This is a genomic window from uncultured Cellulomonas sp. (genome assembly GCF_963527515.1).
Classification (GTDB): Bacteria; Actinomycetota; Actinomycetes; order Actinomycetales; family Cellulomonadaceae; genus Cellulomonas.
Map to the genome: position 1 here is coordinate 1 of NZ_CAURTV010000023.1, position 41,098 is coordinate 41,098.

The 41,098-nt window shown below is 72.1% G+C and carries 33 protein-coding genes and 1 pseudogene; 21 read left to right on the forward strand and 13 right to left on the reverse strand.

Translation table 11 applies throughout. The annotated features are described in order from the left end of the window. The 3 genes from RYN42_RS08170 to RYN42_RS08180 form a co-directional block, all read right to left on the reverse strand. Positions 1-1,471 (reverse strand): hypothetical protein (locus RYN42_RS08170; RefSeq protein ID WP_315095269.1); only part of this gene is annotated, 1,471 nt, incomplete at its 3' end. A gap of 137 nt (positions 1,472-1,608) precedes the next feature. Continuing rightward, the gene (locus RYN42_RS08175) at positions 1,609-3,006 is read right to left on the reverse strand and encodes a class II fumarate hydratase (RefSeq protein WP_315095270.1); all 1,398 of its coding nucleotides are present in this window, start codon (positions 3,004-3,006) and stop codon (positions 1,609-1,611) included. Between the two features lie 20 nt (positions 3,007-3,026). Further along, positions 3,027-3,671, reverse strand: coding sequence for a carbonic anhydrase (locus RYN42_RS08180; RefSeq protein WP_315095271.1), 645 nt, complete (start codon positions 3,669-3,671; stop codon positions 3,027-3,029). 121 nt (positions 3,672-3,792) lie between these two features. Here RYN42_RS08180 and RYN42_RS08185 point away from each other — a divergent pair, with 121 nt between their 5' ends. Genes RYN42_RS08185 through RYN42_RS08200 form a run of 4 tightly spaced genes read left to right on the forward strand, consistent with a single transcriptional unit; the run spans position 3,793 to position 8,215 of the window. Next, positions 3,793-5,088 carry an extracellular solute-binding protein gene (locus RYN42_RS08185; RefSeq protein WP_315095272.1) on the forward strand — a complete coding sequence of 432 codons (1,296 nt, stop codon included), beginning with the start codon at positions 3,793-3,795 and terminating at the stop codon, positions 5,086-5,088. Beyond that, positions 5,085-6,077 carry a sugar ABC transporter permease gene (locus tag RYN42_RS08190; RefSeq protein ID WP_315095273.1) on the forward strand — a complete coding sequence of 331 codons (993 nt, stop codon included), beginning with the start codon at positions 5,085-5,087 and terminating at the stop codon, positions 6,075-6,077. Before RYN42_RS08185 ends, RYN42_RS08190 begins: the two co-directional genes overlap by 4 nt. Beyond that, the gene (locus RYN42_RS08195) at positions 6,077-6,925 is read left to right on the forward strand and encodes a carbohydrate ABC transporter permease (RefSeq protein WP_315095274.1); all 849 of its coding nucleotides are present in this window, start codon (positions 6,077-6,079) and stop codon (positions 6,923-6,925) included. Before RYN42_RS08190 ends, RYN42_RS08195 begins: the two co-directional genes overlap by 1 nt. Before the next feature lie 33 nt (positions 6,926-6,958). Further along, positions 6,959-8,215 (forward strand): sn-glycerol-3-phosphate ABC transporter ATP-binding protein UgpC, encoded by a 1,257-nt coding sequence (locus RYN42_RS08200; protein ID WP_315095275.1) that lies wholly within the window; start codon positions 6,959-6,961, stop codon positions 8,213-8,215. A 32-nt stretch (positions 8,216-8,247) separates the two neighbouring features. Here RYN42_RS08200 and RYN42_RS08205 read toward each other — a convergent pair whose 3' ends face one another. The 3 genes from RYN42_RS08205 to xseA form a co-directional block, all read right to left on the reverse strand. After that, entirely contained in the window at positions 8,248-9,180 is a 933-nt protein-coding gene (locus RYN42_RS08205; protein WP_315095276.1) for a carbohydrate kinase, read from the reverse strand. After that, entirely contained in the window at positions 9,180-9,389 is a 210-nt protein-coding gene (locus RYN42_RS08210; protein ID WP_315095298.1) for an exodeoxyribonuclease VII small subunit, read from the reverse strand. Before RYN42_RS08210 ends, RYN42_RS08205 begins: the two co-directional genes overlap by 1 nt. A gap of 251 nt (positions 9,390-9,640) precedes the next feature. Further along, complete coding sequence (gene xseA / locus RYN42_RS08215; RefSeq protein WP_315095277.1) at positions 9,641-10,897, reverse strand: exodeoxyribonuclease VII large subunit; 1,257 nt, start codon at positions 10,895-10,897, stop codon at positions 9,641-9,643. Between the two features lie 215 nt (positions 10,898-11,112). On the opposite strand from xseA, the gene RYN42_RS08220 reads away from it, so the two are divergent. Beyond that, positions 11,113-12,132, forward strand: coding sequence for a 4-hydroxy-3-methylbut-2-enyl diphosphate reductase (locus RYN42_RS08220; RefSeq protein WP_315095299.1), 1,020 nt, complete (start codon positions 11,113-11,115; stop codon positions 12,130-12,132). Between the two features lie 56 nt (positions 12,133-12,188). On the opposite strand, the gene RYN42_RS08225 is transcribed toward RYN42_RS08220, so the two are convergent. Further along, positions 12,189-13,538 (reverse strand): DNA recombination protein RmuC, encoded by a 1,350-nt coding sequence (locus tag RYN42_RS08225; RefSeq protein WP_315095278.1) that lies wholly within the window; start codon positions 13,536-13,538, stop codon positions 12,189-12,191. Positions 13,539-13,616: 78 nt separating this feature from the next. Between RYN42_RS08225 and RYN42_RS08230 the strand changes: the two genes are divergently transcribed. The 5 genes from RYN42_RS08230 (at position 13,617) to RYN42_RS08250 (ending at position 18,678) form a co-directional block, all read left to right on the forward strand. Continuing rightward, complete coding sequence (locus RYN42_RS08230; protein ID WP_315095279.1) at positions 13,617-14,384, forward strand: ABC transporter ATP-binding protein; 768 nt, start codon at positions 13,617-13,619, stop codon at positions 14,382-14,384. Continuing rightward, complete coding sequence (locus RYN42_RS08235) at positions 14,360-15,919, forward strand: hypothetical protein (protein WP_315095280.1); 1,560 nt, start codon at positions 14,360-14,362, stop codon at positions 15,917-15,919. The genes RYN42_RS08230 and RYN42_RS08235 overlap by 25 nt, the downstream gene beginning before the upstream one ends. A gap of 48 nt (positions 15,920-15,967) precedes the next feature. Next, positions 15,968-17,041, forward strand: a complete 1,074-nt coding sequence (gene ychF / locus RYN42_RS08240) for a redox-regulated ATPase YchF (RefSeq protein WP_056095927.1) — start codon at positions 15,968-15,970, stop codon at positions 17,039-17,041. Positions 17,042-17,172: 131 nt separating this feature from the next. Then, positions 17,173-17,601: a hypothetical protein gene (locus RYN42_RS08245; RefSeq protein ID WP_315095281.1), complete on the forward strand. Its 429-nt coding sequence runs from the start codon at positions 17,173-17,175 to the stop codon at positions 17,599-17,601. Between the two features lie 132 nt (positions 17,602-17,733). After that, positions 17,734-18,678: a sugar phosphate isomerase/epimerase gene (locus tag RYN42_RS08250; protein WP_315095282.1), complete on the forward strand. Its 945-nt coding sequence runs from the start codon at positions 17,734-17,736 to the stop codon at positions 18,676-18,678. A gap of 26 nt (positions 18,679-18,704) precedes the next feature. Here the strand turns inward: RYN42_RS08250 and RYN42_RS08255 are convergent, their stop codons facing one another. Together RYN42_RS08255 and RYN42_RS08260 are read right to left on the reverse strand one after the other, a co-directional pair. After that, entirely contained in the window at positions 18,705-19,442 is a 738-nt protein-coding gene (locus RYN42_RS08255) for a hypothetical protein (RefSeq protein WP_315095283.1), read from the reverse strand. Continuing rightward, entirely contained in the window at positions 19,439-23,374 is a 3,936-nt protein-coding gene (locus RYN42_RS08260) for a hypothetical protein (RefSeq protein ID WP_315095284.1), read from the reverse strand. The genes RYN42_RS08255 and RYN42_RS08260 overlap by 4 nt, the downstream gene beginning before the upstream one ends. Positions 23,375-23,570: 196 nt before the next feature. On the opposite strand from RYN42_RS08260, the gene RYN42_RS08265 reads away from it, so the two are divergent. After that, a complete protein-coding gene (locus RYN42_RS08265) occupies positions 23,571-24,317 on the forward strand; it encodes a class I SAM-dependent methyltransferase (RefSeq protein ID WP_315095285.1) in 747 nt (248 codons plus the stop codon). Here the strand turns inward: RYN42_RS08265 and RYN42_RS08270 are convergent. The 3 genes from RYN42_RS08270 to RYN42_RS08280 all read right to left on the reverse strand — a co-directional run bounded on the left by RYN42_RS08270 (position 24,310) and on the right by RYN42_RS08280 (position 25,962). Beyond that, entirely contained in the window at positions 24,310-24,804 is a 495-nt protein-coding gene (locus RYN42_RS08270; RefSeq protein WP_315095286.1) for a hypothetical protein, read from the reverse strand. The genes RYN42_RS08265 and RYN42_RS08270 overlap by 8 nt on opposite strands. Before the next feature lie 157 nt (positions 24,805-24,961). Beyond that, positions 24,962-25,501, reverse strand: a complete 540-nt coding sequence (locus tag RYN42_RS08275; protein ID WP_315095287.1) for a GNAT family N-acetyltransferase — start codon at positions 25,499-25,501, stop codon at positions 24,962-24,964. Further along, positions 25,498-25,962 (reverse strand): nitroreductase family deazaflavin-dependent oxidoreductase, encoded by a 465-nt coding sequence (locus RYN42_RS08280; protein WP_315095288.1) that lies wholly within the window; start codon positions 25,960-25,962, stop codon positions 25,498-25,500. Before RYN42_RS08280 ends, RYN42_RS08275 begins: the two co-directional genes overlap by 4 nt. Before the next feature lie 386 nt (positions 25,963-26,348). On the opposite strand from RYN42_RS08280, the gene RYN42_RS08285 reads away from it, so the two are divergent. From RYN42_RS08285 to RYN42_RS08295, 3 genes are all read left to right on the forward strand, one after another. Continuing rightward, the gene (locus RYN42_RS08285) at positions 26,349-28,133 is read left to right on the forward strand and encodes an ABC transporter family substrate-binding protein (protein ID WP_315095289.1); all 1,785 of its coding nucleotides are present in this window, start codon (positions 26,349-26,351) and stop codon (positions 28,131-28,133) included. Between the two features lie 226 nt (positions 28,134-28,359). Next, positions 28,360-29,901 carry an ABC transporter permease gene (locus tag RYN42_RS08290; protein ID WP_315095290.1) on the forward strand — a complete coding sequence of 514 codons (1,542 nt, stop codon included), beginning with the start codon at positions 28,360-28,362 and terminating at the stop codon, positions 29,899-29,901. Continuing rightward, entirely contained in the window at positions 29,898-31,031 is a 1,134-nt protein-coding gene (locus RYN42_RS08295) for an ABC transporter permease (protein WP_315095291.1), read from the forward strand. Before RYN42_RS08290 ends, RYN42_RS08295 begins: the two co-directional genes overlap by 4 nt. Before the next feature lie 2 nt (positions 31,032-31,033). Here RYN42_RS08295 and RYN42_RS08300 read toward each other — a convergent pair whose 3' ends face one another. Next, positions 31,034-31,654, reverse strand: coding sequence for a PH domain-containing protein (locus RYN42_RS08300; RefSeq protein ID WP_315095292.1), 621 nt, complete (start codon positions 31,652-31,654; stop codon positions 31,034-31,036). Between the two features lie 26 nt (positions 31,655-31,680). Here RYN42_RS08300 and RYN42_RS08305 point away from each other — a divergent pair, with 26 nt between their 5' ends. The 7 genes and pseudogenes from RYN42_RS08305 to RYN42_RS08335 all read left to right on the forward strand — a co-directional run. Then, complete coding sequence (locus RYN42_RS08305; RefSeq protein ID WP_315095293.1) at positions 31,681-33,483, forward strand: ABC transporter ATP-binding protein; 1,803 nt, start codon at positions 31,681-31,683, stop codon at positions 33,481-33,483. Positions 33,484-33,652: 169 nt separating this feature from the next. After that, the gene (locus tag RYN42_RS08310) at positions 33,653-35,455 is read left to right on the forward strand and encodes an ABC transporter substrate-binding protein (RefSeq protein WP_315095294.1); all 1,803 of its coding nucleotides are present in this window, start codon (positions 33,653-33,655) and stop codon (positions 35,453-35,455) included. A gap of 105 nt (positions 35,456-35,560) precedes the next feature. After that, positions 35,561-37,510 (forward strand): translational GTPase TypA, encoded by a 1,950-nt coding sequence (gene typA / locus RYN42_RS08315; RefSeq protein ID WP_315095295.1) that lies wholly within the window; start codon positions 35,561-35,563, stop codon positions 37,508-37,510. Positions 37,511-37,526: 16 nt separating this feature from the next. Continuing rightward, positions 37,527-38,477 (forward strand): PIG-L family deacetylase, encoded by a 951-nt coding sequence (locus RYN42_RS08320; protein ID WP_315095300.1) that lies wholly within the window; start codon positions 37,527-37,529, stop codon positions 38,475-38,477. Between the two features lie 5 nt (positions 38,478-38,482). Beyond that, on the forward strand, positions 38,483-38,896 hold the full coding sequence (locus RYN42_RS08325) for a DUF6113 family protein (protein ID WP_315095296.1): 414 nt from the start codon (positions 38,483-38,485) through the stop codon (positions 38,894-38,896). Beyond that, positions 38,893-39,387 carry a flavin reductase family protein gene (locus RYN42_RS08330; protein ID WP_315095297.1) on the forward strand — a complete coding sequence of 165 codons (495 nt, stop codon included), beginning with the start codon at positions 38,893-38,895 and terminating at the stop codon, positions 39,385-39,387. Before RYN42_RS08325 ends, RYN42_RS08330 begins: the two co-directional genes overlap by 4 nt. A 645-nt stretch (positions 39,388-40,032) precedes the next feature. Next, positions 40,033-41,098: pseudogene (locus RYN42_RS08335) on the forward strand (hypothetical protein); the annotation flags it as partial.

Consider the following 41,098-nt stretch of genomic DNA (forward strand, 5'->3'; position numbering starts at 1 on the left):
GCAGCAGCGCGGGCGCCGCCACGAGCACCGGGTCGAGACGGGCCGAGCCGTCCGCGGCGACGGGCGACCTGTACGCGCGCAGCTGCCACAGCGCCAGCCCGGCCAGCGCGACCAGTGCGAGATCGGCACCGGAGCGGGCCAGACCGCCGCGACGGTCCTGCCGCACGAGCTGCTGCTCGGCGTCCACCACGCTGCCCCGACGCCGCAGCAGCGGACCGAGGAGGACGGCCGCGAGGAGGAACGAGGAGACGACGCACGTGATCCACAGCGACGCCGGGCGGCCCGGGTCGTGGTGCAGACCCGCCCGGGCGAGCGGCCCGACGGAGGTGATCGCCTGGAACAGGAGGCCGGCCAGCCACGGGGAGGCGAGGGTGGTGACCAGCGCGACCGCCGCCGCCTCCAGGGCGGCGAGCCCGAGCAGCTGCCGCCCCGCCGCCCCGCGCGAGGACATGAGCGTCTGCTCCGCCGCCCGACGGTCGGCGAGCAGGCGCGCGGCCAGCTGCAGGACGGTGACGGCGAGCACCACCAGCATCAGCCCGACGATCACCAGGCTGACGCGGGTCACGGCGAGGTTGCCCCGTGCGACGTCGACCGTGGCGGCGAGGTTCGAGCGGAACAGCGCCGCGCTGGCGTCGTCGTCCGTCGTCGAGACCAGCGTGGCCTGCGCGTCGTCGAGGCGTCCGCGCACCGCGTCGACCGCGCCGGGCGGGCTCTGCGAGAGCCGCGGGGAGGCGACGAGGCGGACGGTGGCCACCGACTCGGGGACGCTCAGCGCCTCCGGGGCGACGACGAACGGGCCCCACGCGTCGGTGGTGATGAAGCCGAAGCTGCCCGGCACGGGATAGGACGGGTCGTGCTCGGCGCCCAGCAGCAGGTCCCGTGACCACAGGCTGCGCGGCCCGGACAGCGCGTGGATGCCGACCACGACGACGGTGCTCTCGTCGTACGAGCCGAGGTTGACCACGGGCAGCTCGGTCCCGACGGTCCAGCCGTACCGGTCCGCGGCCACCTTCGGGACGGCCACCTCGACGCGGTCCTGGTCGTCGGTCCCCGTCGCGGGCCAGGCACCCGCGAGGAGCATGGCGTGCTCCGGGACCTGCGGGTTGACCGCCAGGTACGCCATGGGGGCGGTGACGGCCGAGCCCTCCCCCGGGAGGCGGTACATCGGCGACGTGAGCCACTGCGTCCGCGTGGAGGGGACGTCGCCCAGCAGCTCGTCGAGGAACTCGCCGCCCGACGCCACGGCGTTCAGGGGTTCGGTGCGCCCGATCGTGAGGATGACGTCGATGTCCGTCGCGGTCGCCGGGGCCCGGTCGAGCGCGGTGTCGAGCGCCCGGTGCTCGCTGGTGAACAGCAGGAGCGCGAACGTGCCGAGCAGGCTGGACCCCACCAGAGCGACGGCGACGACCGTGGCCAGGAGGGTCCGCTGAGCCGCGGCGCGATGCCGCAGCACCCGCAGGCTCCAGCCCATCCGACCCCCCGTTGACGTCGTCGTCCCGCGCGCCTGTACCGGTCAGGTGCGCGGGGTCCAGCGAGCGTAAACGAGCAGGCCGGGGGTGTGGGAGCGTTTCCGCGGACCGTGACCCAACGGTGACGTGCCGCCGGCGCTCAGGCCTGCGGGGGCCTCGTCATGCTCAGGACGTCGAGCGCGCTGTCCAGCTGCTCCTCGGTGACCTCGCCGCGCTCGACGAAGCCGAGGTCGACGACGGCCGCGCGCACGGTGATCCCGTGCTTCACGGCGTGCTTGGCGATCTTCGCCGCCGCCTCGTACCCGATCACGCGGTTCAGCGGCGTGACGATCGACGGCGACGACTCGGCCAGTGCGCGGGCGCGCTCCACGTTGGCCACCAGGCCGACCACGGTCTTGTCCGCGAGCAGCCGCGACGCGTTGGCCAGCAGCCGGACCGACTCCAGCACGCCGGCGGCGATCACGGGAATCTGCACGTTGAGCTCGAACGACCCGCTCGCACCGGCCCAGGCGACGGTGGCGTCGTTGCCGACGACCCGGGAGGCGACCATGAGCACGGCCTCGGGGATCACGGGGTTGACCTTGCCGGGCATGATCGACGACCCGGGCTGCAGGTCGGGGATCGCGATCTCGCCGAGGCCGGTGTTCGGGCCGGAGCCCATCCAGCGCAGGTCGTTGCAGATCTTGGTGAGGCTCACCGCGATGGTCCGCAGCGCGCCCGACAGCTCGACGAGCCCGTCGCGCGAGCTCTGCGCCTCGAAGTGGTCCCGCGCCTCCGTCAGCGGCAGGCCGGTGTCCTCGCGCAGCAGCTCGATGACGCGCTGCGGGAACCCGGCCGGGGTGTTGATGCCCGTGCCGACCGCGGTTCCGCCCAGGGGGACCTCAGCCGCGCGGGGGAGCGCCGACTCGAGCCGCTCGATGCCGTAGCGGATCGCCGCCGCGTACCCGCCGAACTCCTGACCGAGCGTGACCGGCGTGGCGTCCATGAGGTGCGTGCGGCCGGACTTGACCACCTGCGCCCACTCGACGGCCTTCGCCTCGAGCGCCTCGGCCAGGTGGGCCAGCGCGGGGACCAGGTCGCGGACGACGCCCGCCGTCGCGGCCACGTGCACCGACGTCGGGAACACGTCGTTGGACGACTGCGAGGCGTTCACGTGGTCGTTCGGGTGCACGTCGCGGCCGAGGATCCGACCCGCCAGCGTGGCGAGCACCTCGTTGGTGTTCATGTTCGAGCTGGTGCCCGAGCCGGTCTGGTAGACGTCGATCGGGAAGTCGCCGTCGTGCGCACCGCCGGCGACGGCGTCGGCAGCCTCCACGATGGCGTCGGCGACGTCCTGCTCCAGCACGCCCAGCTCCGCGTTCGCGCGGGCGGCGGCCTTCTTGATGCGGGCGAGCGCCTCGATGTGGCTGCGCTCGAGCCGGCTGCCGGAGATGGGGAAGTTCTCCACGGCGCGCTGCGTCTGTGCGCGGTAGAGGGCGTCGACCGGGACGCGCACCTCGCCCATCGTGTCGTGCTCGATGCGGAACTCAGAAGTCATGCGGCCATCCTGCCGCACGCCTAGACCTCGACGTCGCCCAGCGCCTCGGTGAGGTGCACGGTGCCGTCGGCCAACGTGTACTCGAGCCCGACGATCGCCACCCGCCCCTGCGTGACGGACTCCGCGAGCGACCGGGAGTAGCCCTGCAGCATCTGCACGGTGTGCCGCACGTGCTCGTGACCCAGCACCGCCGGGTCAAGGCTGTCGAGTGCGCCGAGGCCGCCGCCGGCGAGGTTGACGATGCTCGGGATCACCCGGTCGACGATCGCGCGCACGAACCCGCTGGGCAGCTCACCGGTGGTCAGCGCGGTCGTGGCGGCGGCGACCGCACCGCAGCTGTCGTGGCCGAGCACGACCACGAGCGACGCCCCCAGCACGTCCACGCCGTACTCGATCGAGCCGATGACGGTGGTGTCCAGGACGTGGCCGGCGGTCCGCACGACGAAGACGTCTCCGAGCCCCTGGTCGAAGATGATCTCGGCGGCCACCCGGGAGTCGGAACAGCCGAAGATCACGGCGAACGGGTGCTGCGCGACGCTGAGGTCGGAGCGGTGGTCGACGCCCTGAGAGGGGTGCAGCATCTCGCCGCGGACGAACCGCTCGTTCCCCTCGCGCAGCGCGGACAGGGCCTCGGCAGGTGTGGTGGGGCGGGTCACGGGCGCCATCGTCGCAGGTCGTCGCCGCCTCGGCACGGCACGTCCACCGTCCGCTCGGGTGGCGACATTTCACCCACAGGTGTAGCCAAGGGGGTGAGGCGACGACGTCTCGGCTTCCGGAGGTGGTTCCGTGCGACGACGCACCCGAGCACTCGCCCTCGTCCTGGGCGTCGCGGTCGCTGCTCCGCTCGCCGCGTGCGCGAGCTCCGAGTCCGGTCCGCCCGTGCTCACCTGGTACATCAACCCCGACGACGGCGGCCAGGCGGCGATCGCGCAGCAGTGCAGCGACGAGGCGGAGGGACGGTACTCGATCGAGACGTCGGTCCTCCCGCGCGACGCCAGCGCCCAGCGCGAGCAGCTGGCCCGGCGCCTCGCCGCGAAGGACTCCTCGATCGACATCATGAGCCTGGACCCGCCGTTCATCCCCGAGCTCGCGGAGCCGGGGTTCCTGGCGCCGGTGCCCGAGGACGTGGCGGCCGCGGTCACCGAGAACGTCGTGCAGGGCGCGCTCGACGGGGCGACCTGGAAGGACGAGCTGGTCACCGTCCCGTTCTGGGCGAACACCCAGCTGCTCTGGTACCGCAAGTCCGTGGCCGAGGCTGCGGGGCTGGACCCCGCCGCGGCGCCCGTGACCTGGGACCAGATCATGACGGCGGCCAAGGACCAGGACACCTACCTCGCGGTCCAGGGCACCAAGGCCGAGTCGCTGACCGTGTGGATCAACGCGCTCGTCGAGTCCGCGGGCGGTCACGTGCTGGAGAACCCCGAGGCGTCGGCCGACGACGTGCAGCTCGGGCTCGAGTCGCCCGCCGGCCAGGCCGCGGCCGAGATCATCGGCACGATCGGCTCCGAGCGCCTCGGCGGCCCCGGGCTGCCGACGGAGGACGAGGGCGCGTCGCTGTCCATCTTCCAGGGGGACAAGGGCTCGTTCATGGTCAACTGGCCGTTCGTCTGGTCGGCGACCCAGGCCGCCGTCGAGGACGGCACCCTGGAGCAGGCGCTGCTCGACGACATCGGCTGGGCCCTCTACCCCCAGGTCACCGAGGGTGAGCCGTCCGCCCCGCCGTACGGCGGGATCAACCTCGGCGTCGGCGCGTACAGCGAGCACACCGACCTCGCCTTCGAGGCCGCGCAGTGCATCGTCACCCCCGAGCACCAGGCCGAGTACTTCGCGACGAACGGCAACCCGCCGTCCAGCACCGAGGCCTACGACGACCCGGCCGTGACCGAGGCGTTCCCCATGGCCGACGTCATCCGGGAGTCGCTCGAGCTCGCCGCCCCGCGGCCGCAGACGCCGTACTACAACGAGGTCTCCACCGGTCTGCAGGAGACCTGGCACCCGCCGAGCTCGGTCAGCCCCGACGGCACCCCGGCCGAGGCGACCGACCTCATCACCGCCGTGCTTCGAGGGGAGCAGCTGCTATGAGCACAGCGTCGACGGGGGCCGGTGCGGTCAAGACGCAGGTGCCCAAGGGCGCGAAGCCCGACCTGCGCGACGACGCCGCGAAGGCCGGGCGCAGCGACCGCGCGAAGGCGGAGGCACGCCTCGGCTGGCTGCTGGCCGGTCCCGCGTTCGTCGTCATGCTGGCGGTGACGCTCTACCCGATCCTGCAGGCCCTGTACGACTCGCTGTTCCACTTCCGCCTCACCGCCCCGGACGACAAGCGCTTCGCCGGTCTGAACAACTACGTGGTGGTCCTGAGCGACGGCGTGTTCTGGCGGGCGCTGGGCGTCACGCTGGTGATCACGGTGATCACCGTGCTGGTCGAGCTGGTCCTCGGGTTCGCGCTCGCCCTCGTGATGCACCGCGCGGTCAAGCAGCTGCGCGGGCTGCTCCGCACGGCGATCCTTGTGCCCTACGGGATCATCACCGTGGTCTCGGCGTTCGCGTGGTTCTACGCGTTCGACATCAGCTCCGGCTACGTCAACCACTGGTTCGACTGGGTGCCCGGCATCAGCCCGGACCTCAACTGGTTCGCGCAGCAGGGCACCAGCCTCTTCGTCATCATGGCCTCCGAGATCTGGAAGACCACCCCGTTCATCTCGCTGCTCCTGCTGGCCGGCCTCTCGCAGGTGCCCACCGAGCTGGAGGAGGCCGCCGAGGTGGACGGTGCCACCTGGCGGCAGCGCCTCACGCGGGTGCTCATCCCGAACATGAAGGCCGCGATCATGGTCGCCGTCCTGTTCCGCGCGCTGGACGCGTTCCGGATCTTCGACAACGTCTTCATCATGACCAACGGCGCCAACGGCACCGAGGTGCTCTCCCTGCTGGCCTACCGGACGTCGATCGGGCGCCTGGAGATCGGGCTCGGCTCAGCCATCTCCGTGCTCCTGTTCCTGTGCGTGATCGGCATCTGCTGGGCGGCCATCAAGCTGTTCAAGGTCGATCTGGCCGGCGCGAGGGGGGAGGGCTGATGAAGGTGCTCTCGACCAGGGCCAAGTGGGGCTGGGCGGTCATCACGATCGTCGTCCTGCTGTACGCGCTGTTCCCGGTGGTCTCCATCTTCGCGACCAGCTTCAAGCTGCCGAGCCAGCTCAACCTCGGCCTGTTCTGGCCCAAGACGTGGACCACCGAGAACTACCAGCAGATCTTGGCCCCCGACGGTGCCGCGCAGGAGCTGTTCCTGTCCGCCCTGCGCAACTCCGTCGGCATCTCGCTCATCGCGACGTTCATCGCGGTCGTCCTCGCCACGCTCGCCGCCTACGCCATCGCCCGCCTCGACTTCCCCGGCAAGCGGCTCGTGCTCACCACCGCGCTGGGCGTGTCGATCTTCCCGGTCATCTCGATCGTCACGCCGCTGTTCAACCTGTGGCGCAACATCGGCCTGTACGACACCTGGCTCGGGCTGATCATCCCGTACCTGTCGCTCACCCTGCCGATCTCCATCTGGACCCTGGCGGCGTTCTTCCGGCAGATCCCCTGGGAGCTCGAGCAGGCCGCGCAGGTGGACGGGGCGACCACGTGGCAGGCGTTCCGCAAGGCGATCGTGCCGCTGGCCGCACCGGGCGTGTTCACCACCGCGCTGATCGCGTTCTTCATCGCGTGGAACGACTTCGTCTACGGCATCTCGCTCACGTCGACCAGCGCCGCGCGTCCCGTGCCCGCCGCGCTCGCGTTCTTCACGGGCGCCTCCCAGTTCGAGGAGCCGACGGGGGCGATCTCGGCTGCGGCCGTCGTCGTGACCGTGCCCGTCGTCATCCTCGTGCTCCTGTTCCAACGCCAGATCGTGTCCGGCCTGACCCAGGGCGCCGTCAAGGGCTGACGCCCGCACAGCCCGTCCCACGAAGGAGAACCGATGGCCGCCATCACCCTCAAGGACATCGTCAAGCAGTACGGCGACGGCTACCTCGCCGTGAAGGGCGTCAGCCTGGACATCGCCGACGGCGAGTTCGTCATCCTGGTCGGTCCGTCCGGCTGCGGGAAGTCGACCCTGCTGCGCATGATCGTCGGGCTCGAGGACATCACGTCCGGGGACCTGGAGATCGGCGGCAAGCGGGTCAACGAGAAGGCCCCGCGCGACCGCCACCTCGCCATGGTGTTCCAGAACTACGCCCTGTACCCGCACCTGACGGTGTTCGAGAACATCGCCTTCCCGCTCCGGCTGCAGAAGGGCGCGTTCACCGAGGCGCAGATCCAGGAGAAGGTGACGTTCGCCGCCAAGACCCTCGAGCTGCAGGACCACCTGGACCGCAAGCCCGCCAACCTGTCCGGCGGGCAGCGCCAGCGCGTCGCCATGGGCCGCGCGATCGTGCGGGAGGCGGACGCGTTCCTCTTCGACGAGCCGCTGTCCAACCTCGACGCCAAGCTGCGCGGCCAGATGCGTACCGAGATCGCCCGGATGCAGCGGCGGCTCGGCACCACCACCGTCTACGTCACGCACGACCAGACGGAGGCCATGACCCTGGGCGACCGCGTCGCCGTCCTGCGCAAGGGGGAGCTCCAGCAGGTGGCCAGCCCGCGCGGCCTCTACGAGCAGCCGAAGAACCTGTTCGTCGCCGGCTTCATCGGCTCCCCGCCCATGAACTTTCTCCCGGGCGAGGTGACCGGGCAGTCGCTGCGCCTGCCGTTCGCCGACGTCCCGATGACCGCCGAGCTGGCTGCCAAGCTGGGCCAGCGCAAGCTCGTCATCGTCGGCATCCGGCCGGAGCACTTCGAGGACGCCAGCCTGCTCGAGGAGGGCAAGCGCGATGCCGGCGTCACCTTCGACTCCGACGTCGACGTCACCGAGTGGCTGGGCTCCGAGCTCTACGCGTACATCCCGTTCGACACCAACCCGGACGTCGCGCAGACGCTGGAGGAGCTCGACCGCGACCTCGACGGCGAGGGACTGCGCACGCAGCTCATCGTCGCCCTCAGCTCGGAGACGAAAGTGCGCGACGGCGACAAGGCGACCCTGTGGTTCGACGCCGACCGGCTCATGGTGTTCGACCCCGAGACCGGCGAGAACCTCACCTGGGACGCCGACGCCGCGACGTCGATCGACCGGGAGAACGAGGCCGACCGCAAGGCGTCCCTGGAGCGGGCGCAGGCGCGGGAGAAGGCGACGGCGTAGGGCTGGGTCGGCCGAGCGCTGGTCAGCCGAGCTCAGCCGAGCTCGGCGAGCCGCGGCGGGTTGGCGCCTGCCCGGGACACGGTGATCGCCGCGATCCGCGCGCACCGCTCCAGCACCGCCTGCACGGTGGCGGCGTCGACGTCGGCGAGCGCCTGACGACGTCCCGCCCCCAGCAGCCCCGCCGACCAGAGCCCGTCGATCAGGCCGCCCATGAACGAGTCACCGGCGCCGACCGTGTCCGCGACCTGCACCTTCGGAGCCTCGACCGAGATCCGCGCCCCGGCCGACGTGCTGGCGAACGCCCCCTCGCCCCCGTGCGTCACGACGACGAGCGACGGCCCGGACCGGCTCCACTCCTCGGCGATCTCCGCGGGGGCGACGCCGGGGTGCAGCCAGGCGAGGTCCTCGTCGCTGACCTTGACCACGTCGGCGAGCCGGACGAGCGCGTCGACCACCGGCAGGGCGTGCGCGGGGGAGCCCATGAGCACCGGCCGCAGGTTGGGGTCGTACGTGATGGTCGACGTCGCACTGCGGCGGGCCACGAGCGCCGCGACCGCGGTCCCGCCCGGCTGCAGCACGGTCGCGATCGACCCGGTGTGGACGACGACGGGGTCCCCGGGCTCCTCGTCCCACGTCTCGGGCAGGTCCCACTCGAGGTCGAACTCGTAGGAGGCGGTGCCGGCGTCGTCGAGGTGGGCGGTCGCCACGGGCGTGCGCAGCGCGGAGCGGTTGCCCTCCAGCACGTTCACGTCCGACCCGCGCAGGTGCCGACGCACCAGGTCACCGTCGGTGTCGTGGCCCAGCCAGGTCAGCAGGTCCACGCGTCGACCGAGCCGACCGAGGCCGAGCGCCACGTTGGCCGGGCTGCCCCCGGGGTGCTGTGCGCGGCTGCCGTCGGTGCGCTGCACCACGTCGATCAGCGCCTCGCCGACCACCAGCGCCCGGTCCGCCGCGGTGCCGGCCATCAGGACTCCTCCTGCGCGCTCACGGCGGTGTCGCGCACGGCGCTCAGCCGCTCGCGCGCCCCGTCCAGCCACTCCTGGCACCGCTTGGCGAGCGCCTCGCCGCGCTCCCACAGGGAGAGCGACTCCTCGAGGGTGGCGGCGCCGGCCTCCAGCCGGGCGACGACCGCAACCAGCTCGTCGCGCGCCTCCTCGTAGCCGAGGACGGCCACGTCGGCGTTCGGGTCCGACGGTGGGGACTGGGACGGTGCGGACTGGGACGGTGGGGACTGGGACGGCTTCGGCACGGGGACAGTCAACCAGGACTCGCCCACACCGTCGGGCAGCGGGGACAGGGACGCCGGCCGGCTCGTGGTCGCCGGGACGTGCACGTCCGACGAGGCCGCCGCCGAGACGCCGGCCGGCTCGTGGTCGCCGGGACGTGCACGACCGATGAGGCCGCTGCCGAGGCGCCGCCTCGAGGTCAGCCGCCGGTGACCGTCGCGGCCAGCTCACCCCGGGCGACCCGGATGCGCAGAGCGTCGCCGTCGCCCACCTCCGCGGGGTCCCGCAGCACGTCCCCGTCCGCCCGCTGCACCACCGCGTAGCCGCGGTCGAGGGTGGCAGCCGGTGACAGCGCGCGCACCTGCGCGGTGAGCCCCGCCACCTCGGCACGCCCGTGCACCAGGGCGGTGTGCAGCGAGCGCCGGGCGCCGTCCCGCAAGGCGGCCACGCGCTGCTCGTGCAGGTCGACGAGCGTGGTCGGGCTGGCGAGCACGGGTCGGCTGCGCACCTGGTCGAGCCCGGTCTGCTCGCGGGTCAGCCGCATGGTGAGCGCGGCGCGGGCGCGGAGCCGGGCCTGCGACACGCGGGCGCGCTCCTCGCTCACGTCGGGCACGATCCGCTTGGCGGCGTCGGTCGGGGTCGACGCGCGGAAGTCGGCGACGAGGTCCAGCAGCGGCGTGTCCAGGTGGTGCCCGATCGCGCTGACCAACGGGGTCCGGCACGCCGCCGCGACGCGGACCAGCGCCTCGTTGCTGAACGGCAGCAGGTCCTCGAACGAGCCGCCGCCGCGTGCGACCACGATGACGTCGACGCGCGGGTCCCGGTCGAGCTCCGCGATGGCCGCGCTGACCTCGGGGACCGCCCGGGGTCCCTGCACGGTCACGCGGCGGATCTCGAACTGCACCGCCGACCAGCGCGCACGGGCGTTGGAGACCACGTCGTGCTCGGCGTCGCCCTGCTGCGCCACGATCAGGCCGACCACCGCGGGCAGGAACGGCAGCGCACGCTTGCGGGACGGCTCGAACAGCCCCTCAGCGCCGAGAATGCCCTTGAGGTGCTCGATCCGGGCGAGCAGCTCGCCCAGGCCGACCAGCCGGACGTCGTCCGCCGCGAACGTCAGCGTCCCCTTCTTGGCATGGAACTGCGGACGCGCGTGCACGACGAGGTGCGCACCGTCGGCCAGCTTGTCCGCAAGCTTGTCGATGGCGAACGCCGGAGCTGTGACCGACAGGGACATGTCGAGGTCGGTGTCCCGGAGCGTGAGGAAGTAGAGGGTGTTCCACTTCTTGAGGTTGAGCACCTGCCCCTCGACCCAGACCGGCGGCATCTTCGCGATGTAGTCCGCGATCTTCGGCGCGAGGTGCCGGACCGGCCACGGGCGGTCGGGAGTGGTGTCCGCCGCGCGCAGCGGGGGAGGGCCGGCCGTCGCCGGGGTGCTCAGGGGGCCGGTGCTCACACGCCCAGCCTGCCTCATCCCGCCCACAGCCCCGGTCAGGCGGGAGCGACGACGACGAGCGTGTGAGGGCGCCGTGCGGGTCGGGTGCAGGTCACACCCGCAGGGCGCCTCCCGGCAGGGGCCCCGGCGACCCGCCGATCTAGACTCGGACGGTGACCTCTCCGACCGTCTCCGCCACCGGCACGCCCAAGGGCACCGCCGACGGCACGCTCAGCATCGCGACCCCCGCCCGCAAGCGGGTCCTGCTCGCCGCTCCGCGGGGGTACTGCGCCGGGGTGGACCGCGCGGTGATCGCCGTCGAGAAGGCCCTCGAGCACTACGGCGCCCCGGTGTACGTGCGCAAGGAGATCGTGCACAACAAGTACGTCGTCGAGACGCTCGCCGCCCGCGGCGCGGTGTTCGTGAACGAGACCGACGAGGTCCCGGAGGGCGCCCGCGTCGTGTTCTCCGCGCACGGTGTGTCCCCGGCCGTCCACGCGCAGGCGGCGGCGCGGAACCTGCAGACGATCGACGCCACCTGCCCCCTGGTCACCAAGGTGCACAAGGAGGCCGTGCGGTTCGCGTCCGAGGACTACGACATCCTGCTCATCGGGCACGACGGCCACGAGGAGGTCGAGGGCACGTACGGCGAGGCCCCCGACCACATCCAGGTGGTGAACTCCCCGGACGCGGTCGCCGACCTGGTGGTCCGCGATCCCGAGCGGCTCATCTGGATCTCGCAGACCACGCTCTCCGTCGACGAGACCATGGACACGGTCCGCCGCCTGCGCGAGCGGTTCCCGAACCTGCAGGACCCGCCCAGCGACGACATCTGCTACGCCACCCAGAACCGGCAGGTCGCGGTCAAGAAGCTGGCGCCGGAGTGCGACCTGGTCATCACGGTCGGCTCCGCGAACTCGTCGAACTCGGTACGGCTGGTCGAGGTGGCCCTCGACGCCGGTGCACGCACCTCGTACCGCGTGGACAAGGCCTCCGAGATCGACCTGGCGTGGCTCGACGGGGTGACGACCGTGGGGGTGACCTCCGGTGCCTCGGTCCCCGAGATCCTGGTGCGCGACGTCCTCGAGCTGCTCGCCCAGCACGGCTTCGGCGACGTCGAGGAGGTCCGCACCGCGACCGAGGACCTCATGTTCTCGCTGCCCCGTGAGCTCCGCGCCGACCTCAAGGCGGCCGGCAAGGCCGAGGCCACCCCGCGCCGCGAGGGCCGTCGCTCCCTGGACGTCCAGCCCGCCTGACGCGACACCGCCCGGCCGAGGACGACCCCGCCCACTCGCCCTGGCGACCCGGCGGGTCAGGCGGTCGACGCGTCCGGCTCGTCCGTGACGATCCGCTCGTCACGCAGGCCGCGCTCGTCGCGGTCGGCGCGGCCGTCGAACATGACGATCAGCTCCTCCGCGGACGCCACCAGCTCCGGCGCGCTCACGGCCGACAGCTGCGGGTTCACCGGGTCCGGCATCGGCAGGTCGGCGTCGACCACGTGCAGGTCGGCGAACCGCCGGGCGCTGACCAGCACGCGCGTCTCCAGGGAGGACACGGTCTGGTTGTACGCGCCGGCCGCGGAGTCGATGGCCCGGCCGAGCCTGGCCAGGTGCGCGCCCATGGTCGCCAGCCGCCCGTGCAGCTCCTTGCCCAGCGAGAGGACGGCCTGCGCGTTGCTGGCCAGCGCATCCTGGCGCCAGGCGTAGGAGACGGTCCGCAGCAGCGCGAGCAGGGTGGTCGGCGTGGCGATGACGACGTTGCGCTCGAACGCGTACTCGATGAGGGAGGGGTCCTGCTCGGCCGCCGCCTGCAGGAAGGACTCGGCGGGCACGAACATGACGACGAACTCCGGCGCGGGCGCGAACTGGTCCCAGTAGCGCTTGGCGGACAGGTCGTCGACGTGCGCGCGGACGTGCCGGGCGTGCGCGGCCAGGCGGTCGGCCCGTACGCGCTCGTCGGTCGCCTGCGCGGCGTCGAGGAAGCCGAGGAACGCCACCTTGGCGTCGACCACGACGTTCTTGCCGCCGGCGAGCTTGACGACCATGTCCGGGCGCAGCAGGCCGTCGTCGGTGCGCACCTGGTCCTGCTCGACGAAGTCGACGTGCGGGAGCATCCCCGCGGCCTCGACGACGCGCTTGAGCTGCAGCTCGCCCCACTTCCCACGCACCTGGGACGACCGCAGCGCCGTGACCAGCTGCGCGGTCTCCCCCCGCAGGTGCTCGGACGCCTGGTGCATCGCGCGCACCTGCTCGCCGAGCGCCGCGTGACCCGCCGCCCGCGCCTGCTCGGCGGTCGACAGCTCGGCGCGCACCTGGTCGAGCGTGCGGGACAGCGGCTCCACCATGGCGCGGACGGCCTGCTCGCGCTGCGCCAGCTCCCCGACCTGCGTCTGGTGGTCGGCGGCGAACCGCTGGTGCGCGAGCGCGAGGAACTGGTCGGTGCTCGTCGCCAGGGCGTCGGCGGCCAGGGAGCGGAACTGGTCCGCCAACCGGTCGGAGTCCGCGAGCCGCGCCTGCCCGCCCTGCCGCTCGGCGTCGAGCATCGCGACCGCCCGGGCCGCCGCGACATCGGCGGAGCGGACGCGGGAGGCCGCGAGCAGCCAGCCGACGAGCGCCCCGACGAGGGCACCGATCCCGAGCCCCAGCAGCAGTCCTGTGTCCATGCGTGCAGGGTGCCAGCAGGCACCGACATCCGCCCCGAGATGGAGGTCGGAGCCGGGTGAGGGCTTTACGGTGGTCCGATGTCGAACCCACCTGCCCTCGAGCTGCGCGGACTGTGGCGCAAGTTCGGAGACAAGATCGCCGTCGCCGGGATCGACCTCGTCGTGCCGGCCGGCTCCTTCTACGGTCTCGTCGGCCCCAACGGCGCAGGCAAGACGACCACGCTGTCGATGGCCACCGGCCTGCTGCAGCCGGACTTCGGCACGGTGCTGGTGCACGGGCACGACCTGTGGGCGTCCCCCGTCGACGTCAAGGGCATGCTCGGGGTCCTTCCTGACGGCGTCCGGCTCTTCGACCGCCTGACCGGCGAGCAGCTCATCACCTACGCCGGCCTCCTCCAGGGCCTGGACCGCGACACCGTCGCCGCGCGCGCCACCGACCTGCTCGCCGCCCTCGACCTGAGCGCGGACGCCACCAAGCTGGTCGTGGAGTACTCGGCGGGCATGACGAAGAAGGTGGCGCTGGCCTGCGCGCTGGTGCACGCGCCCCGGCTGCTCGTCCTGGACGAGCCGTTCGAGGCCGTCGACCCGGTGTCCGCGGCCAACATCCGGGACATCCTCGCGTCCTACGTCCGCTCCGGCGGCACCGTGATCGTGTCGTCGCACGTCATGGACCTGGTCCAGCGCATGTGCGACCACGTGGCCGTGATCGCGGCCGGGCACGTGCTGGCGGCGGGGACCGTCGACGAGGTGCGAGGCGACGGCAGCCTCGAGGACCGGTTCGTGGACCTGGTCGGTGGCCGCGTGAGCGGGGAGGGGCTGGCGTGGTTGCGCACCTCGTCCACCTGAAGCTGACCCTGCTGCGCAACTCGCTGCGGCGCAGCCCGTGGCAGGTGATCGGGCTGGTCATCGGCGCCCTCTACGCCCTCGGCGCCCTGGCCGTCGTCGTCGGGTCCATGGCGGTGCTCAGCGTGCAGGAGCCGGACATCCGCGGCCTCGTCGCCGTCCTCGTCGGATCGGTGCTGGTGCTGGGCTGGTGGGTGGTGCCGCTCGTCGCGTTCGGCCTGGACTCGACCATCGACCCGGCGCGGTTCGTCACGTTCGCCATCCCTCGGCGCAGCCTGCTGACCGGGCTGGCGATCGCGGGCGTCATCGGCCTGCCCGGCGTGGTCACGGTCGGCAGCGTGCTCGCGCTGGCCGGGGTGTGGTGGCGGACGCCGGCGGCCCTCGTCGTCGGAGTCGTCTGCGCGGTGCTGGCCCTGGCGACGTGCATCATCGGCGCGCGGGCGACCACGTCGGCCGCCTCCTCGGTCCTGTCGGGCCGGCGCTTCCGCGAGGTCATGGCGGCGGTGGCGGTCCTCCCGTTCATCGTGATCGGTCCCCTCCTGGGCCGGCTCGCCGACGGTGGCCCGATCACCGCGGAGACGGTCCAGCGGGTGGCGGACGTCCTGTCGTGGACCCCGCTGGGCGCGGTCTGGGCGGTGCCGGGCGACGTCGCCGACGGCCGGTGGGACCTCGCGGCCGCCCGGTTCGCGATCGCTGTGGCGACCCTCGTGCTGGTCACCGTCGTCTGGGACCGGGCGCTCGCGCACGCGCTGGTGAACCCGGCGCACGAGAGGGTCTCCACCCGCGGCCACGGTCTCGGCTGGTTCGGCCGGCTCCCGGCCACCCCGCTCGGTGCGGTGACCGCGCGGTGCCTCACCTACTGGGCGCGCGACCCCCGGTACGCGCTGGCCGTGGCGATCGTCCCGGTGCTCGCCATCGTCCTGTACGTCGTGAACCCGGGCGGCGGCACGGTCCTGCTCATCGGCCCGATCGCGGCCTACCTCATGGGCTGGGGCATCTCCGCCGACGTCGCCTACGACGGCACCGCCTTCTGGACGCACGTCGCGGCGCCCCTGCACGGGGGCGTGGACCGCCTGGGACGGGTCATCGCGGCCGGTGCGATCGCCGTCCCCGCGGTGCTCGTCCTCACCGTCGGGTCGGCGCTGGTCAGCGACCAGGTGCACGTCGTCCCGGCGATGCTCGGGCTGTCGCTCGGGGTGCTGCTCACGTCGCTCGGCGGCTCCAGCGTCCTGTCCGCACTGGTCGTGTACCCCGTGCAGCTGCCGGGGGAGAACCCGTTCCAGACCAAGCAGGGTGCGTCGATGGCATCGGTCGTCTCGCAGCTGGCCGGGTGGCTCGCCGTGATGGCGCTCTGCCTGCCGGAGATCGTGCTCGGGGTCGTGGCGGTCCGCGGGGGGTCGCCGACGCTCGGCTGGGTCACGCTGGTGGTGGGCGTCGTGCTCGGGTCCGTGCTGCTGGCCCTCGGGGTGCGGATCGGCGGCCGCACGCTCGACCGCACCGGACCGGACCTGCTGCGCAGGATCGTGGCGTTCGCCTGAGCTGAGCCTGAGCCTGGGCTGCGGGGCGCCCCCGTAGACTGTCCCCCCGTGGCACTCACCATCGGCATCGTCGGCCTGCCCAACGTCGGCAAGTCCACCCTCTTCAACGCGCTGACCCGTGCGCAGGTCCTCGCGGCCAACTACCCCTTCGCGACGATCGAGCCCAACGTCGGCGTCGTCCCGCTGCCGGACCCGCGGCTGAACACGCTCGCCGAGATCTTCGGCTCCGAGCGGATCCTCCCGGCGACCGTGTCGTTCGTGGACATCGCCGGCATCGTCAAGGGCGCGAGCGAGGGGGAGGGGCTGGGCAACAAGTTCCTGGCCAACATCCGCGAGGCCGACGCCATCTGCCAGGTCACGCGCGTGTTCGCCGACCCGGACGTCGTGCACGTCTCGGGTGACGTGAACCCGAAGGACGACATCGAGATCATCGCCACCGAGCTGATCCTGGCGGACCTGCAGACGCTCGAGAAGGCGATCCCGCGCCTGGAGAAGGACGTTCGCGCCAAGAAGGCGGACGCCGGTCTGCTCGCCGCGGCCCAGGAGGCGTTCGCGATCCTCGAGAAGGGTCAGACCCTCTCGCAGAGCGGCAAGAAGATCGAGCACCTCGACGAGCTGCAGCTCATGACGAGCAAGCCGTTCATCTACGTCTTCAACACCGACGACGCCGGTCTGGCCGACACCGCGATGCAGGACGAGCTGCGCGCGCTGGTCGCTCCCGCCGACGCCATCTTCCTCGACGCCAAGTTCGAGTCCGAGCTGGTCGAGCTGGAGCCGGACGAGGCCCGCGAGATGCTCGCCGACAACGGGCAGGAGGAGGCCGGCCTGGACCAGCTGGCCCGCGTCGGCTTCCACACGCTCGGCCTGCAGTCGTACCTGACGGCCGGCCCCAAGGAGTCCCGTGCCTGGACCATCCACCAGGGCTGGACGGCCCCCCAGGCCGCGGGCGTCATCCACACGGACTTCCAGAAGGGCTTCATCAAGGCCGAGGTCATCTCGTTCGACGACCTCGTCGACGCCGGCTCCGTCGCCGCCGCCCGCGCGGCCGGCAAGGCCCGCATCGAGGGCAAGGACTACGTGATGGCCGACGGCGACGTGGTGGAGTTCCGCTTCAACGTCTGACGCCGTCGGGCAAGGCTGCGCGCCGATCGGGTGAACTTCGGACGGCTGTCCCGGTACGCCGTGCGGGTGACTCCCGCCCGACGCCGCACCGAGCCGGCTCGCCCTGACGTGGGCGCCGTAGGCTCCACGACATGACCCAGGCCGAGGATCTCGCCAGTGTGGAACGCCTGTACGCAACGCTCGACACGAGCGCGCTCCTGGCGCTCCTGCCGTTGATCGACACGCTCTCGGAGCGGGTACGACAGGAGATCGAGCGCATCGGCGGGCCCGTGACGTCCACCTCGGAGGCGCAGCAGCACGCCGCCCTGTTCGAGTCCGTCACGGCGGGCCTCGCGGGCCTCGCGAACCAGTGGCCGGGCAGTGACGCCTTCCAGGAGATGCAGGCGCAGGTGGACGCCGACAAGGTCAAGCTCCAGGCCCGAGCCGAGTCGGCCCGCGCGTTCGAGGCCGAGGCCCTGGACAGGACGTTCGTCTACTCGATCAACCTGCACCAGCGCCGGCAGCTCGCCATCTTCGAGCTCGAGCGGCGCGGCGTCCTGCCGGTGTGGTTCAGCGCGTAGGTCGGTCCCGCGACAGGGGCTCTGTGCCTTCCCTCTCGGCGTGACTGCCGGTTACGGTGCTCAGAGATCGAACGCGATACGGGCAACGAGGGCCGGTCGGGCGTTCGGTCGTGGCGCCCTGGGGAGGCACCGATGGGAACCGTGACTCGCACCTGGACCCGGACCCTGCGCGGCGTCATCGCCGCGATGGTGGTCGTGCTCTGCCTCGCGGTCGCAGGTGTCGGCACCGCGTCCGCGGCGCCCCCGGACCGCGCCGGCCGGGGAGTGCCGACGAGCAAGATCTCGATCCAGCTCTGGACGTTCGCCGAGTACATCGGCTTCGGCACCGACGCCGCCACGATCGCGAGGACGGAGGAGGTGCTGAGCCGCCTCCGCGAGATGGGCTACCGGAACGTCGAGCCGTTCACGCTGAGCGGCCTGACGGCGGAGCAGTACCGCGCGCTCCTCGACGAGCACGGGCTCAGGGCCTCCGCGCGGCACGTCGACGTCGGGACGCCGGAGAACCCGGCCGACATCGACCAGATCCTGGCGGACAACAAGACCCTGGGGATCAGGTACTTCGGTTCCGGGTCGACGCCCATCTTCCCGCTGGCCTACACCACCGAGGCGGAGTGGATCGCGTACGCCGAGTACCTCGACGAGCTCGGCGCTCAAGCCCGCCGGCACGGGCAGAAGCTGATGGTGCACAACCACGACATCGAGCTCGAGGTGACGTTCGGCGAACGGACCGTGCTCGACCTCCTCATGGCGTACACGGACCGGCGGAACGTCGTGTTCCAGCTGGACCTCTACTGGGCGACGAACGGCGGCGGGATCACCGCTCCGCTCGACGTGATCGAGCGGTACGGCGACCGGGTCAGGCTGTTCCACGTGAAGGACATGGCGGTCGGGCCGTTCCCCGGTCGGATCGAGATCGTCGGCGACGGGATCATCGACTTCCCCTCGATCTTCCGCGCCGCGGGGGGCAGCACGAAGTACTACGTCGTCGAGCACGACCCGCGGTTCGGCGACCCGACGTTCGACCCCTTCGAGGCGGCCCAGGAGGGCTTCGACTACCTCGCCTGCGTGACCTTCTGACGGACCCGCCGCGCGTCCGTCCGGGGTCACCCCTCTGCTCCGGCGTCGTCCTGCGCGACCCAGCCCTGCTCCGCCATGCGCCCCAGTCCCGCCTCGACGGCGGCCCGTTCGGGACGTCCCGGCTGCGACCACGGCGCCCAGGACAGCCAGAGGTCGGCGACGAGGGCGTTCCCCTCGTTGGTGACCCTGACGCGGACCGGCGGGGACACCGTGAGGCCCGGGAGCGGGAAGCCGACCCAAGCGCCGCCCGTGGCCGGCTCACACGGACGTGTCAGCACCAGGTCGTGCAGGTGCAGCTCGCACGAGCGAGGCGAGGGCTGGGCCAGCAGCAGGGCGCGCTGGTCCTCGCACACCAACGTCCCCAGCGTCAGCACCATCCCGGGCAACGGCGGAGGCTGGTCGACGGCGTGGACGAACCATGCCCTGAGGTCGTCGTCGGAGAGGCGCGGCGACGTGCTCCGCTCGACGGGCCGACCGGGTGGGGGTGCAGGACGCACGTCGTCGGGCGGGTGCTCCACCGCACGGTGCCACAGGGGCTTCACCGGCAGCTCCGAGCGGGCGAGGTCCGCCTCGCTGGCCGGACGCGCGGCCAGCCAGAGGTCGAACGCCAGCGGATCGATGACGGCCGTCAGCGCGGCGAGCGGCTCGAGTGCGGTGTCGAACACCGCGGACGGCGCGACGTCGTCGAGCGCCCGCCGCAGCGTGAACGTCGCCGCCAACGGCTCGTACCTCAGCGGCACGCCGGCCGGCCCAGGCACGGTCACTGCACCCGCACCCAGATCGGCGCTCTACCCGTCCCGGTGTTCACGAACCGCCACAGCAGCGTGCCCTCCTGCGTGACGATGTTCACCGCGTGCAGGAGGTCCACACCCTTGCCCACCTTTCCGGCTATCAGGTTGTCCAGGATCTCCTGGGGAAGGTCCTCCTTGCTCCCGACCGCCCGCAGCGGATCCCCCTTCAAGATCTCCGACGTGCCGTCCTCGTTCATACGGCGGACCCCGTCCTTGGACGGAAGCGGGATGTCCTTGGTCCCGGTGAACCATCGGATGCTGACCGACGACTCCCGCTCGCGTCCCCTCGGGAGGTCCCCCGGCCCCCCGGAGCGTGGTGGCACCTTGCTGGCGCCGTGCTGGATGCCCTTGTACAGCGGGCCGGCTGAGGTGGGGACGCCGTTGTACTCGGCGACCTCCACCTCGCGCCGTACCGGCGATTCCCCCGCAGTCGGCACCTTCGCCTCGACCCGGATGTCGAACGTCTTGGCGCGCGACTTTCCCGGGGTGAAGCGCACGACCAGGTTCGGGTCACCGCGCACCTGCTGTGACAACCGCCAGATCTCCGCCAGCTCGACCCCCTTGTCGATCGCCTGCTTCTTGTTCTCCGCAGGGTTCGTGCCGGCCACCCTGCTGACGGTCTCGGCGACCCAGTCCTTGAAGCCTTCGATGTTGCCGCCGGCCGCCTCGTGCTGGGCCACCTTCTCCAGCATGACGATGAGGTCGGGTCGGCCGGCCGCGTTCAGTGCCCCGTCGATGACCCGGAGGTTCGCCGCCTGGTCAGCGAAGTGCGTGGCCGTCGCCGGGTCGAGGGCGGCCACGAACCCGCGGCTCGGGTCGTAGGAGTCGACGAGCTGCTGGTGCTCGACCAGCTGGGCCTGGATCGACGCGAGCTCGCGCTGGAGCGTGTCGCGCTCCTTGGCGGCGATCGTCTCGTCGCCTCCGAAGCGCTCCACCCGGGCGTCCATCTCGCGCAGCATCGTGTGCAGCGACGCCTCGATCGCCGTGAGCTTGACGACCTCGAGCCGTCGTTCGAACCCCTTGGTGCCGTACCCGGGCGTGAGCCGGAACAGTGATCCGATGCGGTCCAGCATGCGCCGGACCATCCCCATCGGGCCCTGGTACTGGCCGAGGATCCGAGCCACCTCGGCGTGCGCCTTGACGTGCCGGAAACCGGCCTCCGGACCGACCTCGATCCGCAGCGCGCCGTCCTTGTAGCGCACCAGCACCGAGCTGCCGATGTCGGGGTTGTCGACGATCTCCGCCGTGCCGGCCAGGTCGCCGAGAGCCGGCTCCAGGCCGGCCCGGCGACTGCTCTCCATCGGTCGGACGTTCTTGCCCGTCAGGACGCCCTCCGCGGCGCCCCGGGGTGTCGGTCGGTCGGGTGCCGACGGCTGCTTCTCGGTCGTCGCCGGGTTCTCGGCGGTGGGTCCCGCCTTCGGCTTCGCCGTCGGTGCCGGCGCGAACTGGAGGGTGTGGTCCCGCAGCGCGCCCAGCAGGATCTCCGCGCGCCTGCGCCGCGCCTGCGCGTGGGACATGGCGCCGGACAGCTCGGCTCGGGTGAGCTCGAGCAGAGACTGGAGCGCGATGGTCTGACCGAACGCGAACCCGCCCCAGTTCGCGATGGCGTTGGCCTTCTGGGCCAGGTCGGAGACGTTGTGCGCCGTCCGCATGGCGCCGAGGATCGCCGCCTCGTCGGCCGTCGACGAGGCCAGGACGAACTTGTCGGCCAGCTTGATGACGCGCATCCTGCCGACCGTCGACACGGCCTGGGCGGCGGCCCCGAAGACCCCGATGATGTCGGTGACGGCGTCGGCGTCCAGGCGCAGGCTGCCGTTCTGCCAGCGGTCGATGAGCCGGTCCGCGGCCACCGCCGCGCCGACGAGCGCCGCGATCTGACCCACACCCGGGATGAACAGGCCGAGGACGGCCAGCACCACGGCCAGGTCCGCCAGCCGCCGCCGCGCCAGGGCCGTCCCGGTGTTGATGTTGTCGTACGTGTGCTCGGTCGCCTCGAACGGGCCTGCCGCCGGGAACCGGATCGCCAGGCTGCCCGGACCGTAGGAGTTCCCGCGTGACATGAGGGCGGCGGCGTTGCGCACCGCCTCGGTCGGCGTGGCGCCTCGTCCGACCCACGACTGGCCGTCGCGGGTGGAGACGTCGGAGAGCCGCCACACCTCTCCGTCCTCGCCCGTCACCCGGCCCAGCTGGAGCAGCAGCGGGTAGGTCTGGCCGTCCAGCTTGCTGACGATGGCCCCCTCGGGCCGCCAGATCGTCCCCTCCAGGCCCGCCGCCCGCTTCTGCGCGTGCTCGAGCTGGTCGCGCAGGGCGTCGAGCTGCTTCTCGATGCCGTTCTTCTGCCAGTCGGGTGCGGCAGCGAGCTCGGTCTCCTTCTCCCTGATCTTCAGGGCGATGACGTCGGTCGCGGTACCCGATGCCGTCAATCGGAGCTCGCGCAGCTCCCGTTCGAGCTTGGCGATGGTCTCCGGGCTCTCCTTCCGGTCCCGCGCGAGGGCCAGCGCGAGCTCCTTCTCCGCCGCGAGGGCGTGCGGCTGCTCGACCGCCGCGCGGGCCAGCTTCGCTACCGGCCGCACCTCGACCAGCTTGACGGCGACGCTCGACGCTCGGACGAGCTTCTCCCGCGGCTTGGGCGCCGCGATGCAGCGCACCATGTAGTACCCCTGCTTGCGGGGCCACGGGATCTCCTGCTCGTGGAAGTCTCCGCCGAAGACGTCGGCGATGGCGCCGAGAGCGACCCCGCCGAACGAGACGATGGTCGACGCCGGCGTCAGGACCAGGCTGTCGATGTTGCCCTGGGCGCGCGTGATGACGTCGCCCGCCGTGCCACCGTGCGCGGCGTCGACGGGATGAGCGAGCTCGCCGACGACGGCTTCCGTCTCGTCCACGATCTGCTCGGCGGTCTGCTCGGCCCGGCGTCCGGCGGGGTCGAGTCGGCCCACCTTGTCGTCGTCCGACACGGGCTTCTGCGCCTGCTGCTGCCGGATCTGCTGGTCCATACCGGCCACGACGAGCGCGGTGACGTCGAAGTACTCCCAGTGGTAGTGGACGAAGTTCATCGCCTCGGCCAGCTGGGCGAGGTGGTCCGAGCCGACGACCGAGGCGTAGTCGAGCCGCATGCGGAAGCTGCTGATGGAGTGGGTGGGCGCGATCTCCGGCCCGATCAGCTCGGCCCGCATCGCCTCGGCGTTGGCGGTCTTCTTCTTGCTCCCCGTGAACTCGCTGTCGGAGGTGGGGACGGGAGGGGCCGTGCCCGTGGTGGTCGCGTCCGGTGGCGCGGTCTGCGGCGTGGCGGTGCTGTCCCCGAGCGGCGGGGCGCTCGGCAGCCCGGCTTCCTGCTCACGCTGGTCCGCCTTCTGGGCGTCCGGATCGCGCCCGGCCAGCTTGCTCAGCCCGGAGATGAACGTCGCGTCGTACGTGATGTGGTACTGCTGGCCGGGCGTGGGCTCCTGGATGAAGACCTGGAAGTCGGACCACAGGCGCTCCACGATCTGCGCCCGCGCGGCGCCCGACAGCGAGCTCCCGTACCGCCAGGCGACCCACTTGCCCCCCACGCGCTGCACGAACGACGCGTGCGTGTCGCCCTGCACCCAGGTCCCGTAGATGAGGTAGTCGTCCTTCGTCGTGAGGGCCGCCGACCCGTCCTCCCGGCGGACGTCCTCCTTCGTGTCCGGGCTGCGCGCGACCACCACGGTGCCGGTGGTCGCCCCACCCGAGGGGAGACCGCCCGCGGCCGACGGCGTCACCAGGCGGGCGACGGCGGCGTTGCCGGCGGACCGCTGCAGGCTCAGCAGGTGGGCGCTGACGGTGGGGGCCGCACGGGCCTGCGCCGCCGCGCCCTTCGCGCCGGCGGCCCGGCTGCGCGTGGACGGCGACGGAGGATCGCGGTCGCGCTCGATCTTGCCCATGGGCCCTCCACCGGGGCGTCGTCGTCGGGGCACAGGCGTGGGCTCCGAACGCTGGCACGGCCCGTGTCGGCCGGGTGGGTGCGGACATGCCTCTGCGCGGGCAGGATCGGGTGCCCGATCGGTCCACGCGACCGGCATCCCCGGCCTCGCGGTATTCCGGGTGACTGCCCGCACGTGGGCACCTAGCGTCCGTCGCATGGCCGACGACGGATTCGAGGTCCCCCGCCTCGCGCAGCTGTACGACCCCCTCGAGGCGGACCGCGGCGACCTCGACGTCTATGCGGCGATCGTCGACGAGCTCGGTGCCCGCAGCGTGCTCGACGTCGGCTGCGGCACGGGCACGTTCGCCCTGCTGCTCGCGGCGCGCGGGACCACGGTGGTGGGCGTCGACCCCGCGGAGGCGTCTCTGGACGTCGCCCGCGCCAAGCCGGGCGCCGACCGGGTGCGGTGGGTGCACGGGGACGCGACGGCGCTCCCGCCGCTGCAGGTGGACCTGGCGACGATGACCGGCAACGTCACGCAGGTGTTCGTCACCGACGAGGACTGGGCAGCGACCCTCCGGGCAGTGTGCGGCGCCCTCGTCGACGGCGGCCACCTGGTGCTCGAGACCCGCCGCCCCGAGCGCGAGGCGTGGCGGGAGTGGACCCGTGGCGCGACCTACGAGTCGTCCGTCGTGGCGGGCGTCGGGCGGGTCGAGACGTGGGTCGAGGTGACGGCCGTCGCCGACGAGCTGGTGACGTTCCGCGCGTCCTACGTCTTCGCGTCGGACGGTGCCGTCCTCACGTCGGACTCGACCCTGCGGTTCCGCGACCGCGGGACCGTGGAGTCCTCGCTGGTGGAGGCGGGCTTCGAGGTGGTCGACGTCCGCGACGCCCCCGACCGGCCTGGCCGGGAGTGGGTGTTCGTCGCCCGGGCGGTGCCGGCCCCCACAGTGGTCAGCTGACCGGGAACCCTGCGGCCGTGCACTCGCTCACGACGGTCCCGGACACGGTCGGGTAGTCCAGCGTCGCGGCGTTCGCACCGCCGGCCTCGGCCGCGTCGAGCGCCCCCTGCACACGCTCCTGGATCGCGGTGTAGGCCGCGGCCAGCGCGTCGGGGGCCACCTTGATCGCGTCCGCCAGCGCCGACGCGATCGCGCCGAGCTCCTCGGTCTGCTCCTCGTCCAGTGCGGTCCCGGCGTCCTGGGCCTCCATCACGGGCACGGCCGCCGCGACGCGGGCGTTCAACGAGCCGGCGCCGCCGTTGAAGTAGCGGCCGCACGCGAGCGCGGCGTTCGGCTCGACGGGTGCGGCCGTGCTCTGTGCCGGGGCGCTGGAGGCGGCGCTCGACGTGGCGGTGGCGTCGTCGTCCGTGCCGGAGCCGCTGTCGCAGGCCACCAGCGCGGTGGCGGTCAGGACGATGGCGACGAGGATCGAGGAAGCGCGCTTCACGGTGGTCTCCTTGCGACGGTGGACTAGCGGGGCCGTGTGCGGCCCACCCCCTGGTTGCCTGGCGGCAGCTCTCCGGCCCCCTCGGGCGTCCGGGTCTGGAACGCGGGGGCGCTGCCCTCCGAGCATTCGCCGGACGTTCCGGCGCTGCAACCGGAATTCAGCGCGAGCGGGACCACATCTCCATGTCTCGTCGTTCGCCGCCGACGCTCTGCCAGGAGCGCAGCAGCCCTTCGCACGCGAAGCCCGCGCCGGCGGCCGTCCGGGACGATGCGACGTTCCAGGGCTCGACGTAGAGCTCGAGGCGTTCGACGCCCGGGAGCGTGAGCGCCCAGCCGGCCACGGTCCGGACGGCGTCGCCGGCCAGCCCGCGGCCGCGCTGCGACCTCACCACCCAGTACCCGACCGTGGCGCGGCCGAGGTCGAGGTCGCGCAGCCCGAGGTAGACGTGGCCGACCGCGACGTCGGACGTGCGGTCGGCGATCGCGAACGGGTAGCCCGTCCCGGTCGCCAGGCGGTCGGCCTGACGAGCCACGAAGGCGAGGCACTCGGCGTCGTCCCCGAGCGCGGGCACCGACGTGATGAGGGGGATGTGCGGGTCGGACGCGGCCTCGCGCACGGCCGGCACATCGTCGGCGCAGAACGCGCGGAGCCGGACGGCGTCACCGACGAGCGTCGGCAGGACCAACGGCGGGCTCACACCGGGGCCAGACGGAAGACCCGCAGGTGACGGCCGGCGCGGGCGGCGTAGTCCTCGTAGCCCGGCCACACGGCGAGCAGGGCGGGCAGCAGGCGGGCCCGCTCGTCGTCGTCGACGAGGGTGGCGACGACCGGCGTCGTGACCCCCGCCACCGCCACCGCTGCGCGCGGGTCCGCAAGGAGGTTGCCTGACCACGCCGGGTGGTGGCCCTGGCCCCAGTTGGAGCCGATGACCACCCACCCGTCAGCGTCGACGGCGTACAGCAGGACGGCCTCGCGCGGCTGCCCGGAGGTACGGCCCGTCGTGGTGAGGACCAGCTGCGGCAGCGTCACGCGGCCGAGGACGCTCCAGCGGCCGCGCGTCGCCTTCTGCAGCCGGCGATCGAGTCCCGCGGCGGTGCGTCCGAGGCGCGCGAACCAGCGGGTGCGGCCGAGCCGACGGACGGAGCGGGTCAGGACCATCGCACGAGTGTGTCGGACGGCGGGGTGCTGTGACCGACGTCCCGCACGGTCGTCGGTGACCTCCGGCGGTCCGCGTCCGTATAGCAGATCAGCCTGCCGGGCGCAGTCGCGGGGGAGTCACACCACCCCTGCGGCCGACGGATCGGACACGTTACGGCGATGTTTCCGCAGATGGCCATCTCGCATCCTGGACGGTACTGGCCAGTATCAATCAGGTAACGATCCGGCGTCAGGCTGATCCCTGCCTGATATGTCCGAGCAGCAGTGACTTACCTTGTCTCTCAACTCACGGCGGACGTGCATCACACCCGACCGCTCCGGCCCTTGCAGCAGTCGTGCGACGGCGGAGCGCGCAAGGCAGCGTCCACCCCTTCCCAGGAGGAACATTGAAGATCAGGCGAATCAGCGCCGCGACTGCTGTCCTTGCAGCCGGCGCCCTGGTGCTCACCGCGTGCTCCAACACCCCGACGGACACGGCATCTCCGTCGGAGTCGGCCGCCGCGACCACGGGTGGCACGCTCGTCGCTGCCGAGGTGAACGAGTTCTTCTCGTTCAACACCTCGACGGCCAACGGCAACACGGACATCAACTCGAAGGTCTCGCTCGCCACCAACTCGAACTTCTACTACATCGACGGCGACCTCAAGGTCCAGCGCGACGAGTCGTTCGGCACGATGGAGAAGACGAGCGACGACCCGCTGACGGTCAAGTACACCGTCAACGAGGGCGAGACCTGGTCCGACGGTGAGCCGATCGACGCCGACGACCTCATCCTCGCGTGGGCCGTGTACTCCGGCTTCTACGACGACGGCGGCAACTTCGACGCCGAGGGCAACGCCACGACCGGCACCAGCTACTTCAGCTACGCCGGGTCGACCGAGGGCCTGAGCCTCACGGAGTTCCCGGAGATCGGCGACGACAACCGCAGCATCACGCTGACGTACTCGAAGCCGTTCGCCGACTGGGAGATCGCCTTCGGTCTCGACCGTCCGGCCCACGTCGTCGCCAAGGGTGGCGGCCTCGCCGACGGCCAGGCGCTGGTCGACCTGCTGAAGGACAAGCCCCGCGGCGACTCGGCGGCGCCGGTCCCGACGGACACGGCCCTCAAGGCCGTCGCCGACTTCTACAACACCGGCTTCGACTCCCGCACGCTGCCCAGCGACCCGTCGCTGTACCTGTCGAGCGGCCCGTACATCGTCTCGGACGTCGTCGAGGGCCAGTCGGTCACGATGGTCGCCAACGACAAGTACGAGGGTGACTTCGGTCCGAAGCTGGACGAGATCACCATCCGCACCATCGCGGACCCGTCCGCCATGGTCCAGGCGCTGCAGAACGGCGAGGTCGACGTCATCTCGCCGCAGGCCAACGCCGACACGCTCGCCGCGCTCGAGGGTCTCGAGGGTGTCGAGGTCCACAAGGGCAACCAGCTCGCGTACGACCACATCGACCTGAACTTCTCGGGTGTCTTCGCCGACCAGAACGTCCGTGAGGCGTTCCTCAAGACGATCCCCCGCCAGGCGATCCTCGACGCGATCATCACGCCGCTGGACCCCGAGGCCAAGATCCTCGACTCCCAGCTGTTCGTGCCCGCCCAGGACGGCTACGCCGACTCGGTCGAGAACAACGGCTCGTCCGAGTACGCCGAGCCCGACATCGCGGGCGCCAAGGAGCTCCTCGCCGGCGCCACGCCGACGGTGCGCATCCTCTACAACGTCAACAACCCGAACCGTGTTGACGCGTTCACGCTGATCCAGCAGTCGGCCTCCGAGGCCGGGTTCATCATCGACGACCAGGGTGACGCCAAGTGGGGCTCGCGCCTCGGTGACGGCTCCTACGACGCGTCGATCTTCGGCTGGACCTCCCCGGGCGTCGGCGTCAGCGGCGTGCCGCAGATCTTCGGCTCCGGTGCTGCGTCGAACTTCAACGGGTTCACGGACCCGGCCGCGGACGAGCTGATGGCTGAGCTCATCACGACCACGGACGTCGACGAGCAGACCCGCCTGCAGCAGGAGATCGACGCCAAGATCTTCGCCGCCGCCTACGGCCTGCCGTTCTTCCAGAGCGTGGGAGTCGACGCCGTCGCCGAGCGCGTCGAGGGCATCGACGCGTACAACCCCAACCAGAACGGTGTCTGGTGGAACGTCTGGAACTGGAGCGTCAACGACGGCTGATCCTGGCCTCCGTAGCGCACCACCGGCCGACTGTGTGACAGTCGCCTGAACGACCGAAGGTGCCGGGTCGACCGCTCGCGGTGGCCCGGCACCTTCGGGTCCGTCTCCAGCACGCTGAACAGGGACGACGGAGCCAGTGGAGTGCTGGGGGCGGCCTCTGAATTACGCTTGACTACTTCCGGCACGCGGTTCGGCGTGCCGCCCCGACACCGACACCTGAGAAACGATGACCACCTACATCCTTCGACGGTTGCTCGCGTCCCTGCTGATCCTGCTGGGCGCGTCGTTCATCGTCTATCTGCTCATCGCCTACTCGGGCGACCCGCTGGCCGAGATCCGGTCGAGCAACTCGCCGAGCAAGGCCGATCTCATGGCCCGACGCACGGAGCTGCTGCACCTCGACGTGCCGCCCGCGCTGCGGTACTTCATCTGGCTCAGCGGCGCCGTCAAGTGCGCCATCCCGTTCGCGGGGCAGTGCGACCTGGGCGTGACGCTCCAGAACCAGCCGGTCACGGCCGCGCTGTCGGGAGCCATCCCGACCACGCTGCAGCTCGTGACGACGGCCGCGCTGCTCGCGATCCTGCTCGGTGTGACGATCGGGGTCATCACGGCGCTGCGGCAGTACAGCACCCTGGACTACTCGGTCACCTTCATCACGTTCCTGTTCTTCTCGCTCCCCGTGTTCTGGGTCGCGGTGCTGCTCAAGGAGTTCGGGGCCATCGGCTTCAACGACTTCCTCCGAGACCCCTTCATCGCCAACAGCACGGTGCTGGTGGTGTCGCTGGTGGTCGGCCTGGTGTGGACCGTGATCATCGCGGGGACCCTCAAGCGCCGGCTGCTGACCTTCGGCGTCGCGTTCCTGGTCACCGCGGTCGTCATGTACTACCTGTCCGTGACGCGCTGGTTCACGACGCCGTCGCTCGGGGTCGTCGTGATCACCGTCACCGGCATCGCCGCCGCGTACGGGTTCACGGTGCTCTTCGCCGGCCTGCAGAACCGCAAGGCGCTGTACTCCTCGCTCATCGCGGTCGGGATCGGCGTCGTCGCGTACTTCGCGATCCAGCCGCTGCTGGACAACGCGAGCCTCTGGCTGGTCCTGGGCCTCGCCGTCGTGGCGGTCGGCGTCGGACTGCTGGTCGGGTACCTCATGGGCGGCTACGACCGGGGCCAGTCGATGAAGGCCGCGGCGCTGACCAGCTTCGTGGTCGGCTTCCTCATCGTGCTCGACCGGTTCATGCAGTCGTGGCCGGACTACATGGGCAACTCGCGCATCCGGAACCGGCCGATCGCCACGATCGGCGCCGAGACCCCCGGGCTCGACGGCGACTTCTGGATCACCGGCCTGGACAAGTACACCCACCTGATCCTGCCGACGATCGCGCTGATCCTCATCTCGCTGGCGTCGTACACGCGCTACTCGCGGGCGTCGATGCTCGAGGTGATGGGCCAGGACTACGTCCGCACCGCGCGCGCCAAGGGCCTGTCCGAGCGCGTCGTGGTCACGCGGCACGCGTTCCGCAACGCGATGATCCCGCTGGCCACGATCGTCGCGATCGACATCGGTGGTCTCATCGGCGGGGCGGTGATCACCGAGAACGTGTTCTCGTTCAAGGGCATGGGGCAGCTGTTCCTCACCGGCCTGCACAACGTCGACCCGAACCCCGTCATGGGCGTGTTCCTGGTGACCGGCATCACCGCGGTGACGTTCAACCTGCTGGCCGACCTCACGTACTCGGCCCTCGACCCGCGAGTGAGGGTGAAGGCATGACCGCCATCCTGGAGAACACGGCGGACGTCCCGCCCAACCCGACCACCCCGGAGAACCCGGAGGACGTCAAGGGCCTGAGCCAGGGACGCATCGTCCTGCGGCGGTTCTTCGGCCACACCGGTGCCGTCGTGAGCATGGCCGTCCTGTTCGGCGTGCTCCTGCTGGCCGTCTCGGCGATCGGGCTCGGTCCGATCCCGGGCTGGTGGAAGTACAGCTACCTGCAGACCCCGCAGCTCATGGACGGGGGCCGGCCGACGCTGCAGCTCCTGCCGTTCTCGCTGGGCGACCACCCCTTCGGGCAGGACCGCGTCGGTCGCGACATGTTCGCGATGACCATGCGCGGGACGCAGATCTCGATGTTCATCATGCTCATGGTCGGCGCGATCGCCGCCATGGTGGGGGTGCTCGTCGGGTCCAGCGCCGGCTTCTTCCGCGGCAAGGTCGAAGCCGTGCTCATGCGGTTCACCGACATGATCATCATCATCCCGGCGCTCATCGCGGCCGCGGTGGTGGCCAACTCGGCCAAGAGCATCTGGGCGCTGGGCCTGTTCCTCGGCCTGGTGTCCTGGACCGGCATGGCCCGCCTCGTGCGCGGTGACTTCCTGACCCTGCGGGAGCGCGAGTTCGTCGACGCGGCCCGGCTGGCCGGGGCGTCGAGCCGCCGGATCATCTTCAAGCACATCCTGCCGAACGCCGTGGGCGTCATCACGGTGAACACGACGCTGCTGATGTCGGCGGCGATCCTCACCGAGACCGCCCTCAGCTACGTGCAGCTCGGGGTGCGGTCGCCCGACGTGTCGCTCGGCCTGCTGATCAGCGCCAACCAGGCGGCGTTCGCCACGCGACCGTGGCTGTTCTGGTGGCCCGGCATCTTCATCGTCATCATCTGCCTGACCATCAACTTCATCGGCGACGGGCTGCGCGACGCGTTCGACCCGCGGCAGAAGAAGTTCGCGCTGCGCCGGGTCAAGGAGACGCGCGAGCGCCCCGACCTGTACGCCCAGCCGACCGCGCGCGGTCCGGTGGCGGCGGGCGGCGCGACGACCGTGGCCTCGGGTGGCATCGTCCAGCCGCTGGACCAGCCGCGCGACATGGGCGAGACCAACGACGACGGTGAGGGCCGGCGGTGACGTCAGGTCAGCGCCACGACCACGACACCGACCGCCGCCGCACCCAGCAGGACGATCGCCGGACGGTTCCACACCGCGACCACCGGGGTCTCGTCCGCGACACCGAGGGCCAGCTGCTCGCTCTCCGCGAGGTGCTCCCACCGCCGGCGCACCATGGCGGCCACCTGGCCGGACGGGGCGCTCGGCAGGTCCCCGATGGCCACGGCCCCGCGCGAGTCACGGGCCAGGCGGGACATGCCGGCCAGCTCCTCGTTGCCGGCCGTGACCACCTGGTGACGGCCCGGCCCGGGCGCCGCCCACGCGCGGTAGCGCCCGTGCGGGGTGACCAGGGTCAGCGAGTACTGGGTCTCGACGTCGATGAGCGCAGCCCACGGGACGTGGATCGTCCGCAGCGGGTTGACCAGCACCACGCCCTCGTCGGTCACGTCGACGCGGGGCCGCCAGAAGGCCAGCCACGCCAGCAGGCCGAGCGTGACCGCGAGCGGCAGCGCCCGGAGCACCGCGGTCCCGCCGTCCTCGAAGCCCCGCGCGGCCGTCAGTCCCGCGACCACCACCCAGGCGGCGATCGTCGACACATATCTGCTGCGCGGCCTGTAGGACAGGTCGCCACTCTCGGCACGCATGCCCGCATGATCTCAGGAGTCACACGATGACCGACACGACCGCCCAGGACGCACCCGTCCTCCAGGTCACCGACCTGTCCATCGACTTCGCCGTGGACAAGAAGTGGATCCCGGCGGCGATCGACGTCAGCTTCGAGGTCCACGCCGGCGAGGTCCTCGCCATCGTGGGGGAGTCGGGCTCGGGCAAGTCCGTCAGCTCGATGGCGCTGCTCGGCCTGCTGCCGAAGAACGCGCGCGTCACGGGCAGCATCAAGCTGCTGGGCCAGGAGATGAGCGAGATGTCGTCGTCCCGGGTCCGGGAGATCCGCGGCAACGAGATCGCGATGATCTTCCAGGAGCCCATGACGGCGCTGAACCCGGTCTACACGATCGGCGCCCAGATCATCGAGGCCCTGCGGCTGCACAACATGATGTCCCCGACGCAGGCCCGGGACCGCGCGCTCGAGCTGCTGACCATGGTGGAGCTGCCGGACCCCGTCAAGGCGTTCAACTCCTACCCGCACCAGCTCTCGGGCGGCCAGCGGCAGCGTGCGATGATCGCGCAGTCGCTGTCCAACGACCCGGTGCTGCTGATCGCCGACGAACCGACGACCGCGCTCGACGTCACGGTGCAGGCCGAGATCCTCGAGCTCATGCGGAACCTGCGCGACCATTTGCGTTCCGCGGTCATCCTCATCACGCACGACATGGGCGTGGTGGCGGACCTGGCGGACCGGATCGCGGTCATGCGTCGCGGTCTGATCGTCGAGACCGGCAGCGCGCGGGAGATCTTCGGCAGCCCGCAGCACCCGTACACCCAGGAGCTGCTCGCGGCGGTCCCGCACCTCGGTGCCGCCGACTCGACGGGCGAGGAGATCGACCTCACCGCCGCGCTCGCCGCGGCCACGGGCAACGAGGACGCCCTCTCGGTCGACGCCGAGGAGCTGGCCCGCCGGGAGGCGGCCAACCGCCGCGCCCTGGAGATCTCGGAGCGTGCGCAGCGGGCGCTCGACGTCGAGGGCACCACCCCGATCCTCCAGCTGGTCGACGTCGCCATCGAGTACCCGAAGCAGGGCCGGATGCCGGCCTTCCGCGCGGTCGAGGGCGCCAACCTGGTCATCCGGCCCGGTGAGGTCGTCGGCCTGGTCGGCGAGTCGGGCTCCGGCAAGACGACCATCGGGCGTGCGGCCGTCGGCCTGCTGCCGGTGGTCGAGGGCACCCTGACGGTCGCGGGCGTCGAGCTGACCAAGCGCGACGCCAAGAAGCTCCGGTCGCTGCGGCGCAAGGTCGGCATGGTCTTCCAGGACCCGTCGTCGTCGCTGAACCCGCGGCTGCCCGTCGGGGAGAGCATCGGCGAGCCGATGTACCTCGCGGGTGTGGCCAAGGGCGACGCGCTGCAGAAGCGGATCGAGGAGCTCCTCGACCAGGTGCAGCTGCCGCGCAGCTACCGCAACCGCTACCCGCACGAGCTGTCGGGCGGGCAGAAGCAGCGCGTCGGCATCGCCCGGGCGATCTCCCTGTCCCCGGAGCTGCTGGTGGCCGACGAGCCGACGTCCGCCCTGGACGTCTCGGTGCAGGCCACCGTCCTCGAGCTGCTCCAGGACCTGCAGTCCCGGCTCAAGTTCGCGTGCCTGTTCGTCACGCACGACCTCGCGGTCGTCGACGTGCTGGCCGACCGCATCGCCGTGATGCGCCGCGGCGTGATCGTCGAGCAGGGCACGCGCGACGCGATCCTGCGCAACCCGCAGGAGGCGTACACGCAGCGGCTCATCGCCGCCGTGCCGCTGCCCGACCCGGACAAGCAGCGCGAGCGCCGCGAGCTGCGCTCGCTCCTGCTCGACAGGTCCTGACCCCGCACGACGCTCGTCCCCGCAGGCCCGGCCGGATCGCTCCGACCGGGCCTGCGTGGCGTCCGCGACCTGGACGAGATGTCCGGCAAGGTTCAGTTGCGGGTGTCATGGGCCGATAGCGCACCCATGGGCGGTTTCGCCCGATGACGGAGTGTGAGCGGAGGTCGTGGTGCGACGCAGGTGGCGTGCGGTAGCGGGGACGGTCGGCGCCCTGGCGCTGCTGGGGGCGTGCACCACGTCGGAGCCGGCGCCCGCGCGGACGGGCACGGTGGTCGTGGCGGTCGCTGCGCCGTTCACCTCGCTCAACGGGGGCACCGCGCAGGGTCGTGCCGCGGGCAGCACCCTGGTGCGGTCGCTCGTGCAGGACGGGTTCGTCTCGCTCGACGAGTCCGGCGCCGCGGTGCCCGACGCGGGCTTCGGCACCGTGGAGAAGGTCGCCGACGCACCCCTGACCGTGCGGTACACGATCGACCCGGCGGCCACCTGGTCCGACGGCACCCCCGTCACGGCTGCCGACCTGCTGCTCGAGTGGGCGGCGCGCAGCGGCCAGCTCGACGACGTCGCGCCCGAGCTCGACGCGCAGGGCGAGGTCGTGAACAACGACGCGCTCGACGCGGGCGTGGCGTTCGCGGCGGCGTCGCCCGCGCTCACCCAGGCTCAGGCCCTGCCGGTGGTGGAGGGCGCGACCCTCACCCTCGTCTACGCGACCCCCGTGCCGGACTGGCAGGTGGCGCTGGACGTCAACCTCCCCGCCCACGTGCTGGGGCAGACGGCCCTGGGGGTGGAGGACGCGGCGGCCGCAGCGGCAGCGGTCACGAAGGCCGTCGTCGACGAGGACAAGGAGGCGCTGCGCTCGGTCTCGGCCGCGTGGCGGAGCGAGTTCGAGGCGGACGCCCTGGCCCAGCACGTGGACCAGGCGGTCTCGACGGGTCCGTACGTCATCGACGCCATCGTCCCGGGCGAGCGCGTCGAGCTGGTCCGCAACGAGCAGTACGCGGGCGCGGCCGGGGCGGTCTACGAGCGCGTGGTCGTGCGCAGCGACCTGGATCCCCTGCAGCAGGCAGAGGCCCTGGCCGCCGGATCGGTCGACGTCGTCGCCCCGGTGGCGACGCCGGACGTGCTCAAGGCGCTGGAGGAGGTCACGGGCGCCGACGTGCGCGCCGGCGGCGACAGCGTCCTGCAGCTCCAGCTCCAGGCAGCGGGTGGGGGAGCGTTCGACCCGGCCACCTACGGCGGCGACGCGGCGGTGGCGTCGACCGTCCGGCGGGCGTTCCTGCTGACGGTCCCGCGGGACGCCGTCGCCGACGTCGTCACGCCGCTGTGGCCGGAGGCGGCCGTCGCGGGGGCTCTGCTGCCGTCCGCAGCACCGTCGGCCGACGACGCCGAAGGGCGGGGCGACGCGGACCTGCCCGCAGCCCGCGCCCTGCTCACCGAGGCCGGGGTGACGGACCCGGTGGTCGTCCGCGTGCTCACCAACACGACCGACCCGCTGCGCGCGCGGATGCTCGTCCTGGTCGGGGAGTCGGCGGCCGAGGCCGGGTTCGAGGTCGAGGAGTACACCGCGACCGGTGGCCTGGGTCCGGACCTGGCGGGCGCGCCCGAGGCCTGGGACGCGGCGCTGGTCCCCGTGCCGCAGGCGGACCTGCCGGTGGAGTCGGTGCTCGCGCGGTGGAGGACGGGGGGCGCGACGAACGTCACCGGCTGGACGGACGCCGCCACCGACGCGGCCGCGGGCGCTCTCGCGCAGACGCTCGACCCGGCAGCCGCCGACGACCAGCTGGCCGCGGTCGCCGCGACCCTGGAGGCCGGGGGTGCCGTGCTGTCGCTCGTGCGGCAGCCGGTCGTCGTCGCCACCCGCGGATCCGCCGCGCCCACCGCGGGCAGCACGCCGGCCGCTCCCGACGTCGCGCCGCTGCAGCTCGGGCGGGCCGACCTGACGTCGTGGTGGGCCTGGGCGCGCGCCGCGGGCTGACGTGGGTCTGATCACCTTCTGACGCGGCACGACGGGGAGGCAGGTAAGATTGGATGGCGCGGCCGACGACTCGACGCGCTCCCCACCTTCTGAGATGAGTTCCCCATGTCTGAGCCCACGACTGCGCCGAGGACGTCCGCCGGCACGAGCGTGCGTGCCGACCTGCGCAACGTCGCCATCGTCGCCCACGTCGACCACGGCAAGACGACCCTCGTCGACGCCATGCTCTGGCAGTCCGGCTCGTTCGGCTCGCACGCCCACGTCGACGAGCGCGCCATGGACTCCGGCGACCTGGAGCGCGAGAAGGGGATCACGATCCTCGCCAAGAACACGGCGATCCGGTACACGGGCCCCGCGGCGGCCGAGATCGGCGAGCCCGGCGGCGTCACCATCAACGTCATCGACACCCCCGGCCACGCCGACTTCGGCGGTGAGGTCGAGCGCGGCCTGTCCATGGTCGACGGCGTCGTCCTGCTGGTCGACGCGTCCGAGGGTCCGCTGCCCCAGACGCGCTTCGTGCTCCGCAAGGCGCTCGTCGCCAAGCTGCCCGTGATCCTCGTCGTGAACAAGACCGACCGTCCCGACGCCCGGATCACCGACGTCGTGCACGAGGCGACCGACCTGTTGCTGGGCCTGGCGTCGGACCTGCACGAGGACGTCCCGGACCTGGACCTCGACGCGATCCTCGACGTCCCCGTCGTGTTCGCCGCCGCCAAGGCCGGCCGTGCCTCGCTGAACCAGCCCGCCGACGGTGGCCTGCCGGACTCGGAGAACCTCGAGCCGCTGTTCAAGACCATCCTCGAGCGCATCCCGGCACCCACCTACACCGAGGGCGCGCCGCTGCAGGCGCACGTCACCAACCTCGACGCGTCGCCGTTCCTCGGTCGCCTCGCCCTGCTCCGGGTCTTCAACGGCACGATCCGCAAGGGTCAGACCGTCGCGTGGGCCCGCGCGGACGGCACCCTGCAGAACGTGAAGATCACCGAGCTGCTGGAGACCAAGGCACTCGACCGCGTCAGCACGGACTCCGCCGGGCCCGGGGACATCGTCGCCGTCGCCGGCATCGAGAACATCACCATCGGCGAGACGCTGACCGACCCCGACGACCCGCGCCCGCTGCCGCTCATCACGGTGGACGACCCCGCGATCTCCATGACCATCGGGATCAACACGTCCCCGTTGGCCGGTCGCGGCGGCAAGGGTCGCAAGGTCACCGCCCGCCAGGTCAAGGACCGGCTCGACAAGGAGCTCGTCGGCAACGTCTCGCTCCGCGTGCTGCCCACCGAGCGTCCCGACGCCTGGGAGGTCCAGGGCCGCGGCGAGCTGGCGCTGGCCATCCTGGTCGAGCAGATGCGCCGCGAGGGCTTCGAGCTGACGGTCGGCAAGCCGCAGGTGGTCACCAAGAAGGTCGACGGCCACGTGCACGAGCCGGTCGAGCGCATGACCATCGACGTCCCCGAGGAGTACCTCGGCGCCGTGACGCAGCTGCTCGCGCAGCGCAAGGGCCGCATGGAGACCATGTCGAACCACGGCACCGGCTGGGTCCGCATGGAGTTCCTGGTCCCGGCGCGCGGGCTCATCGGCTTCCGCACGCGGTTCCTGACCGACACCCGCGGCACCGGCATCGCGTCGTCCATCGCCGACGGCTACGAGCCGTGGGCCGGCCCGATCGACACCCGCGTCAACGGCTCGCTCGTCGCCGACCGCGCCGGTGCGGTCACGCCGTTCGCCATGATCAACCTGCAGGACCGCGGCTCGTTCTTCGTCGAGGCCACGCAGGAGGTCTACGAGGGCCAGATCGTCGGTGAGAACTCGCGCAACGAGGACATGGACGTGAACATCACCAAGGAGAAGAAGCTCACCAACATGCGCTCCGCGGCGGCGGACAACTTCGAGAACATCATCCCGCCGCGCAAGCTCACGCTGGAGGAGTCCCTCGAGTTCGCCCGCGAGGACGAGTGCGTCGAGGTGACGCCGGACATCGTGCGGATCCGCAAGGTGGTGCTCGACCAGACCGAGCGCGCGCGCATCACCGCCCGCTCGAAGCGTTCCTGATCCCTGCGTGACGCCGATGCCCGGCGGCCTCCTGGCGGTGCACGCGCACCCCGACGACGAGACGCTGTCGACGGGCGCGCTGCTCGCCACCTGGGCGGCCGCCGGGCGTCCGGTGACGGTGGTGACCTGCACGCGCGGTGAGCGCGGCGAGGTCATCGGCACCCGGCTGGCGCACCTCGAGGGCCACGGACCGGCGCTCGCCGCGCACCGGGACCGTGAGCTCGGTCGAGCGTTGGCCGCGCTCGGGGTGCGGGACCGCGGGTACCTGGACACGCTGCCCGGGAGCACCAGCACCCGGTTCGAGGACTCCGGCATGGAGTGGGTGGGCACCGGCCGGGCCGGCAGCCCCGACGAGATCCCGCCGGGCGCGTTCGTCGCCGCGGGCCTCGAGGAGGCCGCCGAGCGGCTCGCTCGCGTGATCCGTGCCCGGCGCCCCGACGTCGTCGTCACCTACGAGCCCGACGGCGGGTACGGGCACCCCGACCACGTCCGCGCGCACGAGGTCACGCAGTGGGCGGTCACGTTCGCGGCATCGGGACCGGACGACGACCGCCCCGCGTTCGCGGTCCCGGTCGTGCTCTGGGCGGCCCAGGGTCGCCTGGCGCTGCGGCGCGGGCTGCAGGCGCTGCGCGGCGACGCGGTGCTCGCCGCGCTGGGCTCCTTGCGCGCCGGTCTGGAGCTGCCCGACCCCACCGCCGAGCTGCCGTCCGTGGCCGTCCCGGACGACGAGCTGGACCTCGCGGTGGACGTGCTGCCCGTCCGCGACCGCGTGCTCGGTGCCCTGCGCGCGCACGTCACGCAGGTGCAGGCGGTGCGGGCCATCGACGACGAGCCGGCGCTCGTCGCCTGCTACGCCCTGAGCAACCGCGCCCTCGCGCCGATGCTTCCCACGGAGACCTACCGGCGCGGCACCGGCGGCTCGGGCGAGGACATCGTCTGGCCCGTCGGTGTGCGCCCGGTAGCCTGACGCGCGTGCAACCCCTCTCCGCCGGCCAGATCGGGTCGCTCGCCCTGACGCTCGTCCTCGGCGTCGTGGCCGGGACCCTGGGCACGGTGCTGCACCGCAGCGTCCCGCCCTGGGGCGTCGTCCTCTGCCTCGCGCTGGCGTTCGTCGCCGGCGTCACCTCGCGCGCCTTCGCCGGTCTCGCCGCGGTCGGCACGTTCGCCCTCGGCCTGGTGGCCGCGGTCCAGCTGCTGTCCCAGGGCGGTCCCGGTGGCGACTTCCTCGTGCCGGCCGGTGAGGCCGTCGGCTGGGTCTGGGTGCTCGGGTCGATCGTGCTGACGATCCTGGTGGCGGTGCTGCCGGGCCGGCTGTTCGACGACCGGCCGCGTCCCCGGTCCGCACCGGTGGCGGTCGAGCGTGACGGGACGGACGCGGCGCCGTGAACGACGCCGTCGCGCCCGAGGAGTTCCGCTCGGCGGTCGGACGCCTCCCCGCGGGCGTCGCGGTGGTCACCCTCCGGTGGCGGGGGACCCTGCACGCGATGACCGCCAGCGCGATCACGTCGGTCTCCCTCGAGCCGCCGATGCTGCTGTTCTGCGTGCACACCGACGCCCGGTTCCGGGACGCCCTGGACGCCGTGGACACCTGGTCCGTGAGCGTCCTGGCCGACGACCAGGGCCACACCGCCGACTGGCTCGCCTCCCCGGGACGCCCCGCGATCGAGCAGCTCGCCCGCGTCCCGCACCGGGCCGCCCCCGTCGCGGACGCCGTGTGGGTGGACGGCGCGGCGGCGTGGTTCGACTGCCGGACTGAGTCCGTGCACCGTGCGGGGGACCACGACATCGTCGTCGGCTCCGTCCTCGCAGCCTCCCAGGGCGCCGCCGACACCGGCGGCCTGGTGCACCTGCGCGGACGGCTCCGCCCGGTCCGCTGACGCCTCCCCAGTGACGGGTCTCGGCGCGCGTGTCTGAACCAGCCGCTCGTGGGGCACGAGTGCTCAGAGGGTTCCGTGGGAGACGTCCTGCGTCCCTCCTGTCACACCAGCACCATGAGCGGTTGGCGAGGACACGCGGCGGACCTCCCTGGTCCTGGGTCGAAGAGGTGGCGCCTACCGCCGGGTGAGAACGGCCCCGTCGCGCAGTGGCGCGAGCACGACGCTGCGCCCAGACACGTAGACTCGCGCGGACGCGTTGTGCGTGCGTGGGAGCAGCGGGGGAGCAGGATGAGTAACGGCACCGAGCGCGACGAGCCCGGACAGCCCAGCGAGGGCAGCCCGCAAGGCTCGGCGTCCGCGGGGACCGCCCGTCAGTCGTCGGACCCGGTCTGGCCGGTGTGGGGTGGCGCCGAGGCGACGCCCCCGCCCGAGTCTGAGGTCTCCGACGACGAGGCCGGTGTGCCGGAGCCCGCCGACGAGTCGCTGCCGGAGCCCGCCGACGAGTCGCTGCCGGAGCCCGACGGCGAGGGTGTCGTGCTGGAGTCGGGCGACGAGACCGACGTGCCCGGGCCGGGCGACCCGGCGGCCGCCGCACCGGACGAGTCGACCGACGGCGTCCCTGCCGTCGATGACGAGCAGCCCGGCGTGCCTGCCGGTGACGACGTTGCGCCCGACGAGACCGGTGACGAAGCCCTGGCTCCGGCGACGGAAGGTGACGAGACGCCCCTCGACGACCGGGTCGCCGTCGAGACGTCGGTCGAGGAGCTTCCGAGCGACGCCGTGCCCGGAGACCCGGACGCGCCCGCCGATCAGCCGGACGCCACGGCGACGCTCGCCGCCGACGAGGCGATCACTAGCGAGCCGGATGTGGACCGGCCCGACGCCAGCAGCGGCGCCGACGCCGACGCCGACGCCGCCGATGCTGGCGGAGCGGTTGACGATGCCCTCGTCGACGGCGATGTTGCTGCGGTCGACGCCCCCACAGCCGATGCTGACGGCGATGCTGCGCGCGTCGATGCCCGCGCAGCCGACGACGACGCCGTCGGTGCCCAGGAGGCCGTCGTCGACCCGATCGCTACCGCCGACGATGATTCCGACCGTGCCGCCCGTGAGCCGGGTGCCGATGCGGCTCTCGCCGACACCGGCCGGGCCGCAACTGAGCCCGACGCCGGTGACGACCCGGCCGCCGACGCGTCGGTCGGGGCGACAGCCGTGGACCGGGTCGCTGAGGGCGGCTCGGACATCGGTCGGCCGGATGGTGACGAGCCGACGGCAGAGGACGCGTCCTCGGCCGCGACCGCCGTCGATGACGGTCATGCGGGCGTGACCGCTGTGGACGACCCCGCTTCGGACGAGACCGCTCTGGACGACGTCCCTGCGGACGAGACTGCTGCGGACGACGTCCCTGCGAACGTCACTGCTGTGGACGACGTCCCTGCGAACGTCACTGCTGTGGAGGACGTCCCTGCGGACGAGACTGCCTCCGACGTGGCTGCGGCGAACCTGCCTGCGGCGAACGTGGCTGCGGCGAACATGGCTGCGGTAGGCGAGAAGGCGGAGGAGGTCGAGCCCGCCGACGCGAGCGCTGAGGGCGAGCCCGTCGCGGACGAGCCTGACACCGACCCCGCTGCCGCGGCCGTCGCGACGGCTGGACCGGCCGCCACCGCCGCGGTCGCCAGCGCGCCCGCACCGACGCCCCCCGCACCGAAGG

What these genes read in the sequence shown, in the direction of transcription:
- RYN42_RS08175 (WP_315095270.1), bottom strand. Translation starts at nt 3,006, where the DNA reads ATGACTTCTGAGTTCCGCATCGAGCACGACACGATGGGCGAGGTGCGC.
- RYN42_RS08180 (WP_315095271.1), bottom strand. Translation starts at nt 3,671, where the DNA reads ATGGCGCCCGTGACCCGCCCCACCACACCTGCCGAGGCCCTGTCCGCG.
- RYN42_RS08190 (WP_315095273.1), top strand. Translation starts at nt 5,085, where the DNA reads ATGAGCACAGCGTCGACGGGGGCCGGTGCGGTCAAGACGCAGGTGCCC.
- RYN42_RS08195 (WP_315095274.1), top strand. Translation starts at nt 6,077, where the DNA reads ATGAAGGTGCTCTCGACCAGGGCCAAGTGGGGCTGGGCGGTCATCACG.
- RYN42_RS08200 (WP_315095275.1), top strand. Translation starts at nt 6,959, where the DNA reads ATGGCCGCCATCACCCTCAAGGACATCGTCAAGCAGTACGGCGACGGC.
- RYN42_RS08205 (WP_315095276.1), bottom strand. Translation starts at nt 9,180, where the DNA reads ATGGCCGGCACCGCGGCGGACCGGGCGCTGGTGGTCGGCGAGGCGCTG.
- RYN42_RS08225 (WP_315095278.1), bottom strand. Translation starts at nt 13,538, where the DNA reads ATGGACACAGGACTGCTGCTGGGGCTCGGGATCGGTGCCCTCGTCGGG.
- RYN42_RS08230 (WP_315095279.1), top strand. Translation starts at nt 13,617, where the DNA reads ATGTCGAACCCACCTGCCCTCGAGCTGCGCGGACTGTGGCGCAAGTTC.
- RYN42_RS08245 (WP_315095281.1), top strand. Translation starts at nt 17,173, where the DNA reads ATGACCCAGGCCGAGGATCTCGCCAGTGTGGAACGCCTGTACGCAACG.
- RYN42_RS08250 (WP_315095282.1), top strand. Translation starts at nt 17,734, where the DNA reads ATGGGAACCGTGACTCGCACCTGGACCCGGACCCTGCGCGGCGTCATC.
- RYN42_RS08260 (WP_315095284.1), bottom strand. Translation starts at nt 23,374, where the DNA reads ATGGGCAAGATCGAGCGCGACCGCGATCCTCCGTCGCCGTCCACGCGC.
- RYN42_RS08265 (WP_315095285.1), top strand. Translation starts at nt 23,571, where the DNA reads ATGGCCGACGACGGATTCGAGGTCCCCCGCCTCGCGCAGCTGTACGAC.
- RYN42_RS08280 (WP_315095288.1), bottom strand. Translation starts at nt 25,962, where the DNA reads ATGGTCCTGACCCGCTCCGTCCGTCGGCTCGGCCGCACCCGCTGGTTC.
- RYN42_RS08290 (WP_315095290.1), top strand. Translation starts at nt 28,360, where the DNA reads ATGACCACCTACATCCTTCGACGGTTGCTCGCGTCCCTGCTGATCCTG.
- RYN42_RS08295 (WP_315095291.1), top strand. Translation starts at nt 29,898, where the DNA reads ATGACCGCCATCCTGGAGAACACGGCGGACGTCCCGCCCAACCCGACC.
- RYN42_RS08300 (WP_315095292.1), bottom strand. Translation starts at nt 31,654, where the DNA reads ATGCGTGCCGAGAGTGGCGACCTGTCCTACAGGCCGCGCAGCAGATAT.
- RYN42_RS08305 (WP_315095293.1), top strand. Translation starts at nt 31,681, where the DNA reads ATGACCGACACGACCGCCCAGGACGCACCCGTCCTCCAGGTCACCGAC.
- typA (WP_315095295.1), top strand. Translation starts at nt 35,561, where the DNA reads ATGTCTGAGCCCACGACTGCGCCGAGGACGTCCGCCGGCACGAGCGTG.
- RYN42_RS08320 (WP_315095300.1), top strand. Translation starts at nt 37,527, where the DNA reads ATGCCCGGCGGCCTCCTGGCGGTGCACGCGCACCCCGACGACGAGACG.